This window comes from Streptomyces sp. NPDC029292, assembly GCF_055569295.1.
This window is the reverse complement of sequence record NZ_JBVHXR010000001.1, coordinates 269,131-326,221: the sequence shown is the minus strand read 5'-3', so window position 1 is coordinate 326,221 and position 57,091 is coordinate 269,131. Positions and strand designations below refer to the sequence as shown.

General features: G+C 70.3%; 50 protein-coding genes and 1 pseudogene (2 of these 51 running past the window's edge). 33 read left to right on the top strand and 18 right to left on the bottom strand.

Going from position 1 to position 57,091, the window contains the following annotated elements; genetic code table 11:
- Positions 1–63, bottom strand: partial view of an MFS transporter gene (locus tag ACZ4WS_RS01540; RefSeq protein ID WP_467976151.1) — the 5' end (the start) only. Its footprint begins 1,350 nt before the window's first position; 63 of the gene's 1,413 nt are visible here — the first part of the coding sequence; it begins with the start codon at positions 61–63; the stop codon falls past the left edge of the window.
- Between the two features lie 346 nt (positions 64–409).
- On the opposite strand from ACZ4WS_RS01540, the gene ACZ4WS_RS01535 reads away from it, so the two are divergent.
- From ACZ4WS_RS01535 to ACZ4WS_RS01485, 11 genes are all read left to right on the top strand, one after another.
- Positions 410–1,930, top strand: coding sequence for an aldehyde dehydrogenase (locus ACZ4WS_RS01535; RefSeq protein WP_467976150.1), 1,521 nt, complete (start codon positions 410–412; stop codon positions 1,928–1,930).
- Between the two features lie 52 nt (positions 1,931–1,982).
- Positions 1,983–2,930 (top strand): VOC family protein, encoded by a 948-nt coding sequence (locus tag ACZ4WS_RS01530; RefSeq protein ID WP_467976148.1) that lies wholly within the window; start codon positions 1,983–1,985, stop codon positions 2,928–2,930.
- Positions 2,927–3,763 (top strand): aspartate dehydrogenase domain-containing protein, encoded by an 837-nt coding sequence (locus tag ACZ4WS_RS01525; RefSeq protein WP_467976147.1) that lies wholly within the window; start codon positions 2,927–2,929, stop codon positions 3,761–3,763. Before ACZ4WS_RS01530 ends, ACZ4WS_RS01525 begins: the two co-directional genes overlap by 4 nt.
- Positions 3,760–4,548 carry an alpha/beta fold hydrolase gene (locus tag ACZ4WS_RS01520; protein ID WP_467976145.1) on the top strand — a complete coding sequence of 263 codons (789 nt, stop codon included), beginning with the start codon at positions 3,760–3,762 and terminating at the stop codon, positions 4,546–4,548. Before ACZ4WS_RS01525 ends, ACZ4WS_RS01520 begins: the two co-directional genes overlap by 4 nt.
- A 26-nt stretch (positions 4,549–4,574) precedes the next feature.
- Complete coding sequence (locus tag ACZ4WS_RS01515) at positions 4,575–5,090, top strand: cupin domain-containing protein (RefSeq protein ID WP_467976143.1); 516 nt, start codon at positions 4,575–4,577, stop codon at positions 5,088–5,090.
- Between the two features lie 88 nt (positions 5,091–5,178).
- Positions 5,179–5,922: a 3-oxoacyl-ACP reductase family protein gene (locus tag ACZ4WS_RS01510; protein ID WP_467976141.1), complete on the top strand. Its 744-nt coding sequence runs from the start codon at positions 5,179–5,181 to the stop codon at positions 5,920–5,922.
- A gap of 72 nt (positions 5,923–5,994) precedes the next feature.
- The gene (locus ACZ4WS_RS01505; protein ID WP_467976139.1) at positions 5,995–6,780 is read left to right on the top strand and encodes an SDR family oxidoreductase; all 786 of its coding nucleotides are present in this window, start codon (positions 5,995–5,997) and stop codon (positions 6,778–6,780) included.
- Between the two features lie 21 nt (positions 6,781–6,801).
- On the top strand, positions 6,802–8,448 hold the full coding sequence (locus ACZ4WS_RS01500; RefSeq protein WP_467976138.1) for a thiamine pyrophosphate-binding protein: 1,647 nt from the start codon (positions 6,802–6,804) through the stop codon (positions 8,446–8,448).
- Between the two features lie 77 nt (positions 8,449–8,525).
- The gene (locus tag ACZ4WS_RS01495; protein ID WP_467977126.1) at positions 8,526–9,449 is read left to right on the top strand and encodes a PDR/VanB family oxidoreductase; all 924 of its coding nucleotides are present in this window, start codon (positions 8,526–8,528) and stop codon (positions 9,447–9,449) included.
- Between the two features lie 116 nt (positions 9,450–9,565).
- On the top strand, positions 9,566–9,781 hold the full coding sequence (locus ACZ4WS_RS01490; protein ID WP_467976136.1) for a recombinase-like helix-turn-helix domain-containing protein: 216 nt from the start codon (positions 9,566–9,568) through the stop codon (positions 9,779–9,781).
- Positions 9,782–9,789: 8 nt separating this feature from the next.
- Positions 9,790–10,842: a Rieske 2Fe-2S domain-containing protein gene (locus tag ACZ4WS_RS01485; protein WP_467977124.1), complete on the top strand. Its 1,053-nt coding sequence runs from the start codon at positions 9,790–9,792 to the stop codon at positions 10,840–10,842.
- Between the two features lie 100 nt (positions 10,843–10,942).
- Here the strand turns inward: ACZ4WS_RS01485 and ACZ4WS_RS01480 are convergent, their stop codons facing one another.
- Positions 10,943–11,470, bottom strand: coding sequence for a MarR family winged helix-turn-helix transcriptional regulator (locus tag ACZ4WS_RS01480; protein ID WP_467976135.1), 528 nt, complete (start codon positions 11,468–11,470; stop codon positions 10,943–10,945).
- Positions 11,471–11,561: 91 nt separating this feature from the next.
- Positions 11,562–12,275: a lysostaphin resistance A-like protein gene (locus ACZ4WS_RS01475; protein ID WP_467976133.1), complete on the bottom strand. Its 714-nt coding sequence runs from the start codon at positions 12,273–12,275 to the stop codon at positions 11,562–11,564.
- Between the two features lie 145 nt (positions 12,276–12,420).
- Here ACZ4WS_RS01475 and ACZ4WS_RS01470 point away from each other — a divergent pair, with 145 nt between their 5' ends.
- The 3 genes from ACZ4WS_RS01470 to ACZ4WS_RS01460 all read left to right on the top strand — a co-directional run bounded on the left by ACZ4WS_RS01470 (position 12,421) and on the right by ACZ4WS_RS01460 (position 17,370).
- The gene (locus ACZ4WS_RS01470) at positions 12,421–14,502 is read left to right on the top strand and encodes a SpoIIE family protein phosphatase (RefSeq protein WP_467976132.1); all 2,082 of its coding nucleotides are present in this window, start codon (positions 12,421–12,423) and stop codon (positions 14,500–14,502) included.
- A gap of 234 nt (positions 14,503–14,736) precedes the next feature.
- The gene (locus ACZ4WS_RS01465; protein WP_467976131.1) at positions 14,737–16,341 is read left to right on the top strand and encodes an alpha/beta hydrolase; all 1,605 of its coding nucleotides are present in this window, start codon (positions 14,737–14,739) and stop codon (positions 16,339–16,341) included.
- Between the two features lie 87 nt (positions 16,342–16,428).
- Positions 16,429–17,370: a nucleotide exchange factor GrpE gene (locus tag ACZ4WS_RS01460; protein ID WP_467976130.1), complete on the top strand. Its 942-nt coding sequence runs from the start codon at positions 16,429–16,431 to the stop codon at positions 17,368–17,370.
- Here ACZ4WS_RS01460 and ACZ4WS_RS01455 read toward each other — a convergent pair whose 3' ends face one another.
- The gene (locus ACZ4WS_RS01455; RefSeq protein ID WP_467976128.1) at positions 17,371–19,137 is read right to left on the bottom strand and encodes an FAD-dependent oxidoreductase; all 1,767 of its coding nucleotides are present in this window, start codon (positions 19,135–19,137) and stop codon (positions 17,371–17,373) included.
- A gap of 234 nt (positions 19,138–19,371) precedes the next feature.
- On the opposite strand from ACZ4WS_RS01455, the gene ACZ4WS_RS01450 reads away from it, so the two are divergent.
- The 7 genes from ACZ4WS_RS01450 to ACZ4WS_RS01420 all read left to right on the top strand — a co-directional run bounded on the left by ACZ4WS_RS01450 (position 19,372) and on the right by ACZ4WS_RS01420 (position 24,680).
- Positions 19,372–20,496 (top strand): SchA/CurD-like domain-containing protein, encoded by a 1,125-nt coding sequence (locus ACZ4WS_RS01450; RefSeq protein ID WP_467976127.1) that lies wholly within the window; start codon positions 19,372–19,374, stop codon positions 20,494–20,496.
- Between the two features lie 69 nt (positions 20,497–20,565).
- Positions 20,566–21,048, top strand: a complete 483-nt coding sequence (locus tag ACZ4WS_RS01445) for a cupin domain-containing protein (RefSeq protein WP_467976125.1) — start codon at positions 20,566–20,568, stop codon at positions 21,046–21,048.
- On the top strand, positions 21,045–22,313 hold the full coding sequence (locus ACZ4WS_RS01440; protein WP_467976124.1) for a beta-ketoacyl-[acyl-carrier-protein] synthase family protein: 1,269 nt from the start codon (positions 21,045–21,047) through the stop codon (positions 22,311–22,313). Before ACZ4WS_RS01445 ends, ACZ4WS_RS01440 begins: the two co-directional genes overlap by 4 nt.
- Entirely contained in the window at positions 22,310–23,557 is a 1,248-nt protein-coding gene (locus tag ACZ4WS_RS01435; RefSeq protein WP_467976122.1) for a ketosynthase chain-length factor, read from the top strand. Before ACZ4WS_RS01440 ends, ACZ4WS_RS01435 begins: the two co-directional genes overlap by 4 nt.
- Positions 23,558–23,581: 24 nt before the next feature.
- On the top strand, positions 23,582–23,842 hold the full coding sequence (locus ACZ4WS_RS01430; RefSeq protein WP_467976121.1) for a phosphopantetheine-binding protein: 261 nt from the start codon (positions 23,582–23,584) through the stop codon (positions 23,840–23,842).
- A 1-nt stretch (position 23,843) separates the two neighbouring features.
- The gene (locus ACZ4WS_RS01425) at positions 23,844–24,323 is read left to right on the top strand and encodes an SRPBCC family protein (RefSeq protein WP_467976119.1); all 480 of its coding nucleotides are present in this window, start codon (positions 23,844–23,846) and stop codon (positions 24,321–24,323) included.
- Positions 24,324–24,347: 24 nt separating this feature from the next.
- Complete coding sequence (locus ACZ4WS_RS01420; RefSeq protein ID WP_467976117.1) at positions 24,348–24,680, top strand: TcmI family type II polyketide cyclase; 333 nt, start codon at positions 24,348–24,350, stop codon at positions 24,678–24,680.
- Between the two features lie 90 nt (positions 24,681–24,770).
- Here ACZ4WS_RS01420 and ACZ4WS_RS01415 read toward each other — a convergent pair whose 3' ends face one another.
- The gene (locus ACZ4WS_RS01415) at positions 24,771–25,799 is read right to left on the bottom strand and encodes a methyltransferase (protein ID WP_467976116.1); all 1,029 of its coding nucleotides are present in this window, start codon (positions 25,797–25,799) and stop codon (positions 24,771–24,773) included.
- A 43-nt stretch (positions 25,800–25,842) separates the two neighbouring features.
- Positions 25,843–26,904: a right-handed parallel beta-helix repeat-containing protein gene (locus ACZ4WS_RS01410; RefSeq protein ID WP_467976115.1), complete on the bottom strand. Its 1,062-nt coding sequence runs from the start codon at positions 26,902–26,904 to the stop codon at positions 25,843–25,845.
- A 404-nt stretch (positions 26,905–27,308) separates the two neighbouring features.
- On the opposite strand from ACZ4WS_RS01410, the gene ACZ4WS_RS01405 reads away from it, so the two are divergent.
- Complete coding sequence (locus tag ACZ4WS_RS01405; protein ID WP_467976113.1) at positions 27,309–27,992, top strand: alpha/beta fold hydrolase; 684 nt, start codon at positions 27,309–27,311, stop codon at positions 27,990–27,992.
- Positions 27,993–28,167: 175 nt separating this feature from the next.
- Here ACZ4WS_RS01405 and ACZ4WS_RS01400 read toward each other — a convergent pair whose 3' ends face one another.
- Positions 28,168–30,387: an NADP-dependent isocitrate dehydrogenase gene (locus tag ACZ4WS_RS01400; RefSeq protein ID WP_467976112.1), complete on the bottom strand. Its 2,220-nt coding sequence runs from the start codon at positions 30,385–30,387 to the stop codon at positions 28,168–28,170.
- 107 nt (positions 30,388–30,494) lie between these two features.
- On the opposite strand from ACZ4WS_RS01400, the gene ACZ4WS_RS01395 reads away from it, so the two are divergent.
- Positions 30,495–31,535: a hypothetical protein gene (locus ACZ4WS_RS01395; RefSeq protein WP_467976110.1), complete on the top strand. Its 1,041-nt coding sequence runs from the start codon at positions 30,495–30,497 to the stop codon at positions 31,533–31,535.
- On the opposite strand, the gene ACZ4WS_RS01390 is transcribed toward ACZ4WS_RS01395, so the two are convergent.
- Together ACZ4WS_RS01390 and ACZ4WS_RS01385 are read right to left on the bottom strand one after the other, a co-directional pair.
- A complete protein-coding gene (locus tag ACZ4WS_RS01390) occupies positions 31,504–32,658 on the bottom strand; it encodes a mechanosensitive ion channel family protein (RefSeq protein ID WP_467976109.1) in 1,155 nt (384 codons plus the stop codon). The two genes, ACZ4WS_RS01395 and ACZ4WS_RS01390, sit on opposite strands and share 32 nt — an antisense overlap.
- A 345-nt stretch (positions 32,659–33,003) precedes the next feature.
- Positions 33,004–34,482, bottom strand: a complete 1,479-nt coding sequence (locus tag ACZ4WS_RS01385; protein ID WP_467976107.1) for an amino acid permease — start codon at positions 34,480–34,482, stop codon at positions 33,004–33,006.
- A 156-nt stretch (positions 34,483–34,638) separates the two neighbouring features.
- On the opposite strand from ACZ4WS_RS01385, the gene ACZ4WS_RS01380 reads away from it, so the two are divergent.
- From ACZ4WS_RS01380 to ACZ4WS_RS01370, 3 genes are read left to right on the top strand one after another with little or no spacing between them, the layout of a single operon-like run.
- Positions 34,639–36,078 carry an FGGY family carbohydrate kinase gene (locus ACZ4WS_RS01380; protein WP_467976105.1) on the top strand — a complete coding sequence of 480 codons (1,440 nt, stop codon included), beginning with the start codon at positions 34,639–34,641 and terminating at the stop codon, positions 36,076–36,078.
- Entirely contained in the window at positions 36,075–37,463 is a 1,389-nt protein-coding gene (locus tag ACZ4WS_RS01375; RefSeq protein ID WP_467976104.1) for an FAD-dependent oxidoreductase, read from the top strand. The genes ACZ4WS_RS01380 and ACZ4WS_RS01375 overlap by 4 nt, the downstream gene beginning before the upstream one ends.
- Complete coding sequence (locus ACZ4WS_RS01370) at positions 37,460–38,719, top strand: NAD(P)/FAD-dependent oxidoreductase (protein ID WP_467976102.1); 1,260 nt, start codon at positions 37,460–37,462, stop codon at positions 38,717–38,719. Before ACZ4WS_RS01375 ends, ACZ4WS_RS01370 begins: the two co-directional genes overlap by 4 nt.
- On the opposite strand, the gene ACZ4WS_RS01365 is transcribed toward ACZ4WS_RS01370, so the two are convergent.
- From ACZ4WS_RS01365 to ACZ4WS_RS01350, 4 genes are all read right to left on the bottom strand, one after another.
- Complete coding sequence (locus ACZ4WS_RS01365; RefSeq protein ID WP_467976101.1) at positions 38,706–39,488, bottom strand: crotonase/enoyl-CoA hydratase family protein; 783 nt, start codon at positions 39,486–39,488, stop codon at positions 38,706–38,708. The genes ACZ4WS_RS01370 and ACZ4WS_RS01365 overlap by 14 nt on opposite strands.
- A 188-nt stretch (positions 39,489–39,676) precedes the next feature.
- Positions 39,677–40,051 (bottom strand): hypothetical protein, encoded by a 375-nt coding sequence (locus ACZ4WS_RS01360; protein ID WP_467976099.1) that lies wholly within the window; start codon positions 40,049–40,051, stop codon positions 39,677–39,679.
- Between the two features lie 441 nt (positions 40,052–40,492).
- The gene (locus ACZ4WS_RS01355) at positions 40,493–40,723 is read right to left on the bottom strand and encodes a hypothetical protein (protein WP_467976097.1); all 231 of its coding nucleotides are present in this window, start codon (positions 40,721–40,723) and stop codon (positions 40,493–40,495) included.
- Between the two features lie 68 nt (positions 40,724–40,791).
- A complete protein-coding gene (locus ACZ4WS_RS01350; protein ID WP_467977123.1) occupies positions 40,792–41,721 on the bottom strand; it encodes a lysylphosphatidylglycerol synthase transmembrane domain-containing protein in 930 nt (309 codons plus the stop codon).
- A 234-nt stretch (positions 41,722–41,955) separates the two neighbouring features.
- On the opposite strand from ACZ4WS_RS01350, the gene ACZ4WS_RS01345 reads away from it, so the two are divergent.
- Positions 41,956–43,857: an ABC transporter ATP-binding protein gene (locus tag ACZ4WS_RS01345; protein WP_467977121.1), complete on the top strand. Its 1,902-nt coding sequence runs from the start codon at positions 41,956–41,958 to the stop codon at positions 43,855–43,857.
- 414 nt (positions 43,858–44,271) lie between these two features.
- Here ACZ4WS_RS01345 and ACZ4WS_RS01340 read toward each other — a convergent pair whose 3' ends face one another.
- Positions 44,272–45,708: an alpha/beta hydrolase-fold protein gene (locus tag ACZ4WS_RS01340; protein ID WP_467976095.1), complete on the bottom strand. Its 1,437-nt coding sequence runs from the start codon at positions 45,706–45,708 to the stop codon at positions 44,272–44,274.
- Between the two features lie 818 nt (positions 45,709–46,526).
- Between ACZ4WS_RS01340 and ACZ4WS_RS01335 the strand changes: the two genes are divergently transcribed.
- Positions 46,527–47,909 (top strand): hypothetical protein, encoded by a 1,383-nt coding sequence (locus tag ACZ4WS_RS01335; RefSeq protein WP_467976094.1) that lies wholly within the window; start codon positions 46,527–46,529, stop codon positions 47,907–47,909.
- Between the two features lie 22 nt (positions 47,910–47,931).
- Here ACZ4WS_RS01335 and ACZ4WS_RS01330 read toward each other — a convergent pair.
- Positions 47,932–48,264, bottom strand: a pseudogene (locus ACZ4WS_RS01330) (helix-turn-helix domain-containing protein); the annotation flags it as partial.
- A 279-nt stretch (positions 48,265–48,543) separates the two neighbouring features.
- Positions 48,544–49,962, bottom strand: coding sequence for an alpha/beta hydrolase-fold protein (locus ACZ4WS_RS01325; RefSeq protein ID WP_467976092.1), 1,419 nt, complete (start codon positions 49,960–49,962; stop codon positions 48,544–48,546).
- A 436-nt stretch (positions 49,963–50,398) separates the two neighbouring features.
- On the opposite strand from ACZ4WS_RS01325, the gene ACZ4WS_RS01320 reads away from it, so the two are divergent.
- The 4 genes from ACZ4WS_RS01320 (at position 50,399) to ACZ4WS_RS01305 (ending at position 53,057) form a co-directional block, all read left to right on the top strand.
- Complete coding sequence (locus ACZ4WS_RS01320) at positions 50,399–51,061, top strand: O-methyltransferase (protein WP_467976091.1); 663 nt, start codon at positions 50,399–50,401, stop codon at positions 51,059–51,061.
- A 509-nt stretch (positions 51,062–51,570) separates the two neighbouring features.
- On the top strand, positions 51,571–51,990 hold the full coding sequence (panD, locus tag ACZ4WS_RS01315; RefSeq protein WP_467976089.1) for an aspartate 1-decarboxylase: 420 nt from the start codon (positions 51,571–51,573) through the stop codon (positions 51,988–51,990).
- 51 nt (positions 51,991–52,041) lie between these two features.
- Positions 52,042–52,392: a GNAT family N-acetyltransferase gene (locus tag ACZ4WS_RS01310; protein WP_467976088.1), complete on the top strand. Its 351-nt coding sequence runs from the start codon at positions 52,042–52,044 to the stop codon at positions 52,390–52,392.
- Positions 52,392–53,057 (top strand): aspartate/glutamate racemase family protein, encoded by a 666-nt coding sequence (locus tag ACZ4WS_RS01305; RefSeq protein WP_467976086.1) that lies wholly within the window; start codon positions 52,392–52,394, stop codon positions 53,055–53,057. The genes ACZ4WS_RS01310 and ACZ4WS_RS01305 overlap by 1 nt, the downstream gene beginning before the upstream one ends.
- Before the next feature lie 667 nt (positions 53,058–53,724).
- Here ACZ4WS_RS01305 and gndA read toward each other — a convergent pair.
- Positions 53,725–55,164 carry an NADP-dependent phosphogluconate dehydrogenase gene (gene gndA / locus ACZ4WS_RS01300; protein WP_467976085.1) on the bottom strand — a complete coding sequence of 480 codons (1,440 nt, stop codon included), beginning with the start codon at positions 55,162–55,164 and terminating at the stop codon, positions 53,725–53,727.
- Positions 55,165–55,443: 279 nt separating this feature from the next.
- On the opposite strand from gndA, the gene ACZ4WS_RS01295 reads away from it, so the two are divergent.
- Positions 55,444–56,649: a transglycosylase family protein gene (locus tag ACZ4WS_RS01295; protein ID WP_467976084.1), complete on the top strand. Its 1,206-nt coding sequence runs from the start codon at positions 55,444–55,446 to the stop codon at positions 56,647–56,649.
- Here the strand turns inward: ACZ4WS_RS01295 and ACZ4WS_RS01290 are convergent.
- Positions 56,639–57,091: the 3' end of a DMT family transporter gene (locus ACZ4WS_RS01290; protein ID WP_467976082.1), read on the bottom strand. It continues 801 nt past the right edge of the window; the window shows 453 of its 1,254 coding nt (coding positions 802–1,254); the start codon falls outside the window, past its right edge — the gene reads right to left on this strand; it ends in the stop codon at positions 56,639–56,641. The genes ACZ4WS_RS01295 and ACZ4WS_RS01290 overlap by 11 nt on opposite strands.

Sequence of the window (57,091 nt, the reverse complement as noted above, 5' to 3'; positions counted from 1 at the left end):
CCGCTCGAATCGGGCGGCGATCGCCGCGGGGGCTTGCAGCGTCGGTGAAGCGTTGGTGCTCATCCAGGTTCCTCCTGCTCCGTGAAGGATACGGAGCCGTTCAGGGCGCATGGGGGTACGAGGCCACGGGCCGTGAGGGGACGGGGTGCTGCCGCCGTGCGGGGACGGGCGCTGCCGAAGGGGTGGCAGGCGGCGTGTGTGGCGGCGGGCGGGTCGAGCGGAAGCCGATTGTGTAAGGGCTTGGCTTCTTAGGGCTGAAGTTTTACTCCTGGCGGGCGCCGGGCTCAAGGGGGCGAGAGAACTTTCTTCACCTGGGGGCTTGCCGGGAAAATACTTAAGCACTTAGATTTCAAGCGCCAAGACGCCCTTGATGACCGGGGATCTTGACCTGTCCTGAGGAGGCCTCCGCATGTCCACGCATGAGCCGATCGATGTCGTCGACGGCCCCGCCGCCGTCCCCGCGCTGCCGGGCGACGAGGTGCTGGTCGGGGGTCGCTGGATCCGCGGTTCCGGACCCCTCACGGAGGTCACCGATCCCGCGACAGGACGCCTGCTGACCCGTATCCACGCCGCGTCCCCGGCGGATGTCGACGCCGCGGCCGAGGCCGGTGCCCGTGCGGCGGCCGATCCCCAGTGGCGGGACCTCGCGCCCCACCTGAAGGCCCGCCGGCTGCACCGCGTCGCGGAGCTCATCGAGCGCGACGCGGCGAAGCTGTCCGCGATCCAGACCGCCGACACCGGCAAGACGCGGACGGAGACCGGGGCACTGGTGGCCAGCGCCGCCGGCACCTTCCGCTACGCGGCCGCGCTCCTGGAGACCGGCGAGGACGCGCTCACCCCCTCGCGCGGCGCCTATCTGACCTTGAGCACGCACGAGCCGATCGGCGTCGTCGGTGCCATCGCGCCGTGGAACTCTCCGATCGCCAGCGACGCCCAGAAGCTCGCCCCGGCGCTGGCCGCGGGCAACGCCGTACTGCTCAAGCCGGCCGACTGGACCCCGCTCACCTCGCTCGCGCTCGGCCGCCTCATCACCGAGTCCGGGCTGCCGCGAGGACTTGTCTCGGTGCTGCCGGGGCGGGGGAGTGTGGTGGGGGACGCGATCGTCCGCCACCCGCTGGTCGGCAAGGTGAGCTTCACCGGCGGCACCACCACCGGGCGGGCACTCGCGCACACCGCCGCCGACAAGCTGATGCCACTCTCGCTGGAGCTCGGTGGAAAGTCGCCGACCATCGTCTTCGCGGACGCCGACCTCGAGCAGGCCCTGGCCGGCGTGATGTTCGGGGTGTTCTCCTCCAGCGGCCAGAGCTGCATCGCCGGATCCCGGCTGTTCATCGCACGGGAACGGTACGAGGAGTTCCTCGGCGAACTCGTCACGCGGACCCGCGCCCTGCGCGTCGGGCCGGGTACCGACCCGAGCACGCAGGTGGCGCCCCTCGTGCACCACCGGCATCGTGACGCGGTCGCGCAGTACGTGGACCTGGCGCGTCAGGAGGGCGCCCGGGTGCGGTGCGGCGGGGCCGTACCGCAGGGGGAGGAGTACGCCGACGGCGCGTACTACCTGCCCACCGTCCTCGACGGTCTGAAGAACTCCGCACGCGTCTGCCAGGAGGAGATCTTCGGCCCCGTCCTGGTCGCCCTGCCCTTCGACGACGAGGACGACCTGGTCGCGCAGGCCAACGACAGCGCGTACGGCCTGGCCTGCGGCATCTGGACGAAGGACCTGGCGCGCGCCTGGCGGGTCGCCCGGCGCATCGAGGCCGGGACCGTCTGGATCAACACCTACAAGCAGTTCAGTTCCGCCACCCCCTTCAGCGGGTGGAAGGACAGCGGGCTCGGCACCGAGAAGGGCCGCGACTGGCTGCGCGGCTACCAGCGGCAGAAGTCCGTCTACGTGGGCACCGACCCGGCGCCGCTGCCCTGGGCGCGGTGACCAGCCCCCCCGCCCGTCCCCCCGTACCACTCGCACCAACAGGAGGCTCCAGGTGAACCATCCACCCATCGCCCGGCTGCGCAAGCTGCGCGCGGTCGAGCTGTGTGTGCCCACCCTGACCGAGTCCGCCGACTTCTACGCCGAGGTCTGGGGCCTGGAGGTCGTCGACGCCGAGCAGGACGCCCGCTGGCTGCGTGGCACCGGCGACGAACACCACGTACTGAGCCTGACCCGCGCCGAACGCAACGGCCTCGGCAGGATCAGCTTCGCGGTCGGCACGCCCGCCGAGATCGACGAGGCGGCACGGCGGCTGACCGCCCGCGGCATCGTCCCGGTGTACGGTCCCGGGCCGCTGGACCAGATCGGCGGCGGCTACGGGGTGCGCTTCACCGACCCCGAGGGGCGGCTGATCGAGCTCAGCGCCCACGTCGAGGCCGTCGCCCCGCGCGGCCTGGACGGCGCCGTCCCCATCGGTGTCACCCACACCGTGCTCAACACCGCCGACATCGACGCCTCGGTCGCCTTCTACCGCGACGTGCTCGGCATGCGCGTCTCCGACTGGTCCGAGCACCAGATGGCGTTCCTGCGCTGCAACACCGACCACCACTGCATCGCCTTCAACCAGGCCGCATGGGCGTCCCTCAACCATGTCGCGTACGAGATGACCTCGGTCGACCACTTCATGCGAGGCCTGGGACGGCTGCGCCACCACGGCATCACCCCGAAGTGGGGACCGGGCCGGCACGGACCGGGCAACAACACCTTCTCCTACTTCACCGACCCGGCCGGTCTGGTCTGCGAGTACACCTCCGAGGTCGCGCAGATCGTCGAGGACGCCTGGATCGCGAAGGTGTGGCGGCGGGTGCCCGAGCTGGCGGACCTGTGGGGGACCGCAGGTCCGCCGTCGGAGGAGATCCGCCGCCACATGGCCGGTGCCCCGGATCCAGGGCCGCTCGCCACCGCCGATTCCGCGACGTCCGAAGGAGGGGTGGCGGCATGACCGTCGTACAGCAGACGCCGCATTCCGCGCCCGACCGGGTGCGCGCCGCCCGGCGTGTGGGCATCGTCGGCTGGGGAGCCATCGGCCGGGTCGTCGGCACGGCCGTCGCCCAAGGTGCCGTACCGGGTGCCGAGCTGGTCTGTGTCATCGACAACCGGCCGCTGACCGGCGCCCCCGCGCCCCAGGCGTCCATCGAGGACGCGCTCACGTCCTGCGACCTGATCGTCGAGGCCGCGGGCCAGGGCTTCATCCGCGGGTGGGGCGCGCGGATCCTGGGCTCCGGCACCGATCTGCTGGTCGCCTCGACCGGTGCGCTGACGGACCGGACGCTCCACGCGGAGCTGACCGACGCCGCCCCGGGGCGGGTCTACTTCACCGGCGGAGCCGTCGGCGGCCTCGACCTGCTGCAGGCGGTCCGGGGCCTGGGCGAGCTGCACGACGTACGCCTGACCACCACCAAACTGCCGTCCACCCTCGAACAGCCGTGGATGAGCGCCGAGTTGCTGGAGAGTATGCGTACCGCGACCGGGCCCGTCGAGGTCATGCGCGGCACCGCACGCGACGTCCCGGTGAAGTTCCCGCGCTCCACCAACGTCGCGATGTCCGTGGCGCTGGCCGTCGGTGACCTGGACAAGGTCGCGGTGCGCGTCGTCGCCGACCCCGGTGCGGTGCTGACCCGGCACGTCATCGAGGCCGAGGGTGCGCACGGCAACTACCGCTTCGAGGTCAACCACGCGCCTGACCCGGGCAACCCGGCCACCAGCCAGGTGGTCCCGCACGCGGTGCTGCGCAGCCTGGGCGCCCTCTGCGGCCGGTCGGGGCAGATCCTGTGAGCCGCGCCATCCATGTCGAAGAGGCCGGTACGACGGGCCCGTTGGTGCTGTGCCTGCACGGCATCGGGTCGTCCTCGCGGTCCTTCGCCGGTCAGCTGAGCGAGCTGTCGCGGGTGGCGCGGGTCGTCGCCTGGGACGCGCCCGGCTATGGCCGGTCCGCCGACCCCGAAGGCCCGCTGGACCTGGACGGATACGCGGACGCCGCGGCCTCACTGATCCGGGAACGGGGCATCGGGGCCCATGTCGTCGGCGTGTCCTGGGGCGGTGTCATCGCGCTGCGACTGGCCGCCCGGCATCCCGGCCTGGTCGAGAGCCTGGTCGTCGCCGACGCCAGCCGAGGGTCGGCGACAGCGCCGCAGAAGGCCGCCGCGATGCGTGAACGGGCCACCCAGCTCAAAGAGTTGGGGGCCCGGAAGTTCGCCGCCGAACGCGGGCCGCGGCTGGTCTCCGCCGACGCGCCGGACGCGCTCGTGGCGAGCGTCGTGGAGAACATGGCCGCGGCGATCCGATTGCCCGGCTACGGATACGCCGCCGAGTCCATGGCCGTCACCGACCTCGGCCCGGAACTGCCTGGCATCGGCATCCCGACGCTCGTGCTGTGCGGCGAGCACGACCGGATCACCGGCATCGAGGAGAGCCAGGTCATCGCGGGCACGCTGCCGCGCGGCGCCTTCGTGATCCTCGCGGACGCCGGCCACCTGGCCAACCAGGAGCAGCCGGCCGCCTTCAACGACTGGGTGCGGGCCCATCTCCGTATCACCGCACTCATCCCCGAACACGCATAACCCCTCACCGGAACAAGGAGATTCGCATGCCCATCGACACCACCGACTACACGTCCGGCGACCTCGCCGAGTTCACCGACGCGATCATCGCCACCCAGGCCTCCCGCGAGCCGGACTGGGACACCCTCGGCTTCCAGGCCAAGGCCGGTGACCAGTTCCGTCGCGCCCAGATCCGTTACGTCGGCTCCGGTGCGACCGGCGACCACGAGCACGACAACCGGATCCTGCCCTCCGGCGGCTTCACCTTCTCCAACATGCTGCTGCCCCCGGGCGCCGAGGGCCCCGAGCACACCCACCACGACGCCGAGGAGGCCTTCTTCGTCCTGGAGGGCCAGGTTCGGGTCGGCGTCCACCGTGGCGACGAGGTCGAGTACCGCACGCTCGGCTACCGGGACATGATCGTCGTCCCGGCGGGTGTGGCGCGCTCCCTGAAGAACGAGGGCGACACGGATGCGCTGTTCTGCGTGGTCATCGGCACCCGCAAGCCGCAGGTCCCGACCTACCCGGAGACGTCGGCGATGCACGGTGTCACCCGCGACTGACAGCCGCTCTCCCGTGGGGGAGCCGTACCGCGGCTCCCCCACGGGAGCGCACCGCCCCTGCCACGACCCCTTGCCGATGGAGGTACAGATGAACCGCACCGCACGCAACGTGGTGATCACCGGCGCGGGACGCGGACTCGGACTCGCCACCGCCCGGCGCGCCGGCCGCGACGGATTCCGCGTCGTCGTCGCCGAACTGGACGCCGAGCGCGGCGAGAAGGCCGCCGCGGAACTCCGGGCGGAGGGCGTGGACGCCCGGTTCGTACGGTGCGACGTCGCGTCCCCGGAGTCCGTCCGGGCGATGGCGGCGGAGATCGACGGACCCGTCCACGGCCTGGTCAACAACGCCGGGCTCGCGGACGCCGTCGGCGGCAAGAACTTCCACGACATCGACGTCGAGGACTGGGACCGCATCATGGCGGTCAACGCCCGCGGACCCTGGCTGGTGGCACGAGCCCTCCTCCCGCGGCTCATCGAGAGCGGCAGCGGCCGGATCATCAACCTGGCCTCCGACGCCGCGCTCTACGGCTCGCCCCGGCTGGCCCACTACATCGCCTCCAAGGGCGCCGTCATCGCCCTCACCCGGGCCATGGCGCGTGAGGTCGGCGACCAGGGCGTGACCGTCAACGCCGTTGCCCCCGGGCTCACCGAGGGCGATTCCGCGGAGCGGATCCCCGCCGAACGGCACGAGCTCTACCGGCTCAATCGGGCCATCTCACGCCCGCAGCGGCCGGACGACCTGGTCGGGCTGATCGCGTTCCTGCTCGGCGACGAGTCCCGCTACATCACCGGCCAGCTCTTCGCCGTCAACGGCGGCTTCACCATGCACTGACCGCACGGGCGAGGCGGCGTACGGCCCGTACCGCCACCCCTGCGACCACCCTCACAACGTACGGAGAACACCATGGACCTCGGCTTCGCCGGACGCACTGTGCTGGTCACGGGCGGCAGTTCGGGCGTCGGCCTCGCGACCGCGGGCACGCTGCTCGACGAGGGAGCGAACGTGGCCATCTGCGGTCGCGACGCGGGACGGCTGGCCAAGGCCGCCGACGAACTGGGCCACCCGGGCCGACTGCACGTCGGTGTGTGCGATGTCCGCGATCCCGGGGCGGTCCAGGATCTGGTCGACGCGACCGCGGAGCGCTTCGGCGGGCTCGACGGGCTGGTCAACAACGCCGGGCAGTCCCGTATGAAGCGGTACGCCGCCTGCACCAGGGACGACTGGCGCGACGAGCTGGAGCTGAAGTTCGACGGCGTACTCAACCCGCTTCAGGCGGCCCTGCCCCTGCTGCGTGCCTCCGCCACCGCGGCCGTCGTGAACGTCAACGCCGTACTGGCCAAGGAACCCTCGCCCCGGCTCGTCACCACCAGCGCCGCCCGCGCCGGCATCCTCAACCTCTCCAAGTCGCTGTCCATGGAGCTCGCCGCGGACGGCATCCGCGTCAACTCCGTATGCCTGGGCCTCATCGACACCGGGCAGTGGGAGCGGCGCCACGCCGCGACCGCCGGCGACCGGAGCTACGACGCGTGGCAGGCCGAACTCGCCGTCGACCGCGGTATCTCGCTCGGCCGCCTCGGCCACGCCGAAGAGGTCGCGTACGCCATCACCACCCTGCTCTCGCCGCGTGCCTCCTACATCACCGGCACCACCCTCGACGTCTGCGGCGGCATCAGCCGCGCCCTCGCCTAAATCGCCCAAGGAGTCCCGGCCATGACCACCCCCAACGGCGGTGACCTGCTCGTCCAGACGCTGCGATCGCTCGGCATCGACACCGTCTTCGGCATCGTCAGCGTCCACAACCTCCCCCTCGTCGAGGCCGTCGACCGCGATCTGCGCTTCGTACCGGTACGCCACGAAGCCACCGCCGTGAACGCCGCGGACGCCTACGGCCGGGCCCGCGGCACCATCGGCTGCGCCCTGACCTCCACCGGCACCGGGGCCGGCAACGCCGCCGGGTCCCTCATCGAGGCCCTGTCCGCGGGCACCGCCGTCCTGCACGTCACGGGCCAGATCGAGAGCCAGTACCTGGGCCTGGGCCGCGGCTTCATCCACGAGACCAAGGACCAGCTCGGCATGTTGCGCGCGGTCTCCAAGTACGCCGCGACCGTGCCGTCCGCCGAGGCCGCGGGAGCGGTCCTGCGCGAGGCGGCGATGCAGGCACTCGCGGCGCCCAGCGGTCCCGCCAGCGTCGAGTGGCCCATCGACCTGCAGTTCGCCGCCCAGGACCTCGCGGACTCCGGCGACTTTCCGCCTCCGTCCGCGGCCCCGCAGCCCGCTCATGCCGCGCTCGACGAGGCCGCCGCCCTGCTCGCCGCGGCGCGCCGCCCCCTCGTCTGGGCCGGCGGCGGCGCGGTCACCGCGGGCACCGAACTCACCGCCCTGCTGGAGCAGATCAACGCGGGGCTGCTCACCTCCAACTCGGGGCGCGGCGCCGTTCCCGAGGACCACGACCGGGTGATCGGCAACTTCGCCGCGGGCCCTGCCGGCCGCGCCCTGCTCGCCGAGGCCGATGTCCTGCTGACCGTGGGCACCCACTTCCGCTCCAACGAGACCGGCGACTACAGCCTCCAACTCCCCGCCGCACACGTCCAGATCGACATCGACGAGGCCGCACTCGGCCGCGTCTACCCGGCCAAGACCGCCCTGCACGGCGACGCCGGTACGGTTCTGGCCGAGCTGTCCCGCCGGGTCGACACGCTCGGCGCCACCGCCGCGGATCCCGCCTGGACGGAGCGCGTCCGCGCCACCCGGGCCCAGGCCCGCGCCACGCTGCACGACAACATCGGCCCCCAGGCCGCCATCTGCGACGCCATCCGGGCCGCCCTGCCGCGCCGCGCCGTCATCGCCCGCGACGTGACCATCCCGTCCTCCAGCTGGGGCAACCGGCTGCTGGAAATGTACGACCCGCGCGACAACGTCTTCCCCCGCGGCGGTGGCATCGGCCAGGGCCTCGGCATGGGCATCGGCGCCGCGCTCGCCCACCCCGACCGGCCCACGGTCGTCCTCGCCGGCGACGGCGGCCTCGCCGTCCATCTCGGTGAACTGCTCACCCTCGCCCAGGAGAAGCCGAAGCTCACCCTCATCGTCTTCAACGACGGCGGCTACGGCGTGCTGCGCAACATGCAGGACAGCCACTTCGACCGCCGCTCCGGCGTCGACCTGGCCACCCCCGACTTCCGGGCGCTGGCCCAGGCAGCGGGCCTGCCGTACGCCCGTATCGCCGCCGCGTCCGAAGCCGCCCAGGTCATCGCGGACGCCGTCGCCTCCGACGGCCCGACCCTCGTCGAGGTCGACCTGGCCGAACTCGGCCCGATGAAGAGCCCTTTCACCCCGCCGGTCACCATCCCCGGCCAGTAGCGGGAACGACAGGAAAAGAGAGGGAGGACGACGTGAGTACCGGACAGGAAACCCGGCTCGATCTGCTCGTGCACCGGATGACATGGGAGGCCGAAGGCGTCCTCTCACTCGAACTGGTCCACCCCGACGGCAAACCGCTGCCCGCCTGGGAGCCGGGCGCGCACATCGACGTGCACGTCGGCGGCCACATACGCCAGTACAGCCTGTGCGGCGACCCGGCCGACACCGGCCGCTACCGCATCGGCGTACTCAAGGAGCCCGCCTCCCGCGGAGGCTCGCAGCACCTGCACACCGCCGTACGCCCCGGCGCCACCCTCGCCGTCAAGGGTCCGCGCAATCACTTCGCGCTCGTGGACGCCGACTCGTACCTCTTCATCGCCGGCGGCATCGGCATCACACCGATCCTCGCCCAGGCCCGGAAGGCCCAGGAGCGGGGCAGCCGCTGGCAGTTGTGGCACGGCGGCCGTCGGCGCGGTTCGATGGCCTTCGCCGACGAACTCACCGAACTGGCAGCGGGCGGCGGGGCGGTGACCTTCCACCCCCAGGACGAACACGGTCACCTCGACCTCGACCACATCCTCACCCGGGCCGACCCGGCCACCCAGGTCTACTGCTGCGGCCCCGAGCCCCTGCTCGCCGCCGTGGAGGCCGCGTGCGAGACGCTCGGCATCCGCGACCGGCTGCACGTCGAGCGCTTCGCCGCGGCCAAGGCCGAGGCACCGGAGGGTGGCGAGCAGTCCTTCGAGGTCGAGGCCCGCAGGGCCGGAAAGTCGGTGCGGGTCGGGCCCGACGAATCCATCGTCGACGCCCTGGAAGCCGCGGGCATCCCCGTCGAGACCTCCTGCCGCGACGGCATCTGCGGCACCTGCGAGACCCGCGTCCTCGACGGCACCCCCGACCACCGGGACATGCTGCTCAGCGCCGAAGAGCACAACGCCGGACAGACCATGATGATCTGCGTGTCGCGCTGCACCTCGAAGCGCCTGGTCCTCGACCTCTGAGTTCTCTGAGGCCTCTGAGCCTTCCGAGACCGCTGAGGCCTCAAAGGCCTCTGCCGGACCCGACGCCGCCGCGACCTCCCCACACCCCACAGACCTTGCACAGAACGGAGCCATCCATGTCCCAGTACCTCGAGGTGCACCAGGCACGTATCCATGAGCCGACACCGTACGAGCTCAAGCTCGCCCATGTCCTCGAAGAGGTGTTCACGAAGGCGGGTCATGAACTCCCCGACGTCGTAAGGGGATTGAACGCCAGGAACGTGCACGCTCCCGACGGGCGGCCGTGGACCGAGGAGACCTTCACGGCCGAGATGAAGCGACTGGGAGCGTGACGACGACCATGACCACCACCACCACCACCGAGAACCGCACCGAGGCCGCCACCGTCAAGCACGGTCGCACCGCCGACGAGATCTACGCGACCGGCGTCCGCAACCAGTGGTACGCCGTCTGCCCCTCCTCCTTCGTCGAGGCCGGCGGCATGCGCCGTGTCACCCTGCTCGGCGCGAACTGGCTGCTGTTCCGCCAGGTCAACGGGACCCTCCACATGCTCGAGGACCGCTGCCCGCACCGCGGTGCCCGGCTGTCCCTCGGCAAACACCTCGGCGACCGCATCGCCTGCTGGTACCACGGCGTCGAGGTCGACGGCACCGGCACCGTCACCTCTGTCCCCGCCCTGCCCGGCTGCACCATCGAGGGCAGGAAGCTGGTCGCGAGCCCGCCGGTCGTCGAGGTCGCGGGCGCGATCCTCGCCTACTTCGGCGACGCGAACCACCCCGAGCCGATCGAGCTCACGTTGCCCGAACCCCTCACCGACGAGGGGACCGAGGCGATCCTCTGCTACGCCGAGTGGAACGTCGGCTGGCGCTACGCCGTCGAGAACGTCCTCGACCCCATGCACGGCGCCTTCCTGCACCACGAGTCGCACACCATGGCCGAAGGCGACACCCAGGCGAAGTTCCGCATCCGGGAGACCGGCCGCGGCTTCTTCTTCGAGAAGACCGACCAGCGCGGCGTCAACTTCGACTGGGTCGAGCTGTGCCGCACCGGTGTCGACTGGATGGACCTGGAGATCCCCTACCCGCCGTCGGCGGGCCCCGGCGGCCCCTTCGGCATCGTCGGCATGGCCACGCCCCTCGAAGCCGACCGCTGTGCCGTCTTCTTCTGGCGCTACCGCCGTGTCACCGGCTGGCAGCGGGACACCTGGCGCTTCCTCTACAAGACCCTCATCGAGGAGCGCCACTGGAACGTCCTGGAGCAGGACCGCGTGATGCTGGAGGGAATGCCGCGCGACGCCGACCAGGCCGAGAATCTCTACCAGCACGACCTGGGTGTGGTCCGGGTCCGTCGCATGTACCGCCAGGAGGCGGAGAAGCAGGCGGCGGAGAAGTAGGAGGCGAAGAAGTAGGAGGCCAAGAAGTAGGAGGCGGAGAAGCAGACGGTGGGCCTGCAGGGATGAGCCTCGCCCCATCTCCCGCGGGACGCGGCGTCGGTCAGTCGACCGGCGCCGCGTCCGCCGCTTGCAGCGAGCGCTCGAGACGGCTCAGCAGCCGCGCCAACTGGTCCCGGTCCTTCCCCCCGAGACCGGCCAGCATCCGCTCCTCGTTCAGCACGTGCTCCTCGAAAAGCTCGTCGATGAGCTGCAGACCCTTGGGCGTGAGACGGGAGTAGACGACCCGGCGGTCCTTCGGGTCGCGCTCGCGCACGATGAGCCCGTCCTTCTCCAGACGGTCGAGCCGCAGTGTCACCCCGGCCGAGGTCACGAGTCCGGTGGCGGCCAGCTCGCCGGCGGTCAGCCGGTAGGGCTCGCCGGCCCGGCGCAGCGCGGTCAGCACATCGAAGCCCGCGAGTGACAGGCCCCGCGCCTCCACGGGCACCGCGACCAGGGCGTGGTAGCGCAGATAAGCACGATGCAGCCGCCCGAGCACCTGCAAGGGCCCGGTCTCCAGGTCCGGCCGCTCCCGACGCCAGTCCTCGACGATCGAATCGACCGCATCACCCGGCCTGTTGTCCCTGGTCACAACGCCCTCCCGCGGAGATCCTTTTCCCCTGAGAAATTACACCGCTTAAGTATGCGGCGGGAACCGGCGGTGCGTCGTTCGCGGCCTGCCGCTAGCGCAGCAGGAAGCCGAACACATAGCCGAGGGCGTTCGTCGCCCAGTGGAGCCCGATGGGAGCGAGCAGGCTGCCGCTGCGGTGGCGCAAATAGCAGAACAGGCACCCTGACGCGGCGGTGAAGAGTACGGCGCCGAGGTTGGCCAGGACCGCGCCGAGGACCGAGTGCCCGAAGACCGAGCCCAAAACCGGTTTGTCGTCGGTGAGATGGAGTGACGGCAGGATGTGCCAGAGCCCGAACAGCACGGACGAGAACACGGTGGCGGCGACCGCGCCGCGAACGCGCAGGACCAGGCCGTACAGAACACCGCGGAACGCGATTTCCTCCAGGAGTACGACCCCGATCGGCACCTTGACCAGGACCCGGACGGCAATGTCCGCCCCGCTCAGCGCGTTCGTCCGCGCGTCCTCGAAAAGCCCCCGGGTGAAGGGCAGTACGGCTCCGATCAGATAGCCCGCCGCGACGATCCCGATGAGGGCGAGCGCCCAGCGCAGGCCGCTGCCCAGGGTGTCCCGGGACAACCCGATGTCGGCCCAGTTGCCACCGGCACAGAACATGATCGCGATCAGCACGGCGGAGGCGATCACGGCAGTGAGCATGATCCAGGACGGTGCCCACCGGTTGTTGGCCAGGTTCGTGAGCACCAGTACCGCGACGGCGCCCACGAGCGCGGTCGCGGTGGACATCCGGCGGCTTCGGATGCGGTGCACAGTGACACCTTCAGACACTCCATGACGCAGTGCATCTTTTGTGCTCCGCCTGGTCGGCGGGCCTCGCGCGGGTGGCATCTTCCGGATGCGGCAGCCCATCCCCTGGTGGATCGTGGACGCCAAGCGCTGAAGATGGTGGGAGACCTTGTCGGAATACGATGGGACGGGCCACGACTCGCTGAAGATGGCCGACATCGGCCCGGCGCTGCTGGAGACGCTGCTGGCGCTGTCCCCGGCCACCCTGTACGTCCTCGACGAGGATCTGCGGGTGCGCTGGACCAGTGCCGCGCACAGCGAGGAAACGAGTGACGGGCCGCTGGGGCGCTACTTCGCGCAGGCCTGCCGCTTGGACGACTCCGCCGGCGCCGAGCGGCATCTGAGGCAGGCGCTGAACGGGCCCTCGCCGGTGCGGGAGCGCACTTTCCGCGGCCACCGCTCCGACGGCTCGGGCCCTGACCGGGGGCTCAGCCTGTCCGCCCGCAGCCTCGCTGACCTCGGCGGAAGCTCTGCCGGTCTGCTCGTGGTCGTTGAGGACGTGACGGAGCGCGATCAGGCCCAGCGGCGAGAGGCCGCTCTGGACGCGGTGCGCGACGGCGTGGGGCGCAGTCTCGATGTCGCGGTCACGTGCAGATCGCTCGCGGAGTCCCTGGTGCCGGGCTTCGCCGACATCGCGGTGGTGGACGTCTGGGACGAGGTCCTGCGCGGCGCGGAACCACCCGCGCCTCCTCCGGGGCGTGATGTCCCCCTGCGATGCGCCGCCTTTCGCAGTTCCGTCGCCGAGACCGTTCCGGCGTCCCCGGAGGGCGAGGTACGCGATACGCCCTCCCGCACGCCCCAGGCGCGAGCGCTGTCCGACCTCCAGCCCCGTCTCGTCGCTCTGGACCAGGACGCCGCCTGGCTGACCGCCGACCCCGCGCAGGCCCGGCTGGTCGCGGCGGCCGGCGCCCACAGTCTGATCGTCGCCCCGCTGACGCTACGGGGCGCGGTTCTCGGGCTGATGAGCCTCTACCGGTGCGGCGCGGCGGATCCCTACGAGGAGCCGGACATCCCCGTGGTGGTCTCGCTCGCCGCCCACGCCGTGCTCAGCCTCGACAACGCCCGCCGGTACGAGCGCGATCACACCATCGCGTCGACCGTGCAGCGCCGCCTGCTTCCGCAGCGGGCCACGAGCACTCCGGCCCTGGAGACCGCCCACGTGCATCTGCCGGGCAGCAACAGCGGATGCTGGTTCGACACCATCGCACTGCCCGGTGCACGTACCGCGCTGGTGGTCGGCAACGTCGCGGGCAGCGGCATTCAGACGGCAGCCACCATGGGACAGCTGCGCATGGTCATCAACGCGCTGGCCGACCTGGACCTGGAGCCGGACGAGCTGTTGGCCCGTCTCAACGACACCGCCGCCCAACTGACCGGGGAACGCGCGGCGCTCCCGGCCGCCGACGCCGCGCACCGGCAGCCGATCACGGCGACCTGTCTGTACGGCGTCTACGACCCGTTCGCGCGCACCTGCACCCTGGCCCGCGCCGGGCACCCCGCACCGCTCGTCGTCCACCCCGACGGCAGTACGTCGACCGCGGATCTTCCCGACGGCCCGGGTCTGGGTTCCAGCGAGCCCCTTCCGTTCGCCAGCACCGTCCTGCCGCTCGAAGAGGGCTGTCTTCTCGCGTTCCGTACGGGCGCGTTCGTCAAGGAAGGTGCGCACCTCGACGATCCCGTACGCCGTGCGCTCGCCCACCCCGACCGCCGACTCGACGAGCTGTGCGACGCCGCGGTGTACGCACTGCCTCAGGGCGGCGGGCCGGACGGTGCGGTGCTCCTCCTCGCCCGCACCGGGGCCGTCCCCGCGGACCGCGTCGCCGCCGTAGAGCTGCCTCACGACCCGACGAGCCCCGCCCGAGCCCGAGCCGCCGCGCGTGCACGCCTCGACAGCTGGAAGGTCGACGAGGACGCGTCGTATGCGGCCGAACTCATCGTCAGCGAGCTGGTCACCAACGCGGTCCGTTACGGCACACCTCCCGTGCGACTGCGCCTGATTCGGACGCACACCCTCACCTGCGAAGTCCACGACACCGGCGTCGCGGCACCGCACTTGCGCCATGCGCGCACGGTCGACGAGGGCGGACGGGGCCTGTTCATCGTCTCTCAGCTCGCCACCCGGTGGGGGACCCGGTACACGCCGACCGGGAAGATCCTCTGGACCGAGCAACCTCTCACCGCTGCGGACTGACCGCCCCGGGGCGGCTGCTTTCCCCTGCCTTCGGCCGCGCCACCTGTCCGGTGGCTGGAGTGGCCCCGTGGCCGCGAGCCGCGCACGATGTATCTGCTTAAAAGGTGCGTACCGGTGTACTTGTTCACCCCTGCGGCGAGGAGGAAGCCCCTGTCCCGGTGGAAAGCCTGGGTGCAGCGCCATGCCGGCCGCAGACGGGTCGTCCGGCGTGGACCGTCCTGGAGCGGAACAGCCATGGCGGCAGTGTTCTACTGCCTGTCCCTCACGCCGTCGCTGCTGCCGCGCGCCTGGTGGCTGCAAGGACTCGCTGCCGGTGTGACGGCAGTTGTCGGTTACGCCGTCGGCACCGTGCTGGAGGCGGCGACACGGGCCCTGGCCCGGCGCTCGGGCGCCCACCTCAGCCCGAACGCACGGCGGGCCAAGTGGCCGGTGCTGGGCGTCGTCACGGCCGGGGTCGTGGTCGCGGTCACGGCCTGGAGCGTGCGCTGGCAAGGCGAGGTGCGGCGCGCGGTGGCGATGTCCCCGCGTGTCGTGTGGTGGCAATGGGCGCTCGTACCCGTCGTCGCGCTCGTCATCGCCGCCCTGCTGCTCCTCATGGCGCGCACCGTACGGCTGGGTACGCGCATCGTGGCCCACGCCCTGAGCCCCCATGTGCCTCGTCCACTGGCCTACGGCGCAGGTGTCGTACTCGTCGCCTTCGTGGTCGTCGGCGTCGTCCAGGGGTTCCTGCTCTCCACTGCCCTGCGTGTGGTCGAGAGTGCCGCCTCGGTGGCCGATCAGGGCACCAGCGAGGGGATCGTCCAGCCGCACCTGCCCACGCTCTCCGGCAGCCCCGAATCCGCGGCACCGTGGGACACGCTCGGGGCGAAAGGGCGCGACTTCATCGGCAAGGCCAGTCCCCGGGCTCAACTCACGCAGTTCGCCGGACACGAGGCGAAGGACCCCGTACGGGTTTACGTCGGACTGCGATCGGCCGACACCCTCGACGAACGAGCCGCCCTCGCGGTCCGCGAGCTGGAACGAACCGGCGGCTTCTCCCGCAAGGTTCTCGCCGTCATGGGGACCACCGGCACCGGCTGGATCAACGACCAGGGCAGCAAGCCGCTGGAGTACATGTGGGCCGGCGACACCGCCATGGTGGCCATGCAGTACTCGTATCTGCCGAGCTGGGTCTCCGCGCTCACCGAGGACGAGGCGGCCGACACCGGCCGTGCACTCTTCGACGCCGTGTACCGCAAGTGGCAGACGCTCCCACCCGACTCCCGCCCCCGCCTCGTCGTCTACGGGGAGAGCCTCGGCTCCTACTCGATGGAGAAGGCGGTCGGAGGCACTCTGTCCGCCCTCATCTCGAAAACGGATGGCGCCCTGTTCATCGGTCCAACCTACGACAACACCCTGTGGAGCACGATCACCGCTGGGCGTGAACCGGGAAGCCCTGAATGGCGGCCTGTCGTCGACCATGGGGCCTTCGTACGCTTCGCACAGGTCCCCGCGGACTACGCGATCCCGGCAGCACCCTGGAAGCAGCGGCGAGCGGTCTACCTGCAGAACGGATCGGACCCAGTGGTCTGGTGGTCACCCGCCCTCGCCTTCCACAAGCCCGACTGGCTGGACCCTCCGCGCGCCCGAGATGTCTCCCCGGCCATGCGCTGGTACCCGCTCGTCACCTTCTGGCAGGTCGCCTGCGACCTGGCCGGCGCGGACAGCGTCCCCGACGGGTACGGGCACCGGTACGGAACGCTGCCCACGAGCGCCTGGGCGAAGATCACCCAGCCCCCGGGCTGGACCGATGCGGAGAGCGCACGGCTCACGCACCTCCTCGCGGCCGACAGGAGCTGACCGGGCGAGGCATGCCCGACGCGACCTGGCTCGTACGGCGCCGGAAAGGCGTGGATCACCGGTGGGGGCCGTCACTACGCTGCGCGCATGGATCCGGATCAGCAGTGGGTCGGCGCTCGACCGTTCTTCGAGGCGCTGCGCGAGCACGCCGGGCCAGACGCGCATGCAGCGATCGTGACGCCTTGGCTCGGCCGGGTCGCGGAATACCGCGCCGAGCTCATGGCTGCCGCCGGCCGTCTGTGTCGCCCCACGTTCGAGGGGCAGGCCGAGGAGCGAAGAGAGCTGGTCTGGGAGCTGTACGCGCTGAGCCGGGTCAGCGACGTACTGTTGCCGGCCTTCCAGCCGCCGCCCGCCGGCTCGTCGGGAGACAAGCCGTGGGACCCACTCGAACAGTGGCCTGCTCTGACGATGAGTCAGTACCTGGACCTGTTCACGCGTCTGGGCATGGTGCCCTTCGAGGAAACCGCGGCTTTCGATCCGTTCCTCCACGAGATCGTGGACGTGCAGCAGACCGAATCCCCGGACGAGCCCCTTCGGATCAGCGAGGTGGTCTGGCCGGGCCTGTGGCTGGGTCCGCTGCTGTTCAGCCGGGCCGGCGTACGGGTCCGCGCCGGCGCCCACCATGCCGAGCGCGGCGTGGCCGACCGTTCCCCGCTCTACTGGACCTTCCTGCGCCGCCACCGACCCACCATCGATCAGTCGCTGGGCTGGGGCCACAACTCGCAGTGGCGTACCGATTTCCGCATCGACCACCGCACCGCGTCAGGCGAGCACATCAACGCGGACGGACAGGCCGACATCGATGCCGTCGCCGACCTCGACCCCCTCAGCGCACAGCTGACCCCCGATGAGAGAAGTGAACTCCTGCGCCACCGCTGCCTGGTGCGTACGCCGACGCACGGTGCCGAGCTCGCCGCGGACCCCGACTGGCAGTCGGACCTCTACCCCTTCGACTGGCGGGTGTCCTCCACGGCGACGCCGTCGAGGACACCCGCGATCACCCTGGATCCGGCACACCGTGGCCGATAGTCAGCCGCGGTCCAGGATCGCCGCGAGGGCCTCCCGCAGGGCCGTTTCCGGATTCGCTGACGGCCCTTCGGACCGCCAGGCGACGAACCCGTCGGGGCGGATGAGCACCGCACCGTCTTCGGTGACGCCGTGCACCTCTGCCCAGTCCATGTCGCTCGCCGGGGACAGCTCAGCGTCCGGTCCGTTGCCGATCCGGTACGAGTCGAGCGGGACGGACAGCCGTTCCGCGACGCCCTTCGCCGCGGTGTGCCACGCGCCCGCGCCGCCGGCGGAGCTCAGGAGCACCAGGGACCGCTCGTACAGGTCGAGGGTGGAGATCCGGGTGCCGGAGCGGCTCAGCCACATGTGGGGCGCCCGGGTCCCGGGCTCGCCCGTCAACCGCACACCCTCGGGCACGACCGGCATCGCCGGATCGGTACCCAGGACCGCGCCCCGCGGATAGCGGTAGGCCAGCGCCACGTTGAGGATTCCGCCCTTCTTGCCGCCGGGGCCGCCGGGGCCGCCAGGACCTCCAGGACCGCCCGCGCCGGGTCGGACGGGACCGCCCGTGCCGGGTCGGCCGGGTCCGCCCGTGCCGGGTACGCCAGGTTCGCCGGGTCCGCCCGCTTCGGGGCCGGGCGTGTACCCGGGATGGCTGTGCTCGGCCGAACGTGTCGAGGCGCGTGCGCTCGTCGCCTCCGCGACCGGCCGGCGCTCCGCGTCGTAGGACTTCAGCAGTCCGGGTCCGGCCCAGCCGCCGAGCACGGCGGCCAGCTTCCAGGCGAGGTTGTGCGCGTCCTGGATGCCGGTGTTGGAGCCGAACGCGCCGGTGGGGGACATCTCATGGGCCGAGTCGCCGGCGAGGAACACCCGGCCGTCCACGTACCGTTCGGCGACCCTCTCGGCGGCGTGCCAGGCGGCTCGGCCGGTGATCTCCACATCGAGATCCGGCACTCCGACGGCCCGCCGGATGTGCTCCACGCACCGCTCGTCGGTGAACTCCTCCAGGGTCTCGCCGTGTTCGGGGTGCCAGGGGGCGTGGAACACCCAGTGCTCCTTGTTGTCGACCGGCAGAAGGGCCCCGTCCGCCTCCGGATTGGTCAGGTAGCAGCAGATGAAGCGCCGGTCACCGACGAAGTCCGCGAGGCCGCGGGAGGTGAACGTGAGGCTTACGTTGTGGAACAGGTCGCCCGGTCCGGTCTGCCCGATGCCGAGCCGCTCGCGGATGGGGCTGCGCGGACCGTCCGCGGCGACGAGGTAGTCCGCGCGGATGGTGGTGTGCTCGCCGGTGTCGCGGCTCTTGACCTGTGCGGTCACCCCGTTGGCGTCCTGGTCGAACGACATCAGCTCCGTGGAGAAGCGCAGATCTCCGCTCAGCTCCCGCGCGCACTCCAGCAGCACCGGCTCGAGGTCGTTCTGGCTGCACAGACACCACGCGCTGGGGCTGAAGCGCGCGAGCCCGCCGCCCGGGTCGATCTCCTTGAACAGCCACTCGCCGGCATCGCCCACCAGGGTCGGCGTCTGCATGATGCCGTGGTTTTCCGCCAGGACCGAAGCGGCCTCCCGGATGCGCTGCTGAGCCCCGGCCACCCGGAACAACTCCATCGTGCGCACGTTGTTTCCACGTCCACGCGGATGGATCGACGTGCCCGAGTGGCGCTCGACGAGCATGTGCGGCACGCCGAGACGCCCCAGGAACAGGGAGGTGGACAGGCCCACCAGAGAGCCGCCGACGATGAGGACGGGAGTGTGGTGACCGACCTCGCCGGCCTCTTCCGATCGGTTCATTGATTGCCTCCAGCGTCACCTGCGAGGTGAGTCAGGGATGGGATGCAGTTTCCATGCCCTGTGCTGACCGGTTCGCTCGCTCGGGGCACCCGGATGACACGCGGTTCACTCGTCCGCCCCGTGGGGCTCGCGCACTTGGGAGGTCGCGTCAACGATCGGCTCATGGCGACCCCGGCCTTTCGGGACACGGCGGTCGTTCCTGACCTTCCGTAATGAAGAGGAGAGGTGTGCCGGATGACCACCACGGGACGTATATCGCAGTCGGCGTTCGACGGCTCCAGGCTGCGGGTGATCCTGCTGCTCGATCTGTACGAAGGAGCCCAGCAGCAGTTCCTCGACGCGTATGAGCACATGCGCAATCAGGTCGCGTCGGTTCCCGGTCACCTCAGTGACCAGCTCTGCCAGTCGATCGAGAACCCCTCGCAGTGGCTCATCACCAGCGAGTGGGAGAGCGCTCCGCCCTTCCTGGCCTGGGTGAACAGCGAGGAGCACGTCGAAACGGTCCGGCCGATGCACGACTGTGTCCGGGACACCCGGTCGATGCGCTACAGCATCCTCCGGGAGACCAGCCCGGCTCAGCCGCTCACGCCGGAGTCGGCCAGGGCGGGCAGGCAGGTGGAGGCCCGTGTGGGCGACGGTGTGGCACGCCACGCCCTCACCTTCACCGTCAAGCCGGGCTCCGAATCGAAGGTCGCCGAGATCCTGGCCGGGTACAAGTCACCCCAGGCCCAGGTCGACGACACCACGCGGCTGCGCCGTACCTCGCTGTTCATGCACGGCAACCGCGTCGTGCGGGCGGTGGAGGTGGAGGGCGACCTTCTCGTGGCCCTGCGCCACGTCGCGCGTCAGCCCGAGGTGCGGGCGGTCGAGGAGGCCATCAACCCGTACCTGGAGCAGGAGCGGGACCTGACCGACGACGGCTCCGCGCGGGTCTTCTTCACCCGGGCGGCCCTCCCGGCCGTGCACCACGTGGTGTCCGGTCGGCCGGAACCCGCCGACCTGCGGCGGCACGCGCTGTACTACCCGGCCAAGCGGGGCTGCGGTATGGAGCTGGCCCGGCTGCTCGCCCACCAGGACGAGGCCGCGGCGGACGACCCGAAGAACCCGGTGTACGGAAGCACCGTCTTCCAGCGCGACGACACCGTGGTGCGCCTCATCGACATGGTGGGCGACCTCGACAAGGACCCCGCCGCCTCGCTGGGCCTCGTGGGTCCCAAGAAGGCGGCGGAGCTGGAGCGCCTCCTCGACGGTGCCGCGATCGGCGTCGAAGGCTCCCTGGAGACGGAACGCAACATCAACCGCCTCCTGTCGCACGCCGACATGCTGCCCATCACCGACCGCAGCTCGGCGGATTCCTGACGGAGGGCCGCGGCACCCGTCCGCGGCCCCCCTCCCCGGACGTCACTGCCCCACCCGGAGGTATCAAGCATGATCAAGAAGCATCCACGCATTGTGGACCTGAGCGAGACGGAACCCAACCGCAGGCGCGGAGGCGACATCCGGGCCATGCTCACGCCGGCCACGGCGGGGTCGACCAGCGGCTTCATGGGCCTGGCCATCATTCAGCCCGGCGAGCGCATCGGCGAGCACTACCACCCGTACTCCGAGGAGTTCGTGTACGTCGTCACGGGCGCGCTCGAGGTCGACCTGGACGGCGAACCGCACCCGCTCAAGCCCGAGCAGGGTCTGCTGATCCCGATCAACATGCGGCACCGTTTCCGCAACGTCGGCGACACGGAAGCCCGTATGGTCTTCCACCTGGGCCCGCTCGCCCCGCGTCCGAGCCTCGGCCACGTCGACACGGAGGGGACCGACGGCGCCGTACACACCCCCGAGTTCGCCGCCGCCGGGGCCGACCTGTCCGCGCCGGACCACGGACAGGCGTCCGAGCGAAGTGGGGCCATAAAGTGACCCGGCGGGTGGCCGTCACCGGTATCGGTGTGGTCGCTCCGGGCGGCACCGGGGCGACGGCGTTCTGGGACCTGCTCTCCAACGGCCGTACCGCGACCCGCGGCATCACGCTGTTCGATCCGGCGGGGCTGCGCTCGCGCATAGCCGCCGAATGCGACTTCGATCCACTCGCGCACGGTCTGGACCCGGAGCTGAGCCAACACGCAGACCGGTACATCCAGTTCGCCGTGGTCGCCGCCGGAGAAGCCGTGCGCGACTCCGGACTCGACACCGGCAGGGAGGACCCCTGGCGCGTCGGAGTCTCCCTGGGCAGCGCCGTCGGCGGTACCACCCGCCTGGAACACGACTACGTCCTGGTCAGCGAAGGCGGCCAGCGGTGGGACGTGGACCACCGCGCGGCCGACCCGAAACTGCACATGGCGTTCTCGCCCAGCACGCTCGCCTCGGTCGTCGCCGAGCAGTTCGGGGCCCACGGCCCGGTGCAGACCGTCTCCACCGGCTGCACCTCCGGACTCGACGCGGTCGGCTACGCCTTCCACACCATCGAGGAGGGCCGGGCCGACGTCTGCATCGCCGGGGCGTCGGACTCGCCGATATCACCGATCACCATGGCCTGCTTCGACGCCATCAAGGCGACGTCGCCGAACAACGACGATCCCGAGCACGCCTCCCGGCCCTTCGACGCCCACCGCAACGGCTTCGTCATGGGCGAAGGCGCGGCGGTGCTCGTCCTGGAGGACTACGAGCACGCCCGAGCCCGTGGCGCGCACGTCTACTGCGAGATAAGCGGCTACGCCACCTACGGCAACGCGTATCACATGACCGGTCTGACCGGCGAGGGGCTGGAGATGGCCCGGGCGATCGACACCACGCTCGACCAGGCCCGCCTCGACCCCTCGCTGATCGACTACGTCAATGCGCACGGCTCGGGCACCCGCCAGAACGACCGGCACGAGACCGCCGCGGTGAAGCGGTCCCTGGGCGCCCACGCCTACGAAACGCCCATGAGCTCCATCAAATCCATGGTGGGCCATTCGCTGGGCGCGATAGGCGCGATAGAGGTCGTCGCCTGCGTGCTTGCCCTGAAGCACCAGGTGGTACCGCCCACGGCGAACTACGAGACCCCCGACCCCGAGTGCGACCTGGACTACGTACCGCGCACCGCGCGCCCGCGGAAGCTGAAGAACGTGCTCTCCGTGGGCAGCGGATTCGGCGGCTTCCAGTCCGCGGTGCTCCTGAGCGGGCCGGGTGGGAGGACACGATGAGCACTCAGCGCCCCCGGCACGCCGTCATCACCGGGATCGGTGTGATCGCGCCCAACGGACTGCGGGCCGACGCGTACTGGAAGTCCATCAGGGAAGGCCTCGGCGTTCTGGACCGGGTCACCCGCGAGGGATGCGAGCACCTGCCGCTCCGCGTCGCGGGCGAGGTCCGGTCCTTCGACGCCACGGCCCTCATCGAGGAGCGGTTCCTGGTCCAGACGGACCGCTTCAGCCACTTCGCGATGGCCGCGACCGTCCTCGCCCTCGACGACGCCGGCCTCGGCGGCGGTGACCTCGACGACCCGTACGACATCGGCGTGGTCACCGCGGCCGGGTCCGGCGGCGGCGAGTTCGGCCAGCGGGAACTCCAGAAGCTGTGGGGCCAGGGATCCCGGTACGTCGGCCCGTACCAGTCCATCGCCTGGTTCTACGCCGCCAGCACCGGACAGATCTCCATCCGGGGCGGCTTCAAGGGGCCCTGCGGAGTGGTCGCGAGCGACGAGGCGGGTGGCCTGGACGCCATCGCGCACGCCGCCCGGGATGTACGGCGCGGAACCGGCGCGGTGCTCGTCGGAGCCGCGGAGGCGCCCCTCGCCCCGTACTCGATGGTGTGCCAGCTCGGCTACCCCGAGCTCAGCACCGTCGAGGACCCTGATCGCGCCTACCGGCCCTTCACCGCGGGAGCCTGTGGCTTCGCGCCTGCGGAGGGCGGCGCCATGCTCGTCGTGGAGGACGAGACCCGCGCACGCGAGCGCGGAGCGGCCGTCCGGGCCACCGTGGCCGGCCATGCCGCCACGTTCACCGGTGCCTCCCGCTGGGAGCGGTCCAGAGAGGGGCTCGTCCACGCGATCCGCGGCGCCCTCGACGAGGCCGGCTGCGCTCCGGAGGAGATCGACGTCGTGTTCGCCGACGCCCTGGGCGTACCGGAGGCGGACCGCGCCGAAGCACTGGCCATCGCCGACGCCCTGGGAGCGCACGGTACCCGCGTACCCGTCACGGCACCCAAGACCGGAATGGGGCGCAGCTACTGCGCGGCACCTGTGCTGGACACCGCGGCCGCGGTGCTCGCCATGGAACACGGCCAGGTACCCCCCACCCCCAACGTGTTCGACATCTGCCACGACCTCGACCTGGTGATGTCGGGCGCTCGCCCCGCCGAGCTGCACACGGCCCTGGTCCTCAGCAGGGGACTCATGGGCTCCAACGCGGCGCTGGTAGTGCGCCGCGGCGGCGACTCCGCCCGATAGGACCGGGCGGGAAGGAGAACACACATGATCACCACCGAAGTGACCTTCGTCGAACTGTCCACCCTGATGAAGAAGGCGGCCGGCATCACCGTCGACCCCAAGGAGCTCGAGCAGGCGTCGGATTCCCCCTTCGGCATCCTCGGCCTCGACTCGCTCGGCCTGCTCGGCATCGTCGGCGAGCTGGAGAACCGCTACAGCCAGCCGCTTCCCCCCGACGCGGAGCGCTGCAAGACCCCCCGCGAATTCCTCGACCTCATCAACCGCACTCTCAACGCTGGAGCCTGAAGTGGTAGGACACACCGAGAACAGCATCACCGTCGATGCCCCTCTCGACCTCGTCTGGGACATGACCAACGACATCGAGAACTGGCCGCAGCTCTTCAGTGAGTACGCCTCCCTCGAAGTGCTCTCCCGCGAGGGCGACACGACGACCTTCCGCCTGACCATGCACCCGGACGAGAACGGCAAGGTCTGGAGCTGGGTCTCGGAGCGGATCGTCGACCGCGAGCGGCGGACCGTCCGGGCCCGCCGCGTCGAGACGGGACCCTTCGCCCACATGAACATCCTGTGGGAGTACACGCAGACCCCGGGCGGCGTCCACATGCGCTGGGTGCAGGACTTCGCGATGAAGCCCGAGGCTCCGGTCGACGACGCCTGGATGACGGACAACATCAACCGCAACTCCCGTACGCAGATGGCGCTCATCCGGGACCGGATCGAGCAGGTCGCCCGCGAACGCCAGAGCGCGCCCGTCATGCCCCGTTGACCGTCGGCCCAGGAAGGAGACCCGATGCACCACGCCCTGATCGTCGCCCGCATGGCGCCCAATTCGGCGCCGGCGATCGCCGATGTGTTCGCCGCGTCCGACCGCGGCGAACTGCCGCACCTGATCGGCGTCAACCGGCGCAGCCTCTTCCAGTTCGGTGATGTGTATCTGCACCTCATCGAATCCGACCAGGACCCCGCACCCGCCATCGCCAAGGTGGTCGGGCACCCCGAGTTCCGCAGCGTCAGCGAGGAACTGTCGGCGTACGTCAGCGCGTACGACCCGCAGACGTGGCGCAGCCCCAAGGACGCGATGGCGCACTGCTTCTATCGCTGGGAGCGGGACGCCGCCTCCTGAGCGAGCGCCCGGACACAACCCGAGGCCGCCGGCTCCGCAAAGACGCGGAACCGGCGGCCTCGGGTTTTTCTTCGGAGCAGCCCGGGAGGGTCAGCCGGGGACGGTGCACTCGAAGGCGTGGAGATACGGGTTGACCGGGCGGATCTCGCCGATGACCAGACCCGCGTCCGTCAGCCGGTCGACCATGCTCTGCTGGGTGTGCTTCGCGCCGCCGACGTTGAGGAGCAGCAGCAGGTCCATGGCCGTGGTGAACCTCATCGACGGGGTGTCGTCCACGAGGTTCTCGATGACGACGACGCGGGCACCGGGCCGCGCCGCCTTCCGGACGTTCGCCAGCGCCCGGCGGGTACTCTCGTCGTCCCACTCCAGGATGTTCTTGATGATGTACACATCCGCCTGGACCGGGATGTCCTCACGGCAGTCCCCGGCCACGATACGCACCCGCTCGGCCAGCGAACCGCCCTTCCGCAGGCGCGGATCGGCGTTCTCCACCACGCCCGGCAGATCGAGCAGCGTGCCGTGCATCCCGGGGTGCTTCTCCAGCAGACTGACCACGACCTGCCCCTGACCGCCTCCGATGTCGGCGACCGAGGACACCCCTCGCAGATCGAGAAGGTTCGCGACGTCCCGCGCCGACTGCTCGCTGGACGTCGTCATGGCTCGGTTGAACACGTACGCGGACTCGGGGGCCGCTTCGTTGAGATACTCGAAGAACTCCCTGTCGTACACGTCCTCGAAGACGTTCCGGCCGGAGCGCACCGCCTCGTCGAGCTTCGGCCAGACGTTCCATGTCCACGGCTCGGTGCACCACAGTGCGATGTACCGCAGGCTGTGCGGGTCGTCCTCGCGCAGGAGCCGGGACATCTCCGTGTGCGCGAAGGTGCCGTCGGGCCGCTCCGTGAAGACTCCCTGGCAGGACAGCGCGCGCAGCAGCCGCCGCAGTGTCTTCGGCTGGGTCTTCACCGCCGCCGCCAGGTCCTCCACGCTCATGGGCGTGTCTTCCAGGGCGTCGGCCACACCCAGGCGGGCGGCTGCGCGTACGGCGGCGGCGCAGGCCGCGCCGAATACGAGCTCTCTCAGCCGCATGGGCGGCGGGGGAGCCGGATCAACGGTCGTCATCTGTTGCCTCGCTTCTGCTGTCGTGCTGGAGGTGGGGGAGGGGTCAGCACATTCCGGCGGGCTCGGAGACCGCGCACGTGTTGCCGTGGAACGTGTTGCCCGTGCCGGGGTCACGGTTGGCCAGATCGGCCGTGCCGTTGCGCATCGCCACGTTGTCGCGGATCTCGTTGTGCTGGCTGAGGGCACCCACGAAGCTCTTGAACAGCACGATGCCGCCCGACAGCGGAGAGGAGCCCACGTTGTCCTCGACCCTGTTCTCCGCCACCAGCGTGTCCTCGGCGCCGGTGAGGACGATCCCCGAGCCCTGCAGGAAGGGCAGACGGGGGGTCTTCGGACAGAGCTTGTTGTTGGCGTGGATGTAGTTCTGGCGGATGCTCAGGGCCCCGACGCGTGGCTTGTTCTCGTCACCCACGACGAACACCGCGGTGCAGTTGCCGGTCGCCTCGTTGTGATCGACGGTCAGGTTCCGCAGACGCCGCACCGTGACGCCGATCCGGTTGCCGATCAGACTGTTGTGGCTGACCACCGCCCCCTTGGCGTCCCGGGCTCCCTCCTCGGTGTCGACCGTGTTGGACAGGAACAGTCCGGCATCGCCGTTGCCCTCGAGGATGTTGTGGCGGAACACCCCGCGGACGGATCGCTCCTGGGCGATGCCCCACTGACCGTTCTTCTCGGAGATCACTCGCTGGACCGTCAGCCGATCGGTCCCCGACGCCCAGAGGCCGTGCTTGGCGAAACCTCTGAGCGTCAGCGAGCGTACGGAGACACGCGTGACGGGACTGCTGTCCGTCCCGGTCACGCAGATGCCGTTGCCGGCCTTGGCGCACGTGCTGTCGGCGGAGGCCGCGCCCGGCACGATGACGGTGGATCGGGAACTCGCGCCCCGCAGGGTCAGGTCCGACGTGGTGATGCGGACGCTCTCACGGTAGGTGCCGGGGGACAGGACAATGGTGTCCCCCGGCTTCGCGGCGTCCACGGCTTTCTGGATCGACTCGCCCGGGTTCACCCAGTGCACGGTGCGGTGGTCGGCCGACGGGGCGGCACCCAGCCCCGACGCCACGACAGCCACGGTGCATGCGAGGTAGGCCATCTGTCGTTTGGTCATATGCCGAAGCTATGAGCGGGTGTTCCGGCTCGCCACCGCTGGTCACCCAGGTGGGCAGCCCTGTCCCCCCAGCGCGTGCAAGAGCGTCAGTCCGTGAACTCGTAGGCCCGGAAGCAGGCACGGGCGCGATGCTGTCGCGGTCACCATCACCGACACCTCCACCACGACCGCGAGCTGGAACACGTCCCTGCCCATGGCCATCGCCTCGACCCGGACAGCGGGAACCGCACTCCTCCACATCCGCACCGGGCTGAGTGACACCCGCTGGGCGGTGATCGTGCTCTGAGAGTTGAGCCGGGCCCCGGCACAGGTGCGGGTGCTGGGGGCCCGGCTCGTCCAGGTGAAGGAGGGCTCGGGGAGGGCGCGGGGGAGGGCCGGGGCGCCCGGGCTGTAGCGTCGGTGCCATGGACGATCACGCAGTAGTGGATGTGGGCGACGTACGGCTGGCCTACCGGACCTGGGGTGACCCGGACGGTGCGCCGGTCGTCCTGCTGCACGGACTCGCCGGGTCCTCGGCGACCTGGGAGGAGACCGGGCAGGCGCTCGGGGCGGAGTGGCGGGTGTACGCGGTCGACCTGCGCGGGCACGGCGAGAGCGACTGGCCGGAGGAGTACTCCTTCGAGCTGATGCGGGACGACGTGCTCGGTTTCCTCGACGAGCTCGACCTCGATCGGGTCGGCCTCGTCGGCCACTCCATGGGCGGGGTCGTGGCCTATCTGCTCGCCCAGGACTACCCGGACCGAGTGGAACGCCTCGTCCTTGAGGAGACTCCGCCGCCCTATCCCCGCGAACCGGAACCTTCCGTACGCCCCGAAGGGCCGCTCGACTACGACTGGCCGGTGGTCCCCGCCATCAGGAGCCAGGTCTTCGACCCGAACCCGGAGTGGGCGGACCGGCTCGGCGAGATCGTCGCCCCGACCCTGATCGTGGCGGGCGGTCCCGACAGCTCCCTGCCACAGGCCCGGATCCCCGACATGGCCACGGAGATCCCGGACTGCCGACTGATCACCATCCCGGTCGGCCACCGGGTGCACGTGCTGCAGCCGGGTCGTTTCGTGCGGACGGTCAGCGAGTTCTTCACCAGCTGACGAGCGGTGGCGGTTGCGGGACACGGCGCTTTGGATCTTCAGCCACCCGCCGTGGACACGAAACGAGCCACCCGCCCTGGACACGAAACCAGCTACCCACCCTGGACACGAAACCGCCCCGGCCGGAAGATCCGGCCGGGGCGGCGCGTCACGGACCGGGTCCGCGAACAGTGCGTCAGGCGAGGGTCGCCAGCGCCTCGTTCCAGGTCGTCGACGGGCGCATGACCGCCGCGGCCTTGGCCGGGTCGGGCTGGTAGTAGCCGCCGATCTCGGCCGGGGAGCCCTGGACCGCGATCAGCTCGTCGACGATCGTCTGCTCCTGCGCGGCGAGCGTCTCGGCGAGCGGGGCGAACGCCTTGGCGAGGTCCGCGTCGTCGGTCTGCTGCGCCAGCTCCTGCGCCCAGTACAGGGACAGGAAGAAGTGGCTGCCGCGGTTGTCGATGCCGCCGACGCGACGGGTCGGCGACTTGTCCTCGTTGAGGAAGGTCGCCGTCGCGCGGTCGAGGGTGTCGGCGAGGACCTGGGCGCGCGCGTTGCCCGTGGTCGTCGCGAGGTGCTCGAAGCTGGACGCCAGCGCGAGGAACTCGCCGAGGCTGTCCCAGCGCAGGTAGTTCTCCTTGACCAGCTGCTGCACGTGCTTCGGGGCGGAGCCGCCGGCGCCCGTCTCGAAGAGGCCGCCGCCCGCCATCAGCGGGACGATCGACAGCATCTTGGCGCTGGTGCCCAGCTCCAGGATCGGGAACAGGTCGGTCAGGTAGTCACGCAGCACGTTGCCGGTGACGGAGATCGTGTTCTCGCCGCGGCGGATGCGCTCCACGGAGAGCTTGGTCGCCTCGATCGGGGACAGGATGCGGATGTCCAGGCCCTCGGTGTCGTGCTCCGGGAGGTACTGCTTGACCTTCTCGATGAGCACGGCGTCGTGCGCGCGGTCCTCGTCGAGCCAGAACACGGCCGGGTCGCCGGTCGCGCGGGCGCGGGTGACGGCAAGCTTCACCCAGTCCTTGATCGGGGCGTCCTTGGTCTGGCAGGCGCGGAAGATGTCGCCGGCGGAGACGACCTGCTCCAGGACGACATTGCCGGCCTCGTCCACGAGGCGGACCGTGCCGGTGGTCGGGATCTCGAAGGTCTTGTCGTGGCTGCCGTACTCCTCGGCCTTCTGCGCCATCAGACCGACGTTCGGGACCGAGCCCATCGTCGCCGGGTCGAAGGCGCCGTTGGCGCGGCAGTCGTCGATGGCGACCTGGTAGACACCGGAGTAGCTGCTGTCCGGCAGGACGGCGAGGGTGTCGGCCTCCTGGCCGTCCGGGCCCCACATGTGGCCGGAGGTGCGGATCATCGCCGGCATGGAGGCGTCGACGATGACGTCGGACGGGACGTGCAGGTTGGTGATGCCCTTGTCGGAGTCGACCATGGCCAGCTCCGGGCCCTCGGCCAGCCCGGCGTCGAAGGACGCCTTGATCTTGGCGCCCTCGGGCAGCGCCTCCAGGCCCTTGAAGATGCCGCCGAGACCGTCGTTCGGGGTCAGACCGGCGCCGGCGAGCACCTCGCCGTACTTCGCGAACGTCTTCGGGAAGAAGGCGCGCACGACGTGGCCGAAGATGATCGGGTCGGAGACCTTCATCATCGTGGCCTTCAGGTGCACCGAGAACAGCACGCCCTCGGCCTTGGCGCGGGCGATCTGCGCCGTGAGGAACTCGCGCAGCGGCGCGACGTGCATGACGGACGCGTCGACGACCTCGCCCGCGAGGACGGGTACGGACTCGCGCAGCACGGTGGTGGAACCGTCGTCGCCGGTCAGCTCGATACGGAGCGAGCCCGGCGCGGAGATCACCGCGGACTTCTCGGTGGAGCGGAAGTCGTCGACGCCCATGGTGGCGACGTTCGTCTTCGACTCGGACGACCACTTGCCCATGCGGTGCGGGTGCGTCTTGGCGTAGTTCTTGACCGACGCGGGGGCACGGCGGTCGGAGTTGCCCTCGCGCAGCACCGGGTTCACGGCGGAGCCCTTGACCTTGTCGTAACGGGCGCGGATGTCGCGCTCCTCGTCCGACTTCGGGTCGTCCGGGTAGTCCGGAAGCGCGTAGCCCTGCGCCTGCAGCTCGGCGATCGCGGCCTTCAGCTGCGGGATGGACGCCGAGATGTTCGGCAGCTTGATGATGTTCGCCTCGGGCGTCTTCGCCAGCTCACCGAGCTCGTGAAGGGCGTCCGCGATGCGCTGGCCCTCCTGAAGGAACTCGGGGAAGAGGGCGATGATGCGCCCGGCCAGCGAGATGTCACGGGTCTCCACAGTGACACCCGCCTGCGAGGCGTACGCCTGGACCACCGGCAGGAACGAATACGTCGCCAGGGCCGGGGCCTCGTCAGTGTGCGTGTAAATGATGGTCGAGTCAGTCACCGGGTGCTCCGCTCCACGTCTGCAACATTGCTCGACATCAAGATATCTCGTGGGAGACCCCCTCTCGACAGGACCCTGCGTTCACCGGCCACGGCTAGGGTGCGCGCATGATCTTTGGACGCAAGGGGAGGGAGCGGTTTCTCACCGCCGTGGAGGGCTTCGAGACCGCTGTCCGGGACCGGGACGAGAACCGCTCGCAGCAGGGGCTGCGGAAGATACACCGGGCCTTCGGGGACGCCGAGGACCGGGAGATCGCGGAGGGCGGGGCTCGGCTGGCCACTCTGCTGGCGGATCTGCCGCCCGGTCCGAGGGGTCTTGTCGCCGTGATCGTGGGCGCGTGTGTGGAGCGGGGCGCCGATCCGCGGCGCTGCGCTCCCGCCGTGTTCACGGGGCTCGCGCAGGCCCTGGAGGCCACCGGCGAGTTCTGCGAGCGGTGGGAGGCGACCGGGGGCGGGGACTTCCCGGCCCCTGACGCCGGTGATCCCGACCCGGGAACCGTCGAGCGGGTGGGGCACCGGGCCGCCACGGGCTGGTGGACGCTGCCCCAGTGGGAAATGGCGTCCGTGGCCATGCTCAGCCACCGCGAGGTGCGTACGGGGCTCGACGGCGCCGAGCGTGCGGAGCTGCTCCGCGCCCTGGGGACCGTCGAGAAGGGCGCGGGGCACGACTTCAAGTGCCTGGCCTATGCCCTGCTCGCCCTGGACGACGAGCCCCTGATCGTCCTGCACCGGGCCTCCGGCACCGGGTACGCACTGCGGATGACGGGACTCGGCGACAACTTCCAGCTGCACACGCTGCTCGCCGACGTACTGATCGGCGGCGGCCACCTGCCCGGACAGGCGCCCTCCGCGCAGGAGGCGGCCGTGTGCCGCGACGCGCCGGGCCAGGTGCCGACCACCGGGTCGTTCAATCTGGTGACCGCCGACGGAACCTGGGTGTGGAACGAGGGGACACCCTCGGACATCCCGGTCGTGGACGGGTCCAGGCTGCTGGTCCTGGACCCGTCGCCGTACGAGCGGGGCTGGCCCGCCGGGCGATTCTTCCCCGGGATGGCCGGAGACCTCGTACTGGAGCGGGTGCTCGCAGCGGATGAGACGGCGCGATGGTTCGCCGGGGTCAGCCCCGCGAGGACGTTCGGGAAGCAGTAGGGGGCTGCTCCACCGGTGCGCTGTCCTCCCGCTGATGCGGAATGGCGGCCCCGGGCAGAGCGGCGCCCGGCGCGGCATCCTCGAGAAGCGCCGCGCCCCCGGGCTGCAACGCCACCGTCCGCGCAGGTGCCGGAATCCGGATGCCCTCCTCCCGGTAGCGCTTGTGCAGGCGCTTGATGAACTCGTGCTTGATCCGGTACTGGTCGCTGAACTCGCCCACGCCGAGGATGACGGTGAAGCCGATGCGGGAGTCGCCGAAGGTGTGGAAGCGGACGGCGGGCTCGTGGTCCGGGACGGCGCCGGTGATCCCGGTCATCACCTCGGCGACGACCTCGTTGGTCACGCGCTCGACGTGCTCCAGGTCGCTGTCGTAGCCGACGCCGACCTGGACGGTGAGCGTCATCTGCTGCTCGGGCCGGGTGAAGTTGGTCATGTTGGTGCCCGAGAGCTGGGCGTTGGGGATGATGACCAGGTTGTTGGAGAGCTGTCGGACCGTGGTGTTGCGCCAGTTGATGTCGACGACATAGCCCTCCTCGCCGCTGCTGAGGCGGATGTAGTCGCCGGGCTGGATCGTCTTCGACGCGAGGATGTGCACGCCTGCGAAGAGGTTGGCGAGGGTGTCCTGGAGGGCCAGCGCGACGGCCAGACCGCCCACGCCCAACGCCGTGAGCAGCGGGGCTATCGAAATGCCCAGCGTCTGCAGCATGACGAGGAAGCCCATCGCCAGCACCACGACCCGGGTGATGTTGACGAAGATGGTGGCCGAACCGGCGACGCCCGAGCGCGACTGGGCCACGCTGCGGACCAGACCGGTGACGACCCGGGCCGCGGTGAGCGTCGCGACCAGGATGAGGAGCACGGTCAGGGTCCGGTTGACGTTGCGCCCGACCGCCGCGGTCAGCGGAAGCGCCGCGCCCGCGGCGGCGACACCTCCGGCAACCGCCCCCCAGGGCACCAGAGTGCGCAGCGCGTCGACGATGACGTCGTCACCGCTCCACCGGGTCCTGGTGGCGTGCTTGCCGAGCCAGCGCAGCAGCGCGCGCAGCAGCACGCCCGCCAGGAGACCGGCGACCACCGCGATCCCGGCGACGATGAAGTCGTGCAGGGTGAGGGCGCGGTTCATCGCGTGCCTCCCGCGATCCCGGGAAGAGAACCCGCCGCGGTCCGACGGAGGGAACCCGCCGCGGTCCGACGCAGAGAACCTGCCGCGGTCCGGCGGAGGGAACCTGCCGCGGTCCGGCGGAGGGAACCTGCCGTGGTCCGGCGGAGAGAGCCCGGCGTGGACTGCGCCGCCGGGCGCCGGATGTGATGTGTCGTCACCATGCCACCTGCTCGAATCTGAGATGTGCGATCACGCCGGGAACACAAGTTCGCTGTCCGCCGCGAGCGTTCATCCTGCCGCATGCGGCCGCCCGCCCCACCGGCAGGCCCCGGGCCGAGCCGAGGCCTGCTCGGCAGGCCCGAACCCTCAGGCGAGCTCCGCCTGTTCCCGGCCCGCCTCCCGCACGGCCGCCGCCGGTGTGGCGTACGCGCGTCGGGCCGCGTACCACCAGACGCTCGCGAGGAACAGCACCGCGATCAGTGCCACGGACGCGTAGTTCATCGAGTCGACGGTGACCGGCGACGACTGCGGCAGACAGAACAGCACGGTCACGAAGGCCACCCACACCACGGCCACCCAGCCGATGGGCCTGCTCCAGCGGCCGAGGTTCCAGGGTCCGGGTTCGAAGCGGTCGCCGGCGCGCAGCCGCAGGTAGACGGGGATGGCGTAGGCGGGCGTGATGCCGATGACGTTGATGGCCGTGACGGCGCCGTACGCCGTCGTCGAGTACAGGGACGGCAGAGCCAGGACGCCCGCGGCCGTGACCGACAGCCAGACCGCGGCGACCGGGGTCCGGGTACGGCCGCTGACCTTGCGCCAGAGCGCCGAACCCGGCAGCGCGTTGTCCCGGCTGAACGCGAACACCATGCGGCTGGCCGCGGCCACCTCCGCGTTGCCGCAGAACAGCTGCGCCACGATCACCACCAGCAGCAGCGCGGTGGCGCCGTTCGTGCCGAGCGCGTCGAGGAAGATCTGCGCGGGTGGCACCGCGGTCGCGCTCGCCCGGGTGCCCGCGTAGTCCTGGATGGCGAAGGTGAGCCCCACGAGGAGCGCGAAGCCCGCGAGCCAGGAGACCCAGATGGAGCGGACGATGCCGCGGGCCGCGGAGACGGAGGCGCCGGAGGTCTCTTCGGAGAGGTGGGCCGAGGCGTCGTACCCGGAGAAGGTGTACTGGGCGAGGAGGAGGCCGACCGCGGCCGCGTAGAGCGGGTTGGACCAGCCGGTCTCATTGACGAACTTGGTGAAGACGAAGGAGGGGGACTGGTGGTGGTCGGGGACGACGGCGAGGACGCCGACGATCAGCGCCACGCCCGCCAGGTGCCACCAGACACTCACCGAGTTGAGCACGCTGACGAGGCGGACGCCGAAGAGATTCAGTACGGCGTGCAGGAGGAGGATCGCGACGAAGATGAGCATCGTCGAACCGGGCGTGGGGTCGAAACCCCACCGCAGGTTCAGGAACGCCCCGGTGAACAGGGCCGCGCCGTAGTCGATTCCGGCGATCGCGCCCAGCAGGCCCAGCAGATTGAGCCAGCCCGTGTACCAGCCCCAGCGACGGCCGCCGAGCCGGTCGGCCATGTAGTAGAGCGCGCCGGAGGTCGGGTACGCGCTGGTCACCTCGGCCAGCGCCAGCCCCACGCACAGCACGAACAGACCGACGCCCGCCCAGCCCCACAGCATCACGGCGGGCCCGCCCGCGCCCATCCCGAAGCCGTACAGCGTCATGCAGCCGGAGAGGATGGAGATCACGGAGAAGCTGATGGCGAAGTTGCCGAAGCCGCCCATGCGGCGGGCGAGTTCGGGACGGTAGCCGAGCTCGCGCAACCGCTGTTCCTCGTCCGGCACGCGTGCACCTCCGGGGCAGAAGGGAGAACGTCGGTTCGGTCAATCGTGTCCAACTCCCTTGTGGATCAAACGAGTTCACGGTCAGGGCGTGGTACTGCCCTTGACGATCGGCGGCGCTCTGGAGCAGGGTGGCGCCCAGTGATCACAGGGAGGGTCATGACCGGTTCGGTGCTCGCGATCGATCAGGGGACGTCCGGGACGAAGGCCCTGGTGATCTGTCCCGAGCGCGGTGTGATCGGCTCCGGGACCGCTCCCGTACGACCGCGCCATCTGCCCGGCGGACTTGTCGAGGTCGATCCGCTCGAGTTGTACGAGTCGGTCGTGGGCGCCGGGCGTCGCGCGCTGGCGGAGGCGGCCGAGCCCGTCGCGGCCGTGGGGCTCGCCAACCAGGGGGAGACCGTCCTCGCCTGGGACCCGGCGACGGGCGAGCCGCTGACCGACGCGCTCGTGTGGCAGGACCGGCGGGCCCAGAGCGTCTGTGCCGAACTCGCCCCGCATGCCGAGGAGTTGCGGCACCTCACCGGGCTGCCCCTCGACCCCTATTTCGCCGCGCCCAAGATGGCCTGGATACGCCGCCACCGCACCCGGGACGGCGTCGTCACCACCTCCGACGCCTGGCTCGTGCACCGGCTCACCGGCGCGTACGTCACCGACGCCGCCACGGCGGGACGAACCCAACTGCTCGACCTGGAACGGGTGGAGTGGTCGCCGGCCGCGCTGGACGTCTTCGGGCTGACCGGCGAACGGCTGCCGGACGTCGCGGACGCGGACACCCACATCGGCGCGACCACCGTATTCGGGCCGGGCATCCCCCTCACCGGTCTGCTGGTCGACCAACAGGCAGCACTTCTCGCCCAGCGTGTGACCGAGCCGGGAACCGCCAAGTGCACCTACGGCACCGGGGCGTTCCTGCTCGCCCAGACCGGAGCCACACCCCGGCGCGGAACCTCAGGGCTGGTGAGCTGTGTCGCCTGGCGGCTGGCCGGGCGGACCAGCTACTGCCTCGACGGGCAGGTGTACACGGCCGCGTCCGCCGTCCGCTGGCTCACCGACCTCGGCGTCATCTCCGGCGCGGCGGACCTCGACCCGGTCGGCGGCGCGGTCCCCGACAGCGGCGGCGTCACGTTCGTCCCCGCCCTCGCCGGGCTCGCCGCCCCCTGGTGGCGTGGCGATCTGCGCGGCTCGCTCACCGGGCTCGGCCTCGACACCACGCCCGGACACCTGGTGCGCGCCCTGTGCGAGGGCATCGCCGCCCAGGTCGTCGAACTCGCCGACGCGGCCGCCGCCGACCTCGGCGCACCGCTCACCGCCCTCCGCGTCGACGGCGGCCTGACCCGCTCCGCACTCCTCATGCAGACCCAGGCCGATCTGCTCCAACTCCCCGTGGAGGTATCGGCGTTGCCCGACGCCACGGCCCTGGGCGTCGGAGCCGTCGCCCGGCTCGGCCTCGACTCCACGCTGACCGTTGACGAGGCTCTGCCGAACGGAAAACCCTCCGCCGTGTACGAGCCACACATCAGCGAGGACGAGGCCGCCGAGCGTCTCACCACCTTCCGCTCGGCCGTCGCCGCCCTGCTCGACCGGGCACCCGCATGACGGTCACCGTCCACGGTGTGCTGCCGGAGACGCCGTACGACGTCGTGATCGTCGGCGCGGGCGTCGTCGGCTGCGCCATCGCCCGCGAACTGGCCCGCCACCGTCGGCTGCGCATCGCCCTCGTCGAGGCACAGGACGACGTGGGACAGGGCACGTCGAAGGCCAACACGGCCATCCTGCACACGGGTTTCGACGCCGTCCCCGGCTCACTCGAGGCCCGGCTCGTACGGGAGGGCGCGCGCCAACTCGCCGCGTACGCGGCCGAGTCCGGGATTCCGGTCGAACCCGTCGGCGCGCTGCTCGTCGCCTGGGACCGTGAACAGCTCGCCGTACTACCGGAGTTGGCGGCCAAGGCGGAGAAGAACGAGTACCGACAGGCCCGGATCCTCGGCCCGGAAGATCTGTACGCCCGCGAGCCGCACCTCGGGCCCGGCGCGCTCGGCGCACTCCACATCCCCGGCGAGAGCATCATCTGCCCCTGGACCACGACTCTCGCCTACGCGACGCAGGCGGTACGCGGCGGCGTCGACCTGCACCTCAACTGCCGGGCGGAGAGCGCCGATCGCGAGACCCTGCGAACCGGGCGGGGACACCTGCACACCCGTTGGCTCGTGAACGCCGCCGGTCTGCACGCCGACGAACTCGACCGGCGGCTCGGCCACCGCGACTTCACCGTCACCCCGCGCCGCGGCCAGCTCCTCGTCTTCGACAAGTTCGCCCGCGAGCTGGTCCGGCACATCCTGCTGCCCGTCCCGACGGCGCTCGGCAAGGGCGTCCTGGTGGCGCCGACGGTGTACGGGAACGTACTGCTCGGGCCCACGGCCGAGGAGCTGCACGACAAGACGGCCACCGGATCGTCCGAGGAAGGCATCGCCCTGCTGCGGGACAAGGGGCGCCGCATCCTGCCGGAACTGCTCGACGAGGAGGTCACCGCCGTCTACGCCGGACTGCGCGCCGCCACCGAGCACGAGGACTACCGGATCCACGCCCATCCCGACCAGGCGTACGTGACCGTCGGCGGCATCCGCTCCACCGGCCTGACCGCGTCCATGGCCCTCGCCACGTACGTCGCCGGACTCCTCGCCGAATGCGGCCTCGACCTCGGCGACCCCGACGACCTCGAACCCGTCCGCATGCCCAACCTCGGCGAGGCCTTCCCGCGTCCCTACCAGCGCCCCGAACTCATCGCCGCCGACCCCGAGTACGGCACCCTCGTCTGCCACTGCGAGCGCGTCACGCGCGGCGAGATCCGTGACGCCCTCGCCGGTACGGTCCCGCCGCACAGCCTCGACGGACTGCGCCGCCGGACCCGGGCGCGGGGCGGTCGGTGCCAGGGCTTCTACTGCGGCGCGGCGGTACGCGAGCTCTTCGAGGGGCGGCCATGAGACACGTGGACGTGCTGGTCGTCGGCGCGGGGCCCGCCGGCCTCGCGCTCGCGGCACGGCTGGCCGCCTGGGGAGTGGGCCGGGTAGAGGTGCTGGAGCGCGAGTCGGATGCCGGAGGAGTGCCTCGGCACTGCCGCCGCCGGGCGTTCGACGGACCGGACTTCGCGAGGCGCCAGGTCGAAGCCGCGATCCGGGCCGGAGCCACCGTCCACACCGGCGTCACCGCGCTCGACTGGGCCGGTCCGTTCGCCGGGGAGGCTGTGCGTGCCGCCGGTCCGTCCGCCGGGGACACCGTGAGCGCCGCCGGTCCGCTCGCCCTGGACACCGTCGGCCCGGACGGCCCGGAGACGATCACCGCTTCCGCCGTTGTCCTTGCCACGGGCGCGCGCGAAAGGCCGCGCAGCGCACGGCTGGTGGCGGGAACGAGACCCGCCGGAGTGTTCACCACGGGAGAGCTGCAGCAGGCCGTCCATCTGTACGGGCAGTACATCGGCAGTCGCGCGGTCGTCGTCGGCGCGGAGGCCGTGAGTTACGCCGCCGTGGACACGCTGCTGGGTGCCGGAGTCGACGTCGCCGCGATGGTGACCGACCTGCCGCGTCACCAGGGAGCCCTGCTGGAAGCGGTCAACTCCCGTCTTGGCAAAGGGATTCCACTCCTTACGGACGCCACGGTCACCGAGCTGCGGGGACGCGGACGCCTGAGCGGAGTCGCCCTGCGCCACAGCGGCGGCCGGACCACAACCCTTGTCTGCGACACCGTCGTCTTCACCGGTGACTTCGTGCCGGACCACGAACTGGCCCGGCGTGGAGGCCTCGACCTCGACACGGGCACGCGCGGACCCGCGGTCGACGGCGCTTTCCGCACCTCACGCGTGGGCGTGTTCGCCGTGGGCAACGTCCTGCACGCCGTGGAGAGTGCCGCCTCCGTGGCCCGCGAGGGCGCACGCGCCGCCCGGCACGTAGGGGATCATCTGGCGGGCCTGGCCTGGTCCCCGACCGTTCCGCTCCTCGTCGGTCCGCCCCTGCGCTGGGTCGCCCCGAACCGTCTCGCGCCCCCGCAGTCGTACGACGGCTTCGTGCTGCGCACCAGGGAGTTCCTGGCCCGACCGGTCCTGACCGTCACCCAGGGCGACCGGGTCCTGCACCGACAGCGCCTCCTCGGCACGGCGAGACCGAATCGCCCCGTGCACCTCACGGGACGCTGGGCCGGCGGCGTCGATCCCGCCGGGGGACCCGTCCGCGTCACAGCTCAGTGAGCTCGCCGATCTCACTGAACGAGCCGTGCCGACCGGCTCCCGAGGCGAAGCGGGCGGCGCCTTCCAGGCTCTCGCCCAACACGCCCATGCCGTACCGGAGTTCGCCGCGCATGGCCGCGGTCTCGACGAGGCCCTCCTGGTCGAGGACGGAGGCGCGGTCGCTGCGCAGGCATGCCTGCGGGAAGTCGGCGATGGCGGCGGCGAGTTTCTCGGCCTCCGCACGGGCCCGGCCGGTCGGGACGACGCGGTTGGCGAGGCCCATCTCGTACGCCTCGGAGGCGGTTACCGGCCGACCGGTGAGGATCATGTCCATCGCGCGGCTCGTACCGATGAGGCGGGGGAGGCGTACCGTGCCGCCGTCGATGAGCGGTACGCCCCAGCGGCGGCAGAAGACCCCGAAGACGGCGTCCTCCTCCGCGACCCGCAGATCGCACCAGAGCGCCAGCTCCAGACCTCCGGCCACGGCGTGCCCCGCGACCGCCGCGACGACCGGCTTGGACAGGCGCAGCCGCGTCGGGCCCATCGGGCCGTCGCCCTCCTCGGCGACTTGGTTGCCGCGTTCGGTGCCGATGGCCTTGAGGTCGGCACCCGCGCAGAACGTGCCGCCCTCTCCCCAGAGCACCGCCACTCGCGCCGACTCGTCGGCGTCGAACTCCTTGAAGGCGTCGGCGAGTTCGGCTGCGGTCGGACCGTCCACCGCGTTGCGGGCCTCGGGGCGGGAGAGGACGACTGTGGTGACGTATCCCTGACGTTCGATCCGGACCGGCATCGCGGTGTCCCCTTCTCCCGAGTGGCGTTCGCCCTTTCCTGAGCGACGTACGCCGAGGTTACTCCGGGGCATCGCAGCTTCCGCCGTCCGCGGCACGACCAGAAGTCCCGCGCGGCTGTCGCGACGCGGGACTACTGGAGAAGGCTCCCAACTGTCTTTGCCGATGTATTCGCCGTGAAGCTCAAGCGTCAGCGGCCACCACCGCCGTGGCCCCCGCCACCACCGTTGCCGTGGCCACCGTTGCCGTGGCCACCATTGCCGTGGTCACCGTTGCCGTGGCCACCGTTGTCGCCGCGTCCGTTGTCGCCGTGGTCACCGCGTCCGTTGTCGTGTCCGTTGTCGCCGTGGTCACCGCGTCCGTTGTCGTTGTTGTCACCGCAGTTGTTGTCGTGACCGCGCCAGTCGTTACTGCCCCAGTAGCTGTCGTTGCAGAAGTCGGACGAGTGCGAGTCCGAGTGCGAGCTGCTGGTGGCGCTGGCGATGCCGGCTCCGCCGAAGGCCAGAGCCAGAGCGGCGAACAGGGTCGCGAACAGCCGGAAAACCCTTGATGTCGTTACCCGCATGATGCTTTCCCTTTCCGGGTGCGAAGACGGGTCCGAGCCCTGCCTGGCCGCGACGGTGTCAGTGCACTGAGGCACCGTTACGTTCGCGAAGGGCCCGGTATATCGACCTTGAGGTTGACGGGAGTTGCCGTCGTCGACTTCACGCGCTGAACGCGCACCATCGGGCCCACCTGGGCTGCTGAAGCAGCAGACCCCGCGGGCGGGGGTTCCGTCCGTCGGACAGTCGGCGACCGGGTGGTCGTCGATCGGGATGCCGAGATCTGTCGTCTCTCACCAGGCAAAAGGCGGATGCTTCTTTCGATCTGTATCCAACCTAGGCATACAGGTATATGAAAGTCAAACCGGACGAATCGGTGCCCAGTCGCACGAGAAGTCGGCGATGGAGCCCTGCGCAACTCTCTTTGACCATTGAGTAATTGGCGGCCTCGTCACCCGGTGACGTCAGCGCACCGGCAGCTGCGCGGTGTGCTCGCTGCATACGGCGTCCAGGGCCTGGGGGTTCAGGCCGAGCAGCCGCAGGATCGTCGGGGCGATCTGGGTGGTCCGCACCGGGCCGCAGACGCGTACGCCGTGCAGGGTGGCGGCGCCGGCGACGACCAGCGGGACGTCGAGGTCGTCGGCGTGCGAGCCGCCGTGCTCGGCGATCTTGCCCTTGCCGCCGGTGTAGACCACGCCGTACTGGGCGATGCCGAACAGGTCGGTCAGGCCCTGGCCGGCGTCGATGGAGTCTCACGCGAGTATCAGATCACCTTCAGGCGGACCAGCGCCCCCAGCGTCAGCGCTCCGGGAAGCAGCGGCAGCCACACAGTGATGATCCGGTACGCCAGCACCACCGCCGTCGCCACGGCCACCGGGCCGCCCGCCGCGACCAGCGCGACGACCAGCGCGGCCTCCACCGAACCGATCCCGCCGGGCGTCGGCACCAGCGCGACCGCGGCCGTCGCCGCCAGATACGCGACCGCCATGTGCGCGGGCGGCACCGGGAACCCCAACGCCCGCCCCACCGCGGCCAGTCCGGCCGCCTGGAGCAGGGGGAAGGCGAGCGATCCGCCCCACAGGGCGAGCGCGCGGGCCGGACGGGAGTGCACGGAGCGTGCCTCGCCGAGCGCGGTGCTCAGGAAGGAGCGGACGGCCGTACGCAGCCGCCGTACGAGAAGGAGAACCGTCACCGCCGCGCACAGCACCACAACCGCACCGAGCAGCAGGGGGCCGACTGCCCCGTCCGGAAGGAGACTTCCGATCCGCAGTGCCCCCGGGAACGCGATCAGCAGGCACACAAGCAGAATCACGCGGGCGATCGACTCCGCGAGCATGTACAGCGCGAGCGCGGCCGAGGAACGGGCCAGCGGTACACCGCACACCGTCATGAACCGCAGATTGACCGCACTCGCGCCCAGCCCCGTCGGCAGCAGATGATTCGCCGCGCCCGCCGCGAACTGGGTGGCGAGCAGACGGCGAGCGGGCAGCCGCTCCATGATCGCGCCCTGGCGCGTGAAGGCCGCCGCGACCCAGGTCAGGCAGGTCGCGACGGCCGCCGCCGCGAGCCAGGGCCACTCGGCCGTCTCCAGATGACCGAAGCCCTCCACGAGCACGGACCGGTGGCGCACCCCGACCACCAGGACGAGGGCGAGCGGGAGCAGGCACAGGACCGGCCGGACGGCAGGCCGCAGGGGGAAGCGTCTGGGGAGTCCTTCGGGAAGTTCCTTGGGGAGTTCCTTGGGGAGACCTTTGGAGAGTTTTGGGGGAAGTCGTACCGCTGTCACATTGGGAGAGGGTTTCCACACCGCACCAACGTGGGGTTGCGGGCGCGGAGACGGCGGCTGACACGCCGGGCAAGGTGAGGGAGCTATCTGCGAACGATTGACCTCAACATTGCTTGAGGTCCTACTGTCTCTCTCATGAGCATGGAGACCACAGCCTGGACACAGCTGCACAGCGTCATGAACGCGCAGCAGGAGCGCCGGCCCTTCGCCCGCGCGACGCTCCGCCGCATAGCCGCCTTCGCCCGCCCGCACCGCCGCCGCATCGGACAGTTCGTGGTGCTCAGCGTGGTGACCGCGCTGCTCGCCGTCGCGACACCGGTGCTCGCGGGGCGCGTCGTGGACGCGATCGTGTCCCACGGCGACGAGGGCACTGTCGTACGCCTTGCCGTGCTCATCGCCGTCATCGCCCTCGCCGAGGCCGCGTTCGGGATCCTCGGCCGCTGGCTTTCGGCGACGCTCGGCGAGGGACTCATCCTCGATCTGCGGACGGCTGTGTTCGATCATGTGCAGCGCATGCCGGTCGCGTTCTTCACACGTACTCGTACGGGCGCGCTCGTCAGTCGTCTCAACAACGACGTCATCGGCGCCCAACGCGCCTTCAGCAACACCCTGTCCGGGGTCGTCAGCAACGTGGTGACGCTGCTGCTCACCCTCGCCGTGATGCTCACCCTGTCCTGGCAGATCACGCTGCTGGCGCTGGTGCTGCTGCCGGTGTTCGTGATCCCCGCGCGGCGGATGGGCAGCCGGATGGCCAGGCTCCAGCGGGAGGCGGCCAACCTCAACGCCTCGATGGGCACCCGGATGACCGAGCGCTTCTCGGCACCCGGCGCCACACTCATCAAGCTGTTCGGGCGGCCCGAGGACGAGTCCGCCGAGTTCGCGGCGCGCGCCCGGCGGGTGCGGGACATCGGGGTCCGTACGGCGATGGCGCAGTCGGCGTTCATCACGGCCCTGACGCTCGTCTCCGCCCTGGCGCTCGCGCTCGTGTACGGGCTGGGCGGCTGGTTCGCGCTGCGCGGCAGCCTGGAACCGGGTGCCGTCGTGTCGCTGGCGCTGCTGCTGACCCGCCTCTACGCGCCGCTCACGTCGCTCGCGGGGGCGCGCGTCGAGGTCATGAGCGCCCTGGTGAGCTTCGAGCGCGTCTTCGAGGTGCTCGACCTGAAGCCGCTCATCGAGGAGAAGCCGGACGCACGGAACGTGCCGGAGGGCCCGGCTGCCGTGGAGTTCGAGGACGTCCGCTTCGCCTACCCGTCCGCCGACAAGGTCTCCCTGGCCTCGCTGGAGGAGGTCGCGGCCCTGGACACCCGCGGCGGCACCGAGGTCCTGCGGGGCATCTCCTTCCGCGCCGAATCCGGCCAGACCGTCGCACTCGTCGGCTCCTCCGGCGCGGGCAAGTCGACCATCGCGCAACTGCTGCCGCGGCTGTACGACACCGACGAGGGTGTCGTCCGCATCGGCGGCGTCGATGTCCGTGACCTGAGCGCCGAGTCGATGCGCGAGACCCTCGGCATGGTCACCCAGGACGGGCACCTCTTCCACGACTCGGTACGGGCGAACCTGCTGCTGGCCCGTCCGTCCGCGACCGAGGACGAACTGTGGGACGTGCTGGGCCGCGCCCGCCTCGAAGACCTCGTACGCTCCCTGCCCGACGGCCTCGACACCGTCGTCGGCGAGCGCGGCTACCGGCTTTCCGGCGGCGAGCGCCAGCGCATGACCATCGCCCGGCTGCTCCTCGCCCGCCAGCGCGTCGTCATCCTCGACGAGGCCACGGCTCACCTCGACAACACGTCGGAGGCGGCCGTCCAGGAAGCGCTCACCGAGGCGCTGGACGGCCGGACCGCCGTGGTCATCGCGCACCGGCTCTCCACCGTGCGGACCGCCGACGTGATCCTCGTCGTGGAGGCCGGGCGGATCGTGGAACGGGGCACGCACGAGGAGCTGCTGGCGGCGGAGGGGCGGTACGCGGAGCTGTACCGGACGCAGTTCAAGACCGCTCGGGAGGGCGTGCCGGAGATCGCGGCGGCGGGGGAAGCGGTGGCGTAGGCACGGGTATCCGCGATGTGACCCTGTGACCGTCTGTGGCCACCTGAAGTGACGGAATGGGGTTTCGGGCGCGCTCGGCGAAAGAGGTCTTTCGCTACGCCTTCAGGCAGGATGCCGGGAACCGTTCCCTGGGCGACGGATTCGGCTGGACCATCCTGTTCGTCGGCGACAACAGCCAGGTATCCCGGGACTTCCTCGCAAGCCACGGAGTAGACCTCAGCATCGTCACCGCGCACCGGGTCCGCTTCGTGTTCTTCTCCGGGATGTCGCAGGACGAAGCGGTCCACATCGGGCGAGGGCTCAACGACGGCAGATACTCGGTGCGGTCGATGGGCCCACCGTTGTCCACCGGTACGGCTTGCGGGACACAGTGGGACTTTCGACTGTGCCCCGCAAGCCGACAACCGACACGTCCTACTGGGACTGTCGCATGATCCAGTCGCGGATGCCGGGAATCGTGTAGGCGGTGGCCCAAGTGCCCTTGTGCGCACTGCCGCCGGTGGAGCCGTCCGGCAGAGTCGTGCCGGTCAGGTAGGACACGTAGTTGACCGGGGCCTTCTGCTTCTCCAGGTTCCGGACGTCCGCGGCGAACTGGGCGGGGGTGGACTGGCCGTCCCACACAGCGGTACCGACGGTGGTGCCCTGCGCCTCGATGACCTCGGTGATGGCGTTCTCGCCCGGGTATGCCTTCGTGTCGTCCTGGGACACGAGGATCCACAGCTTCTTGTCCGCCAGGGGCGCGGCCTGTTCGGCGGGCCACTGGCCGGCGACGATGAACGCGGCGGCGAACAGGTCGGGGTACTTGATGTTCAGGCCCAGCGACATCATCGCCCCCATCGACTGCCCCGTGGTGTAACGCCGCTTGGCGTCGATGCTGTACTTCTTCGTGACGGCACGGACGAGGTTGGCGGTGGCGTCGAACAGCGTCGAGGGCTCGTAGTCGTCGTCGACGACGACCGATCCGTACTCCGGGGCCAGGACGAAGCACTCGTGCCTGGCCTGGTCCTCGGGGCCGGCCCAGCACACCGCACCCAAGCCCTGGACCAAAGGCCCTTGCGTCGCCACATTGACGACGCCGGCATCGTGCATGAACAGCACGAGCGGGTAGCGCCTGCGCGGGTTGTAGTCCTTCGGGACGAACAGGTTGTAGTTCAGCGTCTGGCCGGTCGCGGGGTCGTTGAACGTGAACTGCTGGAAGTCGTCGACGATCAGGTTGACCACGGCGTCGGTGGTCAGGATGTCGGTGCTTCCCGGATAGACGGCGCCCCGGACCGGGGTGACGGCGCCCTTCTGGACCAGCGTGGCCTTCGCCTCGACGATGGTTCCTCCGGGAGTACTGTCGCCCACCTTGGGACCGCCCGTCCCCCCGCCGGCCCCGGCCGAAGAACTGGCCGAAGAACTGGCAGAAGGACTGGCAGAAGCGCTCGCTCCACTGCTGGGGCTGCTCGATGCGCTCGGAGTGGCGCTCGCTCCGCTGCCGCCGCCCTGTCCCGTGACCCACAGGGCCGCTCCGGTGTCGTCGGGGGAGAGCTCGACGATGACGAAGCGGCCGTCCTTCCCGTGCTCCGCGAGCTCTGCAGTCCTGTTCGCGTAGACCTTCGTCACGGTCCGTCCGGTGACGTCGAACGTCGACGTCGACAGCGTCGCGTTGGCGATGTCACGGTCGTACTCGACCGCCACCGCTACGAGCTTCTGGCCGTCGCCGAAAACCTGCGTGATCGCAGTGACGCCCCGGACATGTTCGCCGGAGCCCGTCCCTGCCGGTTCGGCCGCCTCGCTGAGACTCGCGCCGCCGACCACGGCTATGGCGCCGACCGTCACGGATCCGGCCATGAACTTACGCCTGTTCACCAATGCAGACTCCTTAGTGGTCACGAGCGGTCCTCGCTCGTCACGCAGTTGGGGTGAGCCGGGCCGGTCGGACCGCCCCGGTATCAACAGCTGAGAAATAGCTGTGAACGTTCATGCCATGCCGAATCGGGGAACGGCGGCACGCAGCCCATTCCGATATCTCGAGGAATTGTTGCAGAACCTCCGGACGAAGTAGAAGGGTGCGGCGGAGCCGGAGCAATCGCGCTTCAGTAGAAAATGACGACCTTTATGTCGCTCAATGTCCGGAATTCTTGCCAGGACCTCGGTTGGCGGCGAGCTCCGGCCGGCGACGGTGCTCCGTCCTCCGTAAGCGCATCCGGGTCCTTGTCGCACACGGGGCGGAGGCCGACCGCGCGACGACGGCTGATCGGGGTTGTGACCTGCGACGCAGCACCCCCGAGGCGCTAGTTTCACCGGCGCCCGCTCCTGGAGGCCGGTACGGCATCGAACCCGGCCCGAAGTCCTCGCAAGGCCGCCGCGTGAATCGCACAGGTAACACAGAAATTTCCCCTCTGTGTACGTCCCTTCCGGTTGTGCATTCTTAGATCACGCGTCACGTGCGTTGACGCTCATGATGACTGGTGCAACCATCACGGCGCGTCGACGCAAAAACTTTCTCCCTTTTCTGGTCCACCAGCCGGCCAAGATTTCAGTGGGCACGGCCTCGATTCACGAGGACCGGTAATTGACCCAAGGACGGTTCATGTCCGCTGGGATGCGCTATCGACCGGATTCATTAACTGTATTTTCCCTATGTGAAGGAGACAGCCGTGACGCCGATGAATGAGGATCAGAGCATGCGACAGAGCGACCCGATGCACCGGCGGTCGTTCCTCAGCGGTTCCGTCGCCGCGGCAGTGACGGCCGCGGCGATGACGGGCGGCGCGGGCGTGGCGCGGGCGTCGGACGCCTCGGCCGCCACGGGCAAGTCGGCCGAAGCCGGGCTGAAGGTGGGGGCAGGCCGGGCCGCCATCGGCATACCGACCTCGCTGCTGCCGCTCGACAAATTCACCACCGTCCACGACGACCTGTACGTGCGGGTGCTCCTGCTGGAGAACGGCGCACGCCGCGTCGCCCTGGCCGTGCTGGACCTGACATCGATCAGCGCGGAGGCGATCGCGCAGATGCGGACGGTCATCTCCAAGGCGGCCGGTGTGGCGACCGCCGACATCGTGGTAACCGTGACGCACACGTTCTCCGCCCCGCACGTGCAGGCGTCCACGAGCAGCGCCGGCGCCGCTCAGTACGTGCAGCAGATCACGGCGGCGACCTCGACTGCGGTCGCCGCGGCGGTCAAGGCACTGCAGCCCGCCCGGGTCGGCTACGGGACCGGCACGTGCGACGTGAACGTCAACCGGGACGTGCTGACGGCCGACGGCTGGTGGCTCGGCACCGGCGAGGCGGGTAGCTCCGACAAGCATGTGGGCGTCACCCGCTTCGACGACCTGAGCGGCAACCCGATCGCCGTCCTCATGAACTACAACGTCCAGTCCTCGGTCATGATGGAGTCGGTCATGGCCAACGGCGACCTGCCCATCACCGCCGACCTGGCCGGCGCCGCCGTACAGCACGTCGAGAAGCAGTACGACGGGGACGTCGTCGGATTCTTCCTCGTCGGCTCGTGCGGCGACCAGGCCCCGGCCTTCCGGTCGAAGCGGTACACCATCGACAAGAACAAGAAGTGGTCGCAGGTCGACGCCCAGGACGCGGGCTGGCTCCTGCTGACGGTGCAGGGCGAGCGCCTGGGCACCGAGGTCGTCCGGGTCAGCGAGACCATCAAGGCGTCCGGGGGCGGCGCGGGATCGACGCTGCGCCTGCTCACGGACTCCGTCACCGTCAAGACGATGGCGAGCGGCCACCCGACCGGCCCGACCAAGTCGTACGACTTCACGCCCACCGGTACGGCCGACGTGCCGATCTGGATCCTCCAGGTGGGGGACGGCGCGTTCGTCGGGGTCGAGCCGGAACTGTCCACCGACACCGCGTTGAGTATCAAGAGGCACTCGCCCTTCCCGCACACCGCGGTGATGTCGATGCTGGAGGGCGGTGCCAAGAACCTGGCCGAATCCCAGAGTTATGCCCGGATCACCTACGAGGCGATGGACTCCTCGTATGCCCAGGGCGCCGCCGAGACCGTCGCGGCCAAGATCGGAGACATGCTTCACTCCCTGCGCGGCTGAGGCCGCGCCGGGCTTGCGCGGACGGCCACGCCGAGGCGCCGACCAGGCCGTCCGCGGCATTCCGAGTGCCACGCCCGACGACGACCTGCACATTCGCCGAGAACGGGCAGTTACGCGAGGACGCACGGACTTGGCGGTCGCGAACCGGGATCCATGTGCTGTCCACGGTCCACAATCGCTTGACGGCATGGGTCGGCGTGCGGACCGACTCAAGTGCCGGCAGCGGGCCAAGGCGCTGGATCACCCGGCACATTTGCGTGGGCGAGACACCGGCGAGCGGAGCGAGCTGCCGCATCGTGAGGTTCGTGCGGCAGCAGGTCGTCGACGGCAGCCGCCAGGGACGACCGCGCAGAGGTGGTGTTGGTCGAGCCGCGCGCGCAGGGCGTTGTCGCCGCTGTTGGAAGTCTTGATGGTCTGGTTGACCCACGGACGGCCTCGGTGCCCAAGCGGCGACGGTCGCGCCGCTTCATCGCGCAGGCCGCGTGGCTTGCGCGATGAAGGACCACCTGAATCCGGTGATACGTACAGTTCTCGGCCGGTTGAAGACCGCCGAGCACGTCGGCGTGAACGGCCAGGGAGCGAAGCAAGCTTTCCTCGCCACGCCACACCGAGGTCCGTCCCGCCCATGGGGCCGTCACATGGACTGCTGCATGATCCAGTCTCGGATGCCCGGGATGGTGTAGGCGTGGTGCCAGGTGGCCATGTGGGCGCTGCCGCCGCCGGAGCTGGAGGTGACCACCGTGCCGGCCTGGAACGGCGTGTAGTTCACCGGAGCCTTCTGCGCGACCACCCGGCGGACGTCGGTGGCGAACTGCGCCGTGGTGGACTGGGCGTCCACCACGGCGGTGGCGACCTTGGTGCCCTTGGACTTGATGACCTTGGTGATGGCGTTCTCACCGGGGTAGGCCTTGTTGTCGTCCTGGGAGACGACGATCCACAGCTTCTTGTCGGCCAGCGGCGCGACCTGGTCGGAGGGCCACTGGCCGGCGACGATGAACGCGGCGGCGAACAGGTCGGGGTACTTGATGTTCAGGCCCAGCGACATCATGGCGCCCATCGACTGGCCGGTGGTGTAGCGCCGCTTGGTGTCGATGCTGTACTTCTTCGTGACGGCGCGGACGAGGTTGGCCGTGGCGTCGAAGAGGGTCGACGGCTTGTAGTCGTCGTCGATCACCACGGAACCGTATTCGGGTGCCAGGACGAAGGTCTCGTGCTTGGCCTGGTCCTCCGGGCTCGCCCAGCACACCGCGCCGAGGCCCTGCACCAGGGCACCCTGTGTGGCCACGTTGACGACGCTGGCGTCGTGCATGAACAGCACCAGCGGGTAGCTCTTGCTGGAGTCGTAGTTCTTCGGGATGAACAGGTTGTACTTCAGGGTCTGACCGGTCGCGGAGTCCTTGTAGATGAACTGCTCGAAGTCGTCGACGATCAGGTTTTTCACCGCGCTGGTGGTCAGCGTGGTGCTGCTCGGCGGGTAGCCGGTGCCGGAGGTGGTGGTGACGGTGCCCTTCTGGGTCAGCGTCGCCTTCGCGGCCTTGATGGTTCCGCCCGGTGTGCTGTCGCCGACCCCGGGCCCTCCCGCCCCCGGCGCGCCGCTGGAGCCACCCGAGCTACTGGCGGAGGCCGAGGGCGAAGGTGAGCTGGAGGACGAAGGCGCTGCCGAACCCGACGGTGAGCCGGAGCCCTGCTGCGTCACCCACAGCGCCGCCGCCGTGTCGTCGGGAGACAGCTCGACGATGACGTAGCGGCCGTTCCTGCCGGAATCCGCGAGGGCAGCCGCCTGGTTCGCATAGACCTGCGTGACGGTGCGCCCGGTGACCTTGAACGTCGACTTGGACAGCTTCGCGTTGTCGATGGCACTGTCGTACTCGACCGCTACCGCGATCAGCTTCTGCCCGTCGCCGTAAACCTGCGTGATCGCGGTGACGCCCCGGACGTGGCCGGTCGCCGAGTCTTTACCGGCGCTGGATGCCGAGCTCTGGGATGAGCAGCCGGCCAAGGCCAGGGCCCCCGCCCCGGCGGCTCCGGCGACGAACATGCGCCTGTCGATCAAGAAGACTCCTTCGTAGGTGACGGTTCACCGTCACGGTCGGGGGATGCCGTTCGTTGTGCTCAAGGGCCGCAGTGCGCGGGGAAGTGCGCTTCGCTGAGCACCCTGGCAGCCAGAGGCTCCGGACCCTGGGTCCGGGCTCACGAGCCGACACCGAGCTTCGTTGGTTGCGACTTTAGGGTCGCAACTTTGCAGAGAGCTGTGGGTCATCTGCCGTGAACCTACTCAACTGACAGTGAACTCCCAGGTGATCACAGCATTGGCTCCCGGATGCGGGGTGGGCGATCGCAAAGCCTCGTTGCGTTAGCTTCGGCGCGCGCCTCAAGCGCTCATGCCCCAGGTCTCGAGGGAGATGCGATGCCCAGCTTGGACGATAGCTCTAGACAGTTCAGCGATATATTGTTAACTGGGAGGTCGGTGAACCGTCCATGGAGTGGAGATGTTCCGAGACATGCATGCCGTCAGCCCGCTTCTCGACCCCCAAGTCCTGAGCGTCCTCGACCGGCTCCACGCCGAGCGACAGCGTCCCCCCGCGGCCGGCAGGCGGGGAGCCAACGGCTCCCGCGACCCGCACGCCTTTGCCGACTTCGGCTTTTCGATCGGCGCTGACCAGGGGGATCTCATCTACCTGCTGTGCCGGGCCGTCGGAGCGCGACGGGTCGTCGATTTCGCCAGCTCCATCGGCGTGTCGACGATCTACTTCGCCGCTGCTGTACGTGACAACGGTGGTGGGCAGGTGATCGGCTCGGAAATTGTTGCGAAGAAGGCGGACACCGCGCGGCGTAACCTGACGGAGGCCGGTCTGGCCGACTTCGTCGACCTTCGCGTGGGTGACGCCCGCCAGACCCTCAAGGACCTCGACGGTCCGGTCGACTTCGCCCTCATCGACGGATGGCGGGGCGAAGCGAGGCCCACCCTGGCCCGTGAGGTGATGGAGATCGTCGCCCCTCAGCTGCGTGCCGGGGCCCTGGTGATGAACGACAACGGCGAGCCGGACTACCTCGACTTCGTGCGGGACCCGGCGAACGGCTTCAGGTCGCTCTCGCTTCCCCTGAAGGGCGCCACCGAACTCTCCGTGAAAATCGGCACGAACGCGGGCTGAGTGCGTGTCACGAGGGAACATCTCTGGCCGTCGGCTCCCCACGTCTGCCCGGTGGGGCATGAACCGTAGGACGGTGTGCCAAGCGAAGCTGGTCCGCCTGTGGTGGTCCCCGTCTCGCCCGGGCAGAGCACGGCTCTGGAGACGTGGTGACGAAGACCGACCGCCGGCCCGGCCGCACCTCGGTGTGAACGAGCACGTGCAGCAGACAACCGATCGGAGACTGGCTTCCGAAGACGAGGTCGTCGAGATCTGCCGGGACCTCATCCGCATCGACACCTCCCACCACGGCGCGGATCCGGGGCCGGAGGTGCGGAGGGGCGGCATACGTCGTCGATCGGCTGCCGGAGGTGGGCCTGGAGTCGCAGACCTGCGAGGGCGCCCCGGGCCACTGGTCAGCTTCGGTACAGCTACACCGGACGACTCCCTGGTTACGGAGCGCGGCGATGTAAGGTGACAGAGGCCTTTGACCTGCAACAAGCGGGCAGGGAGCCGACTTTTGGGAGCACTGAATGCTGCGCACCATGTTCAAGTCCAAGATCCACCGTGCCACGGTCACCCAGGCCGACCTGCACTACGTCGGATCCGTCACCATCGACGCCGACCTGCTCGACGCCGCCGATCTGCTGCCCGGCGAGCTCGTCCACATCGTCGACATCACCAACGGCGCCCGCCTGGAGACGTACGTCATCGAGGGCGAGCGTGGCTCCGGAGTCATCGGTATCAACGGGGCGGCGGCCCATCTCGTCCATCCCGGAGATCTGGTGATCATCATCAGTTACGCTCAGGTCTCCGACGCCGAGGCGCGGGCGCTGCGGCCGCGGGTCGTGCACGTGGACCGCGACAACCGGATCGTGGCCCTGGGGGCCGATCCGTCCGAGCCGGTGCCGGGCACGGACCAGGAACGCAGCCCTCAGGCCGTCGTCGCCTGAACCTCATCCGAGGCGTCCGGCGAACCTGAGGAACCCGAGGCCCCAAGGAGAGTGTCCATGAGCGACTTCGAGATCCGCGACGACCGGGCGGGCGGCCGCCTGGAGGCGTTCAGCGGGGAGGAAGTGGTCGGCCACATCGAGTACTTCGTCCTCGAAGCCCCCGCGCGCGCCCTCGTGCCCGTGCACACCATCGTGGAACCCGAGCACGAGGGCCAGGGCATCGCGGGCTCCTTGGCGCGCGAGCTGTACGGCATCGCCGCGCGCGAGGGCATCGTCGTCGCGCCGCTGTGCCCGTACGTCGTGAAGTGGGCGGCACGCCACCCGGAGGAGGCCCCGGCGGCCGACCCGGAGCTGCTGTCAGCGGCGGTGGAGTGGCTCAAGGCGCATCCGGGGCGCTTCTGATGAGTGCGGATCTTCTGATGACGGGACCCGGTCCACTCGCGCTGTTGCACACCTCGCCGGTGCACGTCCCCGTCTTCGACGCACTGCGCGACGAGGCCCATCAAGGGCTGGAACTGCGGCACTTGGTGGCCGAGGAGCTGCTCGCCCGGGCCAGGAGCGAGGGTTGCGAGGCGGTGGCCGACGCGGTGCGGGCCGTGCTCGACCGGGCCGTCGCGGAGGGCGCGCGGGCTGTGCTCTGCACCTGCTCGACCATCGCCGGCGTCGCCGAGCGGGCGGGCGTCGGGGTGCCCGTGCTCCGCGTGGACCGGCCGATGGCCGCCGCCGCGGTGGCCGCGGGGCCGCGCGTGGTCGTCCTCGCGGCGCTGGAGAGCACCCTGGAGCCGACGGTCGACCTCGTCGAGGAGGAGGCCCGGCGCGCCGGGTGCCCCGTCGACGTCCGTACCGTGCTGGTCGACGGCGCGTGGGCCCTCTTCGAGGCGGGCGACCCGGACGGGTACGTCCGCGCGGTGGCGGCAGCCGCCGGCTCGGTCACCGACGCCGACGCGATCGTCCTCGCCCAGGCATCGATGGCCCCGGCCCAGCACCTGACCAGGACCTCCGTCCCCGTGCTGTCGAGCCCTCGCCCGGGGCTCGCCGCCGCGGCGGACGCGGCGCGCGAGGGGTAGGTCCGTCGGTCCCGGCTCGGGGTGCCCGGCGGCACACGCCGAGTAGGTCCACCTGGTCCCCATCCCTCGCGCGACGGGGTGAGTGCGTGCGCGGGGGCCGGGTACGCGTGGGACAAGTCCAGGGCCGACGTACCGACTGGCTGGAGGACACCATGACGCATCCCTTCCCCGACCCGGTGAAGCCGGGCCCCACCCCGGGCCCGGGACCCGACCGCCCGGCGCCCTTGCCGGAGCCGACCCCGGACCCCGGCCCCCACCCCTCCCCGGAGCCCGTCCCGTCTCCGTCCCCGATCCCGAAGCCGCCGGGCCCCGACCCGGTACCGGAACCGGAGCCCCGGCCAGGACCGATCTCCTGAGCGGCACAGCTGACAGAGGGTGAGATTTTCTCCGCACAAAACTCCATTGCGTGACCACCCGGTCCCTGTCAACGTTGCTCCAGGGGACGCGCACGACGTGGCCCCAGGGGATGCGTGCACGGGGGACGGGGGTCCGCGATGGGGGACGTCGCGAAGATCAAAGACTTGCTGGACACGTCGAGCGCTCCGGACGCATCGAACGGCCCGGAAGCGCGCGTGCCCGCCGCCTGGTACGCCGGAGCCGTCACGCTCCCGGATTCAGGGGAGGCGACGGCTCCGGTGATACAGGAGTCTGAGGCGGTGCCTGAGTGCTAGGAGGGCACCTCCGACCGGTCCCCGCCCCACAGCGTGTGGAACGACCCCTCCCGGTCCGTCCGCCGGTACGTGTGCGCCCCGAAGAAGTCCCGCTGTCCCTGTGTGAGGGCGGCGGGCAGCCGCTCGGCGCGCAGCGCGTCGTAGTAGGCGAGGGCCGCGGCGAAGCCGGGCGTGGGGACGCCCTGGCGGGTCGCGGCGACCAGCACCTCGCGCCAGTCGTCCTGCGCGGCGCCGATCTCCTGCGCGAACGTCTCGTCGGACAGCAGGCTCGGCAGGTCGGGCCGGGCGTCGTACGCGGCGCGGATGCGGTCCAGGAAGGCCGCCCGGATGATGCAGCCGCCGCGCCAGATGGAGGCGACGGAGCCGAGGTCGATGTTCCAGTCGTACTCGTCGCTGCCCGCGGTGATCTCGTGGAAGCCCTGCGTGTACGACACGATCTTCGAGGCGTACAGCGCCTGCTCCACCCGGTCCGCGAAGGCAGCCGCCTCGGACTCCCCGAGCTGTGCGGCCTTCGGACCGGCGAGCCCGCGCGAGGCGGCGCGCAGGTCGGCGTGCCCGGACAGTGAGCGCGCGAAGACCGCCTCCGCGATACCGGACACCGGAACACCCAGGTCCAGCGCGATCTGGACCGTCCAGCGGCCCGTGCCCTTCTGTTCCGCCCGGTCCTGTACGACGTCCACGAACGGCTTGCCCGTCGCCGCGTCCACATGCGACAGGACCTCGGCGGTGATCTCGATCAGATAGGAGTCGAGCCGTCCCGTGTTCCAGGTGCGGAAGATGTCCGCGATCTGCGTGGGGGAGTACCCGGCGACATCGCGCAGCAGCTGGTACGCCTCGCCGATCAGCTGCATGTCGGCGTACTCGATGCCGTTGTGCACCATCTTCACGAAGTGCCCGGCGCCGTCGGGACCGACGTGCGTCACGCAGGGAGCCCCGTCCGCCGCCTTGGCGGAGATCTTCTCCAGCATCGGACCCAGCGACTCGTACGACTCCTTCGAGCCGCCCGGCATGATGCTCGGCCCGTGCAGCGCGCCCTCCTCGCCGCCGGAGACGCCCGTGCCGACGAAGTGGATGCCCTGCTCGCGCAGCGCCCGCTCTCGGCGCCGGGTGTCGGCGAAGTGCGCGTTGCCACCGTCGATGATCATGTCGCCGGGCTCCAGCAGCGGGGCGAACTCCTGGATCACCGCGTCGGTCGGCTCACCCGCCTTCACCATGATCACCAGGCGCCGCGGCCGCTCCAGCGCCGCCACGAACTCCTTCGCGGTCTCGGCCGGCACGAACTCGCCCTCGTGACCGAACTCCTCCACCAGCGCCTTCGTCCGCGAGACGGTGCGGTTGTGCAAGGCGACCGTATAGCCGTTGCGTGCGAAGTTGCGGGCGAGATTGCGCCCCATGACCGCGAGACCCGTGACGCCGATCTGGGCTGAAGTGCTCATACGGTTGGCTCCCATAGCTCCTGGAATCGGTAATGCCGGTCTGCCCGCCAGTATTACGCCGCCGCGACGATGATTCGACGAATCACCGATTCGCCCTCCGCGTACCCTGACGTGCCGAGGGTGAGTACGCACAACGGGCCCCACCTGCCTCAGCGACCCGTGCAACCCGTGGGGATTCCCGGTCACTTGAGGTGCGGGGACGGCTGATTGCCCTCTTGTCATGGCCTGTTCGCAGCACTTAGTTTTGCCGCTCCTGACGCATGTCGAGGGGGCTTCCTCATGGCCGTACGCGGCCGGCACCGCCGGTATCAGCCGAACAGGATCAACCGCGCCTCACTCACCGTCACGGCCGGCGGCGCGGGTATCGCGCTCCCGCTCGTCGGAACCAGTGTCGCCCACGCGGCCGACGCGGGCACCTGGAACAAGGTCGCCGCCTGCGAGTCCAGCGGCAACTGGAGCATCAACACCGGCAACGGCTATTACGGCGGGTTGCAGTTCACCCAGTCCACCTGGGAGGCGTACGGCGGCAAGGTCTACGCGCAGCGCGCGGATCAGGCCACCAAGGACCAGCAGATCGCCATCGCCGAGAAGGTGCTCAAGGGCCAGGGCCCCGGCGCCTGGCCGGTGTGCTCGGTCCGCGCGGGTCTGAGCAGAGGTGGCGACACCCCCGACATCAGCCCCTCCGGCACCTCGACCCAGACGACTCAGACGACCCCGACATCCAAGCGCTCCGTGCGCGACGTACAGCCGCAGACCACACCCCAGTCCCAGGCGGGCACCGCCGAGATGTACACCGTCGTCCACGGAGACACACTCTCCGGCATCGCCGACTCCCGGGACGTCCAGGGCGGCTGGCGGCAGCTGTACGCCGCGAACCGCACGACGGTGGGCTCCGACCCGGATCTGATCCTCCCGGGGCAGCGGCTGAACCTGCGCGGCAAGGCCCCCACGCCCACGGACGGCGCGTCGACGTCCACGCAGACGGAGAAGTCCTCGACGGGCAAGACGACCTCGACGGACAAGGCTTCCTCCACCAAGACCTCCTCCACCAAGACCTCCTCGGACAAGGCCAAGAAGACCCCATCCGTCGTCGCCCCTGTGAACGCCGCGACCGGCACGCCCTACCATGCCGCCGGTTCGTCCTGGTCGAAGGGCTATCACACGGGCGTCGACTTCCCCGTGCCCACCGGCACCTCCGTGAAGGCGGTCGCGGCCGGTCATGTCGTCAGCGCGGGCTGGGGCGGCTCCTTCGGTTACCAGGTGGTGATCCGGCACGCCGACGGCCGCTACACGCAGTACGCACATCTGTCGGCGATCTCCGTGAAGGCCGGGCAGAGCGTGGTGGGCGGCCAGCGCATAGGCCGCTCCGGGTCCACGGGCAACAGCACGGGCCCGCATCTGCACTTCGAGGTGCGGACGGGGCCCGGCTTCGGCACTGACGTCGACCCGGTCGCCTACTTGAGGGCGGGCGGGGTCAGGATTTGACGCGCGTGCGGTGGTGGCTGACGAAGGGCATCGGTAGGTAGGGCCCTCCGTACAGGGCGGCGTAGTAGGGCTCGCCCCCCGGCGCGCCGTCCTGCGACGACGCGTCCTCCACCGCCGGCACCGTCACGGGAACCGGTACGAGGGCCTCCTGTGCCGGTACGAAGACACCTTGCGCCGGTACGAAGACCTCCTGTGCCGGTGCGAAGACGTCCTCACCCGGTACGAAGACGTCCTCGCGGACCGTGGCGACGGCCTGCTCGGGAAGCCCCGCGAGGAGGTCCTCGACGTCGGACTCGGCGGTCGTGAGAGCGACGAGGTCCGACTCGGCCGCAGCAAGGACCGGGGCCGACTCGAGCCCGCCGGCGACGGGGGCCGACTCGGCTCCGGGCTCGGCGGCTTCGGTCGTGCGCCGCGTGCCGGCGAGCCGCTCCGTCGTGAGCAG

Excerpts from the sequence above, each read along its gene's own strand:
- ACZ4WS_RS01535 (WP_467976150.1), top strand. The coding sequence starts at position 410 with ATGTCCACGCATGAGCCGATCGATGTCGTCGACGGCCCCGCCGCCGTC.
- ACZ4WS_RS01525 (WP_467976147.1), top strand. The coding sequence starts at position 2,927 with ATGACCGTCGTACAGCAGACGCCGCATTCCGCGCCCGACCGGGTGCGC.
- ACZ4WS_RS01515 (WP_467976143.1), top strand. The coding sequence starts at position 4,575 with ATGCCCATCGACACCACCGACTACACGTCCGGCGACCTCGCCGAGTTC.
- ACZ4WS_RS01510 (WP_467976141.1), top strand. The coding sequence starts at position 5,179 with ATGAACCGCACCGCACGCAACGTGGTGATCACCGGCGCGGGACGCGGA.
- ACZ4WS_RS01505 (WP_467976139.1), top strand. The coding sequence starts at position 5,995 with ATGGACCTCGGCTTCGCCGGACGCACTGTGCTGGTCACGGGCGGCAGT.
- ACZ4WS_RS01500 (WP_467976138.1), top strand. The coding sequence starts at position 6,802 with ATGACCACCCCCAACGGCGGTGACCTGCTCGTCCAGACGCTGCGATCG.
- ACZ4WS_RS01495 (WP_467977126.1), top strand. The coding sequence starts at position 8,526 with ATGACATGGGAGGCCGAAGGCGTCCTCTCACTCGAACTGGTCCACCCC.
- ACZ4WS_RS01490 (WP_467976136.1), top strand. The coding sequence starts at position 9,566 with ATGTCCCAGTACCTCGAGGTGCACCAGGCACGTATCCATGAGCCGACA.
- ACZ4WS_RS01485 (WP_467977124.1), top strand. The coding sequence starts at position 9,790 with ATGACCACCACCACCACCACCGAGAACCGCACCGAGGCCGCCACCGTC.
- ACZ4WS_RS01465 (WP_467976131.1), top strand. The coding sequence starts at position 14,737 with ATGGCGGCAGTGTTCTACTGCCTGTCCCTCACGCCGTCGCTGCTGCCG.
- ACZ4WS_RS01460 (WP_467976130.1), top strand. The coding sequence starts at position 16,429 with ATGGATCCGGATCAGCAGTGGGTCGGCGCTCGACCGTTCTTCGAGGCG.
- ACZ4WS_RS01455 (WP_467976128.1), bottom strand. The coding sequence starts at position 19,137 with ATGAACCGATCGGAAGAGGCCGGCGAGGTCGGTCACCACACTCCCGTC.
- ACZ4WS_RS01450 (WP_467976127.1), top strand. The coding sequence starts at position 19,372 with ATGACCACCACGGGACGTATATCGCAGTCGGCGTTCGACGGCTCCAGG.
- ACZ4WS_RS01445 (WP_467976125.1), top strand. The coding sequence starts at position 20,566 with ATGATCAAGAAGCATCCACGCATTGTGGACCTGAGCGAGACGGAACCC.
- ACZ4WS_RS01435 (WP_467976122.1), top strand. The coding sequence starts at position 22,310 with ATGAGCACTCAGCGCCCCCGGCACGCCGTCATCACCGGGATCGGTGTG.
- ACZ4WS_RS01430 (WP_467976121.1), top strand. The coding sequence starts at position 23,582 with ATGATCACCACCGAAGTGACCTTCGTCGAACTGTCCACCCTGATGAAG.
- ACZ4WS_RS01420 (WP_467976117.1), top strand. The coding sequence starts at position 24,348 with ATGCACCACGCCCTGATCGTCGCCCGCATGGCGCCCAATTCGGCGCCG.
- ACZ4WS_RS01415 (WP_467976116.1), bottom strand. The coding sequence starts at position 25,799 with ATGACGACCGTTGATCCGGCTCCCCCGCCGCCCATGCGGCTGAGAGAG.
- ACZ4WS_RS01410 (WP_467976115.1), bottom strand. The coding sequence starts at position 26,904 with ATGACCAAACGACAGATGGCCTACCTCGCATGCACCGTGGCTGTCGTG.
- ACZ4WS_RS01405 (WP_467976113.1), top strand. The coding sequence starts at position 27,309 with ATGGACGATCACGCAGTAGTGGATGTGGGCGACGTACGGCTGGCCTAC.
- ACZ4WS_RS01395 (WP_467976110.1), top strand. The coding sequence starts at position 30,495 with ATGATCTTTGGACGCAAGGGGAGGGAGCGGTTTCTCACCGCCGTGGAG.
- ACZ4WS_RS01390 (WP_467976109.1), bottom strand. The coding sequence starts at position 32,658 with ATGAACCGCGCCCTCACCCTGCACGACTTCATCGTCGCCGGGATCGCG.
- ACZ4WS_RS01380 (WP_467976105.1), top strand. The coding sequence starts at position 34,639 with ATGACCGGTTCGGTGCTCGCGATCGATCAGGGGACGTCCGGGACGAAG.
- ACZ4WS_RS01375 (WP_467976104.1), top strand. The coding sequence starts at position 36,075 with ATGACGGTCACCGTCCACGGTGTGCTGCCGGAGACGCCGTACGACGTC.
- ACZ4WS_RS01370 (WP_467976102.1), top strand. The coding sequence starts at position 37,460 with ATGAGACACGTGGACGTGCTGGTCGTCGGCGCGGGGCCCGCCGGCCTC.
- ACZ4WS_RS01365 (WP_467976101.1), bottom strand. The coding sequence starts at position 39,488 with ATGCCGGTCCGGATCGAACGTCAGGGATACGTCACCACAGTCGTCCTC.
- ACZ4WS_RS01360 (WP_467976099.1), bottom strand. The coding sequence starts at position 40,051 with ATGCGGGTAACGACATCAAGGGTTTTCCGGCTGTTCGCGACCCTGTTC.
- ACZ4WS_RS01345 (WP_467977121.1), top strand. The coding sequence starts at position 41,956 with ATGGAGACCACAGCCTGGACACAGCTGCACAGCGTCATGAACGCGCAG.
- ACZ4WS_RS01335 (WP_467976094.1), top strand. The coding sequence starts at position 46,527 with ATGCGACAGAGCGACCCGATGCACCGGCGGTCGTTCCTCAGCGGTTCC.
- ACZ4WS_RS01320 (WP_467976091.1), top strand. The coding sequence starts at position 50,399 with ATGTTCCGAGACATGCATGCCGTCAGCCCGCTTCTCGACCCCCAAGTC.
- panD (WP_467976089.1), top strand. The coding sequence starts at position 51,571 with ATGCTGCGCACCATGTTCAAGTCCAAGATCCACCGTGCCACGGTCACC.
- ACZ4WS_RS01305 (WP_467976086.1), top strand. The coding sequence starts at position 52,392 with ATGAGTGCGGATCTTCTGATGACGGGACCCGGTCCACTCGCGCTGTTG.
- gndA (WP_467976085.1), bottom strand. The coding sequence starts at position 55,164 with ATGAGCACTTCAGCCCAGATCGGCGTCACGGGTCTCGCGGTCATGGGG.
- ACZ4WS_RS01295 (WP_467976084.1), top strand. The coding sequence starts at position 55,444 with ATGGCCGTACGCGGCCGGCACCGCCGGTATCAGCCGAACAGGATCAAC.